This window comes from Plantactinospora mayteni, from assembly GCF_016862935.1.
In the GTDB taxonomy this organism is placed as follows: domain Bacteria; phylum Actinomycetota; class Actinomycetes; order Mycobacteriales; family Micromonosporaceae; genus Plantactinospora; species Plantactinospora mayteni.
Map to the genome: position 1 here is coordinate 1 of NZ_BONX01000030.1, position 57,671 is coordinate 57,671.

General features: G+C 72.4%; 49 protein-coding genes and 1 pseudogene. 18 read left to right on the top strand and 32 right to left on the bottom strand.

Annotated features, from left to right (window positions below; all coding sequences use genetic code 11):
- Positions 1–87 precede the first annotated feature (87 nt).
- Positions 88–1,512: an adenylosuccinate lyase gene (purB, locus tag Pma05_RS21865; RefSeq protein ID WP_203859322.1), complete on the bottom strand. Its 1,425-nt coding sequence runs from the start codon at positions 1,510–1,512 to the stop codon at positions 88–90.
- Positions 1,513–1,689: 177 nt separating this feature from the next.
- Positions 1,690–2,715, bottom strand: coding sequence for a hypothetical protein (locus Pma05_RS21870; RefSeq protein WP_203859323.1), 1,026 nt, complete (start codon positions 2,713–2,715; stop codon positions 1,690–1,692).
- A gap of 346 nt (positions 2,716–3,061) precedes the next feature.
- Between Pma05_RS21870 and Pma05_RS42675 the strand changes: the two genes are divergently transcribed.
- Positions 3,062–5,503, top strand: a complete 2,442-nt coding sequence (locus Pma05_RS42675) for a sigma-70 family RNA polymerase sigma factor (protein ID WP_239312831.1) — start codon at positions 3,062–3,064, stop codon at positions 5,501–5,503.
- Positions 5,504–5,601: 98 nt separating this feature from the next.
- Here Pma05_RS42675 and Pma05_RS21880 read toward each other — a convergent pair whose 3' ends face one another.
- The 5 genes from Pma05_RS21880 to Pma05_RS21900 all read right to left on the bottom strand — a co-directional run bounded on the left by Pma05_RS21880 (position 5,602) and on the right by Pma05_RS21900 (position 11,275).
- Complete coding sequence (locus Pma05_RS21880) at positions 5,602–7,593, bottom strand: ABC transporter permease family protein (protein WP_203859324.1); 1,992 nt, start codon at positions 7,591–7,593, stop codon at positions 5,602–5,604.
- Positions 7,594–7,711: 118 nt separating this feature from the next.
- Entirely contained in the window at positions 7,712–9,130 is a 1,419-nt protein-coding gene (locus tag Pma05_RS21885) for an MFS transporter (protein WP_203859325.1), read from the bottom strand.
- Between the two features lie 2 nt (positions 9,131–9,132).
- Positions 9,133–9,711, bottom strand: coding sequence for an ArsR/SmtB family transcription factor (locus Pma05_RS21890; protein ID WP_203859326.1), 579 nt, complete (start codon positions 9,709–9,711; stop codon positions 9,133–9,135).
- A 278-nt stretch (positions 9,712–9,989) separates the two neighbouring features.
- Positions 9,990–10,712 (bottom strand): GntR family transcriptional regulator, encoded by a 723-nt coding sequence (locus tag Pma05_RS21895; RefSeq protein WP_203859327.1) that lies wholly within the window; start codon positions 10,710–10,712, stop codon positions 9,990–9,992.
- Between the two features lie 14 nt (positions 10,713–10,726).
- Positions 10,727–11,275, bottom strand: a complete 549-nt coding sequence (locus tag Pma05_RS21900) for a UTRA domain-containing protein (protein WP_203859328.1) — start codon at positions 11,273–11,275, stop codon at positions 10,727–10,729.
- 638 nt (positions 11,276–11,913) lie between these two features.
- On the opposite strand from Pma05_RS21900, the gene Pma05_RS21910 reads away from it, so the two are divergent.
- Positions 11,914–12,486 (top strand): hypothetical protein, encoded by a 573-nt coding sequence (locus Pma05_RS21910; RefSeq protein ID WP_203859381.1) that lies wholly within the window; start codon positions 11,914–11,916, stop codon positions 12,484–12,486.
- 50 nt (positions 12,487–12,536) lie between these two features.
- A complete protein-coding gene (locus Pma05_RS21915; protein ID WP_203859382.1) occupies positions 12,537–13,247 on the top strand; it encodes a hypothetical protein in 711 nt (236 codons plus the stop codon).
- On the opposite strand, the gene Pma05_RS21920 is transcribed toward Pma05_RS21915, so the two are convergent.
- The 3 genes from Pma05_RS21920 to Pma05_RS21930 form a co-directional block, all read right to left on the bottom strand.
- Entirely contained in the window at positions 13,200–13,871 is a 672-nt protein-coding gene (locus Pma05_RS21920) for a nucleotidyl transferase AbiEii/AbiGii toxin family protein (RefSeq protein WP_203859329.1), read from the bottom strand. The two genes, Pma05_RS21915 and Pma05_RS21920, sit on opposite strands and share 48 nt — an antisense overlap.
- A gap of 3 nt (positions 13,872–13,874) precedes the next feature.
- Complete coding sequence (locus Pma05_RS21925; protein ID WP_203859330.1) at positions 13,875–14,441, bottom strand: hypothetical protein; 567 nt, start codon at positions 14,439–14,441, stop codon at positions 13,875–13,877.
- An 87-nt stretch (positions 14,442–14,528) separates the two neighbouring features.
- A complete protein-coding gene (locus Pma05_RS21930) occupies positions 14,529–15,827 on the bottom strand; it encodes an acetyl-CoA C-acetyltransferase (protein ID WP_203859331.1) in 1,299 nt (432 codons plus the stop codon).
- A 57-nt stretch (positions 15,828–15,884) separates the two neighbouring features.
- Here Pma05_RS21930 and Pma05_RS21935 point away from each other — a divergent pair, with 57 nt between their 5' ends.
- The 3 genes from Pma05_RS21935 (at position 15,885) to Pma05_RS21945 (ending at position 19,542) form a co-directional block, all read left to right on the top strand.
- The gene (locus Pma05_RS21935) at positions 15,885–17,294 is read left to right on the top strand and encodes a 3-oxoacyl-ACP reductase (RefSeq protein ID WP_203859332.1); all 1,410 of its coding nucleotides are present in this window, start codon (positions 15,885–15,887) and stop codon (positions 17,292–17,294) included.
- Positions 17,294–18,238, top strand: coding sequence for a MaoC/PaaZ C-terminal domain-containing protein (locus Pma05_RS21940; RefSeq protein ID WP_203859333.1), 945 nt, complete (start codon positions 17,294–17,296; stop codon positions 18,236–18,238). Before Pma05_RS21935 ends, Pma05_RS21940 begins: the two co-directional genes overlap by 1 nt.
- Before the next feature lie 431 nt (positions 18,239–18,669).
- Entirely contained in the window at positions 18,670–19,542 is an 873-nt protein-coding gene (locus Pma05_RS21945; protein ID WP_203859374.1) for a pectate lyase family protein, read from the top strand.
- A 202-nt stretch (positions 19,543–19,744) separates the two neighbouring features.
- On the opposite strand, the gene Pma05_RS21950 is transcribed toward Pma05_RS21945, so the two are convergent.
- Entirely contained in the window at positions 19,745–20,392 is a 648-nt protein-coding gene (locus Pma05_RS21950; protein WP_203859334.1) for a TetR/AcrR family transcriptional regulator, read from the bottom strand.
- A gap of 96 nt (positions 20,393–20,488) precedes the next feature.
- Between Pma05_RS21950 and Pma05_RS21955 the strand changes: the two genes are divergently transcribed.
- Both Pma05_RS21955 and Pma05_RS21960 read left to right on the top strand, forming a co-directional pair.
- Entirely contained in the window at positions 20,489–20,941 is a 453-nt protein-coding gene (locus Pma05_RS21955) for an SCP2 sterol-binding domain-containing protein (protein ID WP_203859335.1), read from the top strand.
- Positions 20,942–21,034: 93 nt separating this feature from the next.
- Entirely contained in the window at positions 21,035–22,249 is a 1,215-nt protein-coding gene (locus Pma05_RS21960) for an acyl-CoA dehydrogenase family protein (protein ID WP_203859336.1), read from the top strand.
- 112 nt (positions 22,250–22,361) lie between these two features.
- Here Pma05_RS21960 and Pma05_RS21965 read toward each other — a convergent pair whose 3' ends face one another.
- The 3 genes from Pma05_RS21965 to Pma05_RS21975 all read right to left on the bottom strand — a co-directional run bounded on the left by Pma05_RS21965 (position 22,362) and on the right by Pma05_RS21975 (position 25,887).
- The gene (locus Pma05_RS21965) at positions 22,362–22,967 is read right to left on the bottom strand and encodes a hypothetical protein (protein WP_203859337.1); all 606 of its coding nucleotides are present in this window, start codon (positions 22,965–22,967) and stop codon (positions 22,362–22,364) included.
- Positions 22,968–23,162: 195 nt separating this feature from the next.
- Entirely contained in the window at positions 23,163–24,452 is a 1,290-nt protein-coding gene (purD, locus tag Pma05_RS21970; RefSeq protein WP_203859338.1) for a phosphoribosylamine--glycine ligase, read from the bottom strand.
- A 130-nt stretch (positions 24,453–24,582) separates the two neighbouring features.
- Positions 24,583–25,887, bottom strand: a complete 1,305-nt coding sequence (locus Pma05_RS21975) for an adenylosuccinate synthase (protein ID WP_203859339.1) — start codon at positions 25,885–25,887, stop codon at positions 24,583–24,585.
- A gap of 127 nt (positions 25,888–26,014) precedes the next feature.
- Between Pma05_RS21975 and Pma05_RS21980 the strand changes: the two genes are divergently transcribed.
- Together Pma05_RS21980 and Pma05_RS44355 are read left to right on the top strand one after the other, a co-directional pair.
- Complete coding sequence (locus tag Pma05_RS21980; protein WP_203859340.1) at positions 26,015–27,010, top strand: diacylglycerol kinase family protein; 996 nt, start codon at positions 26,015–26,017, stop codon at positions 27,008–27,010.
- 1,170 nt (positions 27,011–28,180) lie between these two features.
- Positions 28,181–29,899 (top strand): MinD/ParA family ATP-binding protein, encoded by a 1,719-nt coding sequence (locus Pma05_RS44355; protein ID WP_425567697.1) that lies wholly within the window; start codon positions 28,181–28,183, stop codon positions 29,897–29,899.
- Positions 29,900–30,128: 229 nt separating this feature from the next.
- Here Pma05_RS44355 and Pma05_RS21990 read toward each other — a convergent pair whose 3' ends face one another.
- From Pma05_RS21990 to Pma05_RS22005, 4 genes are all read right to left on the bottom strand, one after another.
- Positions 30,129–30,407 carry a hypothetical protein gene (locus tag Pma05_RS21990; protein ID WP_203859341.1) on the bottom strand — a complete coding sequence of 93 codons (279 nt, stop codon included), beginning with the start codon at positions 30,405–30,407 and terminating at the stop codon, positions 30,129–30,131.
- 261 nt (positions 30,408–30,668) lie between these two features.
- Positions 30,669–31,592, bottom strand: coding sequence for a PfkB family carbohydrate kinase (locus tag Pma05_RS21995; protein ID WP_203859342.1), 924 nt, complete (start codon positions 31,590–31,592; stop codon positions 30,669–30,671).
- Entirely contained in the window at positions 31,589–33,043 is a 1,455-nt protein-coding gene (locus Pma05_RS22000; RefSeq protein WP_203859343.1) for a helix-turn-helix domain-containing protein, read from the bottom strand. The genes Pma05_RS21995 and Pma05_RS22000 overlap by 4 nt, the downstream gene beginning before the upstream one ends.
- Positions 33,044–33,216: 173 nt before the next feature.
- Positions 33,217–33,645 carry a DUF3151 domain-containing protein gene (locus Pma05_RS22005; RefSeq protein WP_203859344.1) on the bottom strand — a complete coding sequence of 143 codons (429 nt, stop codon included), beginning with the start codon at positions 33,643–33,645 and terminating at the stop codon, positions 33,217–33,219.
- Between the two features lie 285 nt (positions 33,646–33,930).
- On the opposite strand from Pma05_RS22005, the gene Pma05_RS22010 reads away from it, so the two are divergent.
- Positions 33,931–35,193, top strand: a complete 1,263-nt coding sequence (locus Pma05_RS22010) for an LOG family protein (RefSeq protein WP_203859345.1) — start codon at positions 33,931–33,933, stop codon at positions 35,191–35,193.
- A gap of 68 nt (positions 35,194–35,261) precedes the next feature.
- Here Pma05_RS22010 and fbaA read toward each other — a convergent pair whose 3' ends face one another.
- Together fbaA and Pma05_RS22020 are read right to left on the bottom strand one after the other, a co-directional pair.
- Entirely contained in the window at positions 35,262–36,290 is a 1,029-nt protein-coding gene (gene fbaA, locus Pma05_RS22015; RefSeq protein WP_203859346.1) for a class II fructose-bisphosphate aldolase, read from the bottom strand.
- A gap of 223 nt (positions 36,291–36,513) precedes the next feature.
- Positions 36,514–36,894, bottom strand: a complete 381-nt coding sequence (locus Pma05_RS22020; protein WP_203859347.1) for a phage holin family protein — start codon at positions 36,892–36,894, stop codon at positions 36,514–36,516.
- A gap of 136 nt (positions 36,895–37,030) precedes the next feature.
- On the opposite strand from Pma05_RS22020, the gene Pma05_RS22025 reads away from it, so the two are divergent.
- Positions 37,031–37,246 (top strand): hypothetical protein, encoded by a 216-nt coding sequence (locus tag Pma05_RS22025; protein ID WP_203859348.1) that lies wholly within the window; start codon positions 37,031–37,033, stop codon positions 37,244–37,246.
- On the opposite strand, the gene Pma05_RS22030 is transcribed toward Pma05_RS22025, so the two are convergent.
- The 3 genes from Pma05_RS22030 to Pma05_RS22040 form a co-directional block, all read right to left on the bottom strand.
- Positions 37,237–38,811: a glycosyltransferase family 4 protein gene (locus tag Pma05_RS22030; RefSeq protein WP_203859375.1), complete on the bottom strand. Its 1,575-nt coding sequence runs from the start codon at positions 38,809–38,811 to the stop codon at positions 37,237–37,239. The genes Pma05_RS22025 and Pma05_RS22030 overlap by 10 nt on opposite strands.
- A gap of 199 nt (positions 38,812–39,010) precedes the next feature.
- On the bottom strand, positions 39,011–40,159 hold the full coding sequence (locus tag Pma05_RS22035; protein ID WP_239312837.1) for an LCP family protein: 1,149 nt from the start codon (positions 40,157–40,159) through the stop codon (positions 39,011–39,013).
- Between the two features lies 1 nt (position 40,160).
- Complete coding sequence (locus tag Pma05_RS22040) at positions 40,161–40,640, bottom strand: SigE family RNA polymerase sigma factor (RefSeq protein WP_203859377.1); 480 nt, start codon at positions 40,638–40,640, stop codon at positions 40,161–40,163.
- 194 nt (positions 40,641–40,834) lie between these two features.
- Between Pma05_RS22040 and Pma05_RS22045 the strand changes: the two genes are divergently transcribed.
- The 3 genes from Pma05_RS22045 (at position 40,835) to Pma05_RS22055 (ending at position 45,844) form a co-directional block, all read left to right on the top strand.
- Positions 40,835–42,340 carry a 3' terminal RNA ribose 2'-O-methyltransferase Hen1 gene (locus Pma05_RS22045; RefSeq protein WP_203859349.1) on the top strand — a complete coding sequence of 502 codons (1,506 nt, stop codon included), beginning with the start codon at positions 40,835–40,837 and terminating at the stop codon, positions 42,338–42,340.
- Entirely contained in the window at positions 42,337–44,922 is a 2,586-nt protein-coding gene (locus Pma05_RS22050; protein WP_203859350.1) for a polynucleotide kinase-phosphatase, read from the top strand. Before Pma05_RS22045 ends, Pma05_RS22050 begins: the two co-directional genes overlap by 4 nt.
- A 208-nt stretch (positions 44,923–45,130) precedes the next feature.
- Positions 45,131–45,844 (top strand): DedA family protein, encoded by a 714-nt coding sequence (locus Pma05_RS22055; RefSeq protein WP_203859351.1) that lies wholly within the window; start codon positions 45,131–45,133, stop codon positions 45,842–45,844.
- Positions 45,845–46,112: 268 nt separating this feature from the next.
- Here Pma05_RS22055 and Pma05_RS22060 read toward each other — a convergent pair whose 3' ends face one another.
- From Pma05_RS22060 to clpB, 7 genes and pseudogenes are all read right to left on the bottom strand, one after another.
- On the bottom strand, positions 46,113–46,634 hold the full coding sequence (locus Pma05_RS22060; protein ID WP_239312843.1) for a class II aldolase/adducin family protein: 522 nt from the start codon (positions 46,632–46,634) through the stop codon (positions 46,113–46,115).
- Positions 46,635–46,868: 234 nt separating this feature from the next.
- Positions 46,869–47,066, bottom strand: a pseudogene (locus Pma05_RS43530) (class II aldolase/adducin family protein); the annotation flags it as partial.
- Positions 47,067–47,160: 94 nt separating this feature from the next.
- Entirely contained in the window at positions 47,161–47,538 is a 378-nt protein-coding gene (locus Pma05_RS22070; protein WP_007073957.1) for an ArsR/SmtB family transcription factor, read from the bottom strand.
- A gap of 57 nt (positions 47,539–47,595) precedes the next feature.
- A complete protein-coding gene (pyrE, locus tag Pma05_RS22075) occupies positions 47,596–48,135 on the bottom strand; it encodes an orotate phosphoribosyltransferase (RefSeq protein ID WP_203859352.1) in 540 nt (179 codons plus the stop codon).
- Between the two features lie 183 nt (positions 48,136–48,318).
- Positions 48,319–49,095: an SDR family NAD(P)-dependent oxidoreductase gene (locus tag Pma05_RS22080; protein ID WP_239312846.1), complete on the bottom strand. Its 777-nt coding sequence runs from the start codon at positions 49,093–49,095 to the stop codon at positions 48,319–48,321.
- 373 nt (positions 49,096–49,468) lie between these two features.
- A complete protein-coding gene (locus Pma05_RS22085) occupies positions 49,469–50,206 on the bottom strand; it encodes a hypothetical protein (RefSeq protein ID WP_203859354.1) in 738 nt (245 codons plus the stop codon).
- A gap of 284 nt (positions 50,207–50,490) precedes the next feature.
- Entirely contained in the window at positions 50,491–53,082 is a 2,592-nt protein-coding gene (gene clpB / locus Pma05_RS22090) for an ATP-dependent chaperone ClpB (RefSeq protein WP_203859355.1), read from the bottom strand.
- Positions 53,083–53,343: 261 nt separating this feature from the next.
- On the opposite strand from clpB, the gene Pma05_RS22095 reads away from it, so the two are divergent.
- The 3 genes from Pma05_RS22095 to Pma05_RS22105 all read left to right on the top strand — a co-directional run bounded on the left by Pma05_RS22095 (position 53,344) and on the right by Pma05_RS22105 (position 55,684).
- Positions 53,344–53,844 (top strand): cation:proton antiporter regulatory subunit, encoded by a 501-nt coding sequence (locus Pma05_RS22095; RefSeq protein WP_203859356.1) that lies wholly within the window; start codon positions 53,344–53,346, stop codon positions 53,842–53,844.
- Positions 53,845–53,850: 6 nt separating this feature from the next.
- Positions 53,851–55,053: a cation:proton antiporter gene (locus Pma05_RS22100; RefSeq protein WP_203859357.1), complete on the top strand. Its 1,203-nt coding sequence runs from the start codon at positions 53,851–53,853 to the stop codon at positions 55,051–55,053.
- A gap of 199 nt (positions 55,054–55,252) precedes the next feature.
- Positions 55,253–55,684 (top strand): hypothetical protein, encoded by a 432-nt coding sequence (locus tag Pma05_RS22105; RefSeq protein WP_203859358.1) that lies wholly within the window; start codon positions 55,253–55,255, stop codon positions 55,682–55,684.
- 289 nt (positions 55,685–55,973) lie between these two features.
- Here Pma05_RS22105 and Pma05_RS22110 read toward each other — a convergent pair whose 3' ends face one another.
- Positions 55,974–56,366 carry a heat shock protein transcriptional repressor HspR gene (locus tag Pma05_RS22110; RefSeq protein WP_203859379.1) on the bottom strand — a complete coding sequence of 131 codons (393 nt, stop codon included), beginning with the start codon at positions 56,364–56,366 and terminating at the stop codon, positions 55,974–55,976.
- An 85-nt stretch (positions 56,367–56,451) separates the two neighbouring features.
- Complete coding sequence (gene dnaJ / locus Pma05_RS22115) at positions 56,452–57,639, bottom strand: molecular chaperone DnaJ (RefSeq protein WP_203859359.1); 1,188 nt, start codon at positions 57,637–57,639, stop codon at positions 56,452–56,454.
- Between the last annotated feature and the right edge of the window lie 32 nt (positions 57,640–57,671).

Consider the following 57,671-nt stretch of genomic DNA (forward strand, 5'->3'; position numbering starts at 1 on the left):
CGCCGGCTCAGAGGACAGGCGGCTCAGAGGACAGGCGGCTCAGAGGACAGGCGGCTCAGAGGACAGGCGGCTCAGAGGACAGGCGGCTCAGAGGATCGGTGCCGGGTCGTACGCGGCGGCTTCGGGGTGCGCCGCGACCACTGCGGCGATCCGGTCGGCCACGGCCCGGACCTGCGCGGACGCCGCCCCGGTGAAGCCGGCACGCTCGGCGACCAACTCGTCGATCTCGGGCCGGGTGAGCCCGAGCCGGCCGTCGGCGGCGAGCCGGTCGAAGAGGTCGTTCTCGGCGGCGCCCTTCTCCCGCATCGCCAGCGCCACCGCGACCGCGTGCTCCTTGATCACCTCGTGCGCGGTCTCCCGGCCAACCCCGCGCCGCACCGCCGCGACCAGGATCTTCGTGGTGGCCAGGAACGGCAGGTAGCGGTCGAGTTCCCGGGCGATCACCGCCGGGTACGCGCCGAACTCGTCCAGCACGGTCAGGAAGGTCTGGAACAGCCCGTCGGCGGCGAAGAAGGCGTCCGGCAGCGCGACCCGGCGCACCACCGAGCAGGAGACGTCGCCCTCGTTCCACTGGTCGCCGGCCAGCTCGCCGACCATCGACAGGTAGCCTCGGATGATCACCGCGAAGCCGTTCACCCGCTCGCTGGACCGGGTGTTCATCTTGTGCGGCATCGCGCTGGAGCCGACCTGGCCGGGACGGAAGCCCTCGGTGGCCAGCTCCTGCCCGACCATCAGCCGGATGGTGGTGGCCAGGCTGCTCGGCGCGGCGGCGGTCTGGGCCAGCGCGGAGAGCACGTCGAAGTCGAGCGAGCGTGGATAGACCTGGCCGACGCTGTCCAGTACGCGGCGGAAGCCGAGGTGCTCGGCGACCCGGCGCTCCAACTCGGCCACCTTCGCCGCGTCCCCGTCGAAGAGGTCGAGCTGGTCGGCGGCGGTACCGACCGGCCCCTTGACGCCGCGCAGCGGATAGCGCTCGACGAGGTCGGTCAGCCGCTCGTACCCGATCAGCAGCTCCTCGGCCGCGCTGGCGAACCGCTTGCCCAGCGTGGTCGCCTGGGCGGCGACGTTGTGCGAGCGGCCGGTCAGCACCAGGTCGGCGTGCTCGACGGCGAGCCGGGCCAGCCGGGCCAGGGTGGCGACCACCCGGTCCCGGACCAGCTCCAGCGAGGCGCGGATCTGGAGCTGCTCGACGTTCTCGGTCAGGTCCCGGGAGGTCATCCCCTTGTGCACCTGCTCGTACCCGGCCAGCGCGCTGAACTCCTCGATCCGCGCCTTCACGTCGTGCCGGGTCACCCGCTCCCGGGCCGCGATCGAGGCCAGGTCGACCTGGTCCAACACCCGCTCGTACGCCTCGACCACCCCGTCCGGCACCGGCACGCCGAGATCGCGCTGCGCCCGGAGTACGGCCAGCCAGAGCCGGCGCTCCATCCGGATCTTCTCCTCCGGGGACCAGAGGGCGGCCAGCTCGGCCGAGGCGTAACGGTTGGCGAGAACATTGGGAATGCTGGTCACCCCGCCATTCTCGACCATCCCGCGACCGGTCGACCTACCGGCCACCGGAAGCTGCCTCGTGCCGCCGGGAGCTGTGCCGTGCCATGTTGCGCTGTCTCGTGCCACCGGGAGCTGCCTCGTGCCACGGGGAGCTGACCCGTCTCGGCCGAGCGGAGCTGTCCCGCCCTGCCGGGTGTCTCAGCCCTCCGCGAGGTGCCGGAACAGCGACTCGGTGGCGGGAATGTCGTCGGGGAGGTCCTGGCACCACAGCCGCGCGGTGCCGACCCCGATCCGGGCCAGCCCGCGAGAGAGCACCACCGTACGGTGCGCCAGCTCGGCCGAGGCGCTGGTCGGCACGACGTAGCCGCCAGGCCAGAGCCGGATGATCGGCTCGCCGTCGGGAAAGGTGGCCCGGAACCGGGTGGCCACCCGGGCCCGGAGTACGGACTCCGCCGTGATCGCCAGCTCGTCCCCGCACTCCGTGGCCGGCGGAGCCGGATCGGCCGCCGGAGGCTCGTCGGCACTGTCCGGTGGAGGCGTGGCCGCACCGGCCAGCGGCGGCATCGCAGCACCGCCCCGCGGAGGCTCGACGGCACCAGCCGGCGGAGGCATGGCCGCACCGTCCGGCGGAGAGTCTGCGGCATCGGGCAGCGGCGGCATGGCGGCGCCGGCCGACGGAGGCTCGGCCGCACCGGTTGGTGGGGACTCGGCGGCGAGGTCGGCGACGAGCAGCACGTGTCGGTTGCCGAGCGGGATGCCGGCTCGGCAGGCGCGCCGGGCGATCTCCTTCAGTACCGCCCGGAGCTGGCCGACACTGCCCAGCCGGGGCAGCGTGCCGACACAGGCCGCCGCGTGGTCCGGGACGAGGGTCACCGCGGTCCACGAGTCGCACAGTGTGCGTACCAGGTGGGCGGAGGGTTCGCCGGCCGGGAGTTGGCGGTACAGCGCGGTGAGGTCGGCGAGGGTGTCGTCGACGCCCATCCCGGCGGCGGCCCTGGCCCGGCCCAGTCGGGCGCAGGCCGGCCGTGGATCGCGCGTCTCCGCGATGGCCCTGGTCAGGCTGTCGACCGCAGGCGTCCACCACGTGCCGGTCCGCTCCGGAGAGCGGCGCAGCGCCGCCGCCCGCCACGCCTCGCGCAGGACGACCGCCTCGGTGCGGAAGCGGTGGATGGCCCGGGCACGGCGGTGCGCCGCCGTCGGGGTCAGTCGGCGTTCGTCATCCATCCGGGTTCAGTTCTCCATCCGTCGCGGCAGTTCCTCTCGTCTAGACGGAGATTGCCGAGCACCGTGACGACGGCCGGAACAAAGGCGGCAAAACGGGTGGTCCGCTCGGAAAGATCGGAAACAATCCTTCACCTTCTGCCCTTGGCCACTTGCTGTTGGTAGTTTGGTCCCGCCGACGAGACCGCGGAACCAGCAGCGGACCAGCCCGGAGTACGGAGCAGCCGGGAGCACGGTCGCGCCAGGATCGCGCCTGAGTCCAGGATCGCGGCTGAGCCAGGAGCACGACCGAGCCCCCGCGCCCGCACTGCCCACGATGGACCGACCACACCTCAGGACTTGGCAGGACATGGCGGATGACCACGACAGCGCTGCCGCCGACGCGCGGAGCGACCTTCAACTGATCCGGGCCGTCCGGGCCGGCGACACCGACGCCTACGCCACCCTCTACAGCCGACACGAGGGGGCGGCCCGCCGGCTGGCCCGTACGCTGGATTCCCGTCCCTCCGAAGTGGATGAACTGGTGGCGGAGTCATTCACCCGGGTCCTCGCCGTACTGCGTGGTGGGCTCGGGCCCAGGGCCGCCTTCCGCACCTACCTGCTCACCACCGTGCGCAACGTCTTCTACGACGAGACCCGCCGCACCCGCCGGATCGAACTCGTCGACGACCTGGCCGGCCACGATCCCGGCGAACCGTTCACCGACCCCGCCGTGCGCGACCTGGAACAGGCGATGGTCGCCCGGGCCTTCGCCGCGCTGCCCGAACGGTGGCGCCTGGTGCTCTGGCACACCGAGGTGGAGGGCGATCCCCCGGCGACGGTCGCGCGCCTGCTCGGGGTACGCCCCAACACGGTTTCCGCGCTCGCCTACCGAGCCCGGGAACGGCTGCGCCAGAACTATCTGCGCGAGCACGCCGCCGCGCGTACCGACGACACCTGTCGCTGGGTCGCCGACCGGCTCGGCGCGTACGTCCGAAGTGGGTTGTCCCGGCGCGAGAAGGGCGACGTCGAGAGCCACCTCTCCGGGTGCCGGGCCTGTCACCTGCTCTTCGTCGAACTCGGCGACGTCAACGCGGGCCTCGGCGCCGTCCTGGCGCCCGCCGTGGTCGGCACCAGCGCGGCCGGCGGCTACCTCAGCACCGGTACCGGCGCTCCGGCCGCGCTGTGGAACCGCGTCCGGCGGATGGCCCGTCGCCGGGTCAGCCAACTCGTCGCGGCCGGCCTGGTACTCGTCGCCCTGGCGGCGGTCGCGCTGGCCCTCACCGGCAGCCCGGGGCCGGTCGCCGGGCCGGAACAGCCGGCCCCGGTACCCCCGGTCGGGCCGCAGGATCCGGGGCAGACCACCGGGCCCACCCCCGGTCCGTCGGACCCCACCCCGACCGCCCCCGGCACCGTCCCCGGTCAGCCACCGGACGGGTCAGACGGGCCGGATGGGCCGGGCGCGGCGGGCGGGACCTCGCCCGGCGCCGCCGGCCCGGGCCGGCCCGGCGCGGTGGCCGTCGCGCTGGCGCCGGTCGGCACGCTGGTCCGGGGCCGGTCCGCGATGCTGTCCATGACGGTCACCCACCGGGGCGCGCCGGGTGGCGGCGGCGGACGGCTACCCGGGACGTTCCGGGCCGGACTCGTCGGCCCGACGGGTCCGCTCAGCACCCGGGTCACGCTGCCGAGCGGGATCCGGCTGCGCGCCGGGGCCGCCGGGGACGGCTGGACCTGCACCGCCGGCACATCCGGCACCTGCCGGCGCGGACCGCTGAGCCCGGCGTCGTCGAGCACGGCGTACCTGCCGGTGACGGTCGCGGGCACCGCCCAGGGCGGTACCGTGCGGATCACCCTCGACACGCCCGGCCTGCCGACCCAGACCGGCTCGGCGCAACTCGCCGTGGCCGACACCGGCCTCTCGGCGGTCTTCGCCGGTACGGTGCCGGCCCGGCTCGTCGCCGCCGGCAACTCGCTGCTCTCCTGCCCCGACCTCGACCCCACCTGCCGGGCGGCCCGGGCCGGTCGCCCCGCCCTCGGCCGGGTCGACAACGGCCACTACCTGATGACCCGGTACGCCGCGCCGGGTGCACCGACCGGTGCACCGGACGGCGGAATGGCCAGCGGCGCCACCGTGAGACCGACCGGCCGGGTCGTCTGGGCCGGCCTCTACTGGGCCGGTACGGGCCGCCCGCCGGCCAGCCCGACGGCATACGTACGGACGCCGGGCGGCAGCCGTTACCGCCCCGTCCGGGCTTCCCGGGTCGACACCTTCCCGACCAGCCTGGCGGGGCGGCGCGGCTACCAGGCGTTCGCCGACGTGACCCGGATCGCCCGTACCGCCGACTCCGGCACCTGGTGGGTCGGGCTCGACCGTGGCGCCTTCGTCGGCGGGATCGGCGCGTTCGGCGGCTGGAGCCTGGTGGCCGTCGTCGCCGACGGGGGCCCGCCCCGGACCGTCGCGGTACTCGACGGCGCGGTCATGCTCCGCCCCGGCGGCTCGGCGTCCGTTCCGTTGCCCGGTACGCCGGGGGCCGACGCCCAGATCGGGTTCGTCGGTTGGGAGACCGACCGGGCGATCGTCGGCGACCGGCTCGACATCAACGCCGGCCCGGCCGACCAGGCGAACCCCGACAACACCGCCGCCAGCCGCGCCGACGGGACGGCCGCCGGCTGGAACACCTTCGGTACGGACGCGCGGGTGCTCCGGACCCGCCTGCCCAGCGACCGCCCCGCCGTCGTCACCGCACGAACCGACCGGGACGCCTGGCTGCTCGGCACGATCGCGATCAGCGCCAAGGTGCCGGCAGGGTAGCCACCGCCGCCGCCATCGCCGGACGACCGTCACCTGTACGCCAGATGCGTTACCGGGGACCGGTAGCGCCCTCCACGTCCAGGTCACCGATCTGGGCGCTACTCCGCCTTCCCTCCGACCGCCGGCGGCTCAGGCTGCGCCGACCGGGGCGGCTCGGCCGGCGACGACTGGGCCGGCTCGGCCGGCGGCCCGTACGGGCCGGGCTGGGCCGGCGGTGGTGCGTACGGCGACGATGGCGCTCCGTACGGCTCGGCCGGCGGCCCGTACGGCTCGGCCGGCGGGTATGGCTGGGCCGGCGGGCCGTACGGCTGCGCGGGTACCGGCTGGGCGGGTACCGGCTGGGCGGGTACCGGCTGGGCGGGTACCGGCTGGGCGGGTACCGGCTGGTCGCCGAAACCGACGTGCGGCGACGGAGCGGACTGTGGCACGTCGGGTCCGGCGGATGACCGGCCCACCCGGATCGCCAGCCGGTCCAGGTAACCGAGTTGGAGCCCGGCGAACGCCAGCAGGAACACCACGAGCAGCGGCAGCGGCAGGATCAGGCTCAGGGGGCCGGATTCCGTGTTGCCCTGCAGGCCCACCAGCATCTCGGCGAGCAACGGGGCGGACGCGTTCTCCGGCCCGGGCGTGACCAGACGGGCCCACAGCGGCTGCTGGGCGCTGAACAGCCAGGTCACCAGCAACGCGGCGGCCAGCATCGGCAGCGCCGGCAGCAGCAGGGTACGGGCGACGTCTCCGCCGGCCCGCCACTTCGGCTGCTGCCCCCGGAACAGCAGGGTGAAGACGAACAGCGCCGGTACGCTGAGCCAGACCGGCGGGATCAGCCCGAGGAACGTGTTGACCTGGTCGTTTTCGACGACCCGCTTCAAACCGGCGACGGCCAGTGGACCGAGGCCGACGAAGAGCCACGGCGCGAACGGCAGCAGGAGCAGTTCACTCCACCGGCCGAGCGGGCGCAGCGCCCCGATGCCGAAGCCGGCCACCGCCGCCAGCCCGACCGACACCAGCGCCGAGACGAACGGCGGCAGCCAGGTGTTGACGAGTACCTCCGCCGTGCTGAGGTCGCCGGGCAGGTCGGCCCCGGTGAAGGCGTGTCGCAGCCAGGGCGCGGAGGCCCAGCCGAAGACGCCGAGCAGGACGACCAACGCCGCGATGACGACTCCGAGAGGGAGAGCGGAGGTGCCGCGCGCGGGAGCCGCCGGCCCGGCGGGGCTGTCCCGCCAACCGTCGAACTCGATCCGGGTACGGCTGGCCAGCAGCAACCCGGTCGCCGCGAGCCCGAGCCCGCCGAGTACGAGCAGCAGCAGCGTGGAGCTGGCCGCGCCCAGTCCCAGCCGGAAGGTGGTGAGGCTGGTCTGCATCGCCCCGAACACCGGTGTCACGGTCGACCCGGCCGGTCCACCACCGGTGAGCAGCGCCGGCGCGGTGAAGATCTGGAGGGACAGGGCGAGCACGGCCAGGCCGACCAACCCACCGACGGTGAGCAGGGCCGGAGTCGGCCAGCGGCCCGGTTCCCGCTGCCGCAGCGCGCTCAGGTACGCCGTCGCGGCGACCGCCACCACCAGTCCGAACGAGGTCGCCGCGACCATCCAGGTCAGCCCGAACCGCCTGGAGTCCCCGAACGAATCCGACTCGATCAGCGACAGCCGCCAGCCGAGGAACACCGCGACCGGGGCGTACCCGGCGATCGGCACGGCCAGCACGGCCCGGGTGAGCAGCCGGGCGAGCCGGCCGGCGCGGGATGCGACCATCGCCAGCAACGGCGCGACCAGCAACGCGAAGGCGAGCGGCAGCAGACCGAGCAGCAGCGCGAACCCCAACTGGCCGAGGAACCCCTCCTCGAAGACCGTCTGATAGTTCTCCACCCCGGCCGACCGGGACTCCCGGATCAGGTCCTCGTGCCGGAAGCTGGTCACTGCGGTGGAGACGGTCGGTACGACGTACGACCAGATCAGCGCGACCAGCGCCGGCACCAACAGCGCCAGGCCGAGCAACGTCCGCCCCGGCGAGCCGGATCCGGCCTGCCGGACCGGATACTGCCCCGCGAGCGGAACCTGCCCCGTCCCGGGCGATTGCCCTGGATAGCCCATCGCACACGCCCCCCGCCGCTCGACTTTCCGGCCACCGCGACCGTACCGGCCGTCGGCGACAAATGCGAAGAACCGCCGCACCTTCTGCCCAGGAGTCGCCGATTCCGGCAATCCCGGGTCAGTCGGCCAGCCCGCCCGCGCGGCCGGCACCCACCGGCCCACCGTCCAGTTCGGAGGCGGCCGGTGGCCCGACAACCGGAGCCGCACCGGTGGCGGACACCGGGCTGCCAGCGGGACCGGAAGCGGAGGCGGGTACCGGAGCGGAAGCCGAAGCGGGAACCGAAGCCGCTCCGGTAGCCGAAGCCGTTCTCGCAGCCGGAAGCTCGGCGGAGAGCCGGCGTACGCCGGGATCGGCCAGCATGCCGAGTACCGCGACGAGCACGATGCCGGCGGCAACCAGCAGTGTGGACTCGGTGCCGATGTGCTCCGCCACCGGACCGATCGCCATCTGGCCGAGCGGGATCGCCAGGAACGAGCCGAGCGCGTCGTGCGAGTAGACCCGGGCGAGCTTGTCGGCGGGGATGTTCTGCTGCATCGAGGTCTCCCAGGCGACCGAGAACTGCTCGACGGCCAACCCGGCGACGAAGGCGGCGACAACCAGCACGGCGACGGACGGTGCCCAGGCGAGCCCGAGCAGCAGCAGTACGTCGGCGAACATGCAGACCACACCGAGCAGCAGCAGCCGGCGTACCCGGATCCGGAGCGCGACCAGCGCCCCGGCCACCATCCCGGCGGTCTGGGCGGCGAGCACCACGCCCCAGGCGGGTCGGCCGATCGTGTCGTCCGCCACGTCGGGGCCGAGGACGTTGACCGAGCTGGCGTAGGCAAAGTTGATCAACAGGAAGCCGAGTACCACCACCCAGACCCAGGAGCGGGCGACGAACTCGGTCCAGCCCTCGCGCAGTTCGCGGAGTGGGTTGACCCGCTCGGCGCGAGGGTCGGCGACGGCGTGCACGCGTACCCGGGCGAATGCCAGCCCGGCCAGCGCGAAGGTGGTGGCGTCCACCAGCAGGCCCCAGCCCGGTCCGACGCCGGCCACCAGCACACCGCCGAGCGAGGCGCCGCCGATCATCGCGGCGTTGATGCCGAGCCGGTTGAGCGCGTTGGCCGACTGGAGCAGCTCGGCCGGTACGGTCTGCGGCACCAGCGCGGCGGCGGCCGGCCAGGCGAAGGCGGCCACCACGCCGTTCAGGGCGGCGAGCGCGACCAGCGCCGGGATCGTCGCGGTACCGGTCAGCACCAGCGCCGCGACCGCTCCCTGGGTGAGCGCGGCGAGCGTGCAGGAGACCACCATCACCGCCTGCCGGGGCAGCCGGTCGGCCAACACGCCGCCGAAGAGCAGGAACACCACGTGGGTCAGCGACCGCGCGCCGACCACCAGGCCGAGGTCGCGCACGCTGTCGGTGAGATCGAGTACGGCGAACGCCAGCGCGATCGGTGCGACCGCGTTGCCGAGCATGGTGGCGGCCCGACCGATCGCCAGATAACGGAAGGGCCGGTGCCGCAGCGGCGCCAGGGCGCTGTCCCAGGTACCCACGATCAGTCCTCCATCCGGAACAGGGCGACGGTGGTGCTCACCCGGTGGGTGCCCGGGGTGTGTGCCGGCCGGGCGGCGTGGTGCAGCCGGGCCGACGCCTCGGCGATCGTGTTCCGGATCTCGTCCCAGGTCTCGGGGTCGACCCAGAACTCGGCGTCGGTGAGGAAGTTGCCCGGACCGCGCCGCAGGTAATGGGCTCGGCGGCGCAGCTCGGCGGCGAGCGCGTCGTAGAGCAGCCGGTGCTCGGGGGTGGCCGGGCCGGCGGCCAGCGCCGACGGGGGCCGGTCGGGCTGGCTCGCCGGGTCGTAGCGGTAGCGCTTGGCGGCGCCGCCCCGGATGCGCTCCTCGCCGGCCACCACGATCAGGCCGGCAGCCAGCAGGTGCCGCAGGTGGTAGCTGGCGTTCGCGTGGGTGAGGTCCAGCTCGCGGGCGGTCTCGGCGGCCGTCAACGCCGACGCGGTGAGCAGGGAAAGGATCCGCATCCGTACCGGATGAGCCAGCGCCCGAAGCCGGACGGTCGGATCCGGCACCTCCTCGACGCCGTCCGGTTCGTGCTCTGGCTCGCCAACTCCCAAAGACATGTTTGGGAGTGTAAAAGACACCACCCCAACTATCAAACACTTGTTTGGGAGTGGTGCCCGGCGAGCACTGGACGCGTGATGCGCGTCGGCGCAATCCGGGTTGGCCGTGCCCGCCACGGAGACTGTCGAGCTGCCCCGCTCGGGCTCCCGCCGCATCCGCAGCGGCATCCGCATCCGCTGACGCCGCCACCTGGCCATGCCGACGACCACGACCTGGACACCAGACGCGGTACGCCGCACGGTTAGCGCATCTGGTGTCCAGGTCACCGATCCCGGCGTCAGCTCTCCGGCGGGATGTCCTGGCGGTGCTGGAGCTCGTGCAGGTGGCTGCCCTTGATCAGGATCGACACCTCGACCGGGCGGCCGGACTCGTCGCGGATCACGCGAAACTGACGGATGACCGGCACGTACGGCGGCAGCGCCAACGCCTCGACCTCTTCGGTGGTGGGCATCCTCGCCGAGATTCGATCGTGCAGATCCCGCTGCCGGTGACCGTTGTCCGCCAGCACCCGAGCGGCACCACCAGCGATCTTCCGGCGCCTGGCCAGCTCCGTGCCCCTGGCGATGGTGGCCGGATAGTACGACCAGGAAAGCTCCACCGGCTCGTTACCTCGGAGCAGCAGCCGATGCCGCATGACGGCCAAGTCTTCGCCGGAGTCGAGTGCCTGCGCGACCTCGCCGGGTGGCACAACCTCGGCAACGTCGATCAGGCGGTACTCGTAGCCACCCTGGGTAGGCGTGATGTAGGCGGCAGCCTCCACCACGAGCGGCTGCCGATCCCGCACGTACACGCCCCGGCCGGTTTCGCTGTAGACGGAGCCCTCTGCCTTCAACGCGCCGAGAGCGCGCTGAACGGTCGCGGTCGCTGCCTGATATCTCGCCACCAGCGTTGGGATCGACGGCAACTGCGTGCCGGGCGGGAACTCACCCGCCATGATCTGGGCACGGATGTCGGCCGCTATCTGCTCGTGACGAGGCCGTCCGTCACCCGCGCTGGCCACGATGGCCCCTCCGTTCATCGTCGGTCGATCGACAACTCATAACGTAGCCGGCGGCCCCAGGGAACCATCGTCATCACACTTGCTTCGACCGGCCGCCCATCAGCCGTCTTCGACACCCGGCTCAGTCCGAGTACCCACTCATGATCGTCCAACCCGAGCGTCGCCCGTTCCGACTCGCTCGGCTGCCGGGTGTACACGTCCTCCCGCACCTGCACGGGAAGGTAGCCCAGTTGGCCGAGGAGCGTGATCGCGCCACCCTTGATCTTGCGAGGCTCGGCAAGCGCGGTTCCCTGCGCGATCGACAACGGATAGTAGGAGTCCGTCAGTTCGACCGGCTGGTCATCGAACAACACCAAACGACGACGCACGACAGCCCGAGATCCAAGATCGATTTCCAGGGCCTCCGCGACCTCTGGCCCTGGCACGATCTCGCTCACTCCCAGCAGGCGCTGACTGCCGACACCGCCCTTTGCTGCGGCCTCCGCGCTCCAGGCGTCCGAATCCCCGCTCGACCGCGGCGTCAGGTACGGGGTCGAGATGCTGACCCACTCCGAGCTCTCCATGACCGACTCCTGTGGTTCCGCCACGGCCGACACGCAGCCCGAACACCCGTCACAGACTAGGCCCAACCCCCACCCTTCCGGATCGTTCAGCAAGAGTGATCCTTGCTACCCTATTCGAAAGGCAGTAAGGCTTGAGGTAGGGCGACCGGTGACTGACCCGACAGCCATACCGGCCCGCTTGGTGGGCGTACGGCGCCCCGAACGGTGAGCTGACGCCACCCGGGCCGTACGGCAATACGGCTCTCCGCGCCACGATCTGGTCCGGCTCGCCGGGGTCGCCGTACGTCCACGTCGAGGTGACGAGAGGCGAGCCGATGACCGTCTACCTGTCCAGCAGCCTTGCCGAGCGGGACGCGGCCGATGCGCTGGCCGCGTACGACATGCTCGCGCGCACGTACTCGACCAGGAGACCGGGCTCTGCCCGGTCTGCCTGACGCCCGGACCCTGCCGACCGGCCAACGCCGCAGCGAAGCGCCTCGTGGAGTTGGGGCGGCAGGTCCTCACCGAACCCGCGAAGCACCGATCGGGCGGCTGGCAGGGCTGGCTCAGCACCATCCGCCGATCCCTGCCGCGCGCCGCGCCACTGCTGACCGCCGCCTGGCGACGGCGCCTCGGCGCGACGGCCACCGCCGCGAAGAGTGAGTACCCGGCTGCCCGACATCCGGGTCGGCGACATCCTGGAGGTCGCCGAAGGCTACTACTGCTTCGGCCTCGGCAGACTGATCCTGGAGGTCATCGAGTTGGGCCGCCGGGAACGACACACCGACGGCCTCTGGCTCCACCTGCGCGGGGTCGAACTACAACACCCCGACGGGGTACGACTGCGCCAGCGACGCGTCATCGTCCGGCTCGACGCCGTGACGGTCCGACCGGGTCCACTGTCACGCCGAGCCGCACACCCAGCCGGACGACGAGCCGACCAGCAACAACCGGCCGATCGGCGACAACCAGCACCCTTCGACGGCACGACCAGCCCTCGGCGGGCACACCTCCCGAGGCGCCCGGACTGGACCTGCGCCGGCTGCGGCGAGGAGTGGCCATGTCCCGCCCAGCAGGCACGATTCCTGAGCCGGTACCAGCACAATCGGCTGGCGCTGCTCAGCCACCTCGGCCGGTACGCGGCACTCGCGGCCGCAGACCTGCCCGACCTGTCGCCCGAGGAGCTGCGTACCCGCTTTCTGGACTGGCCTGGTGGATCGCCCACCGGGTAGCTGGGCTGGCCGTCGGACGGACAGGATGGCTCACCGCTACCGTCCTCGGCATGCGTCTGGGGTGGGGATGGGTGGGCACGGACCTCGGTGACTACCGGAAGGTCGACGACACCTACGGCTACCAGGAGCTCGGCAGCCTGCCTCCGCTACCGACGCAATGGTTCGACGGCAGCTTCGGCTGGCTGGCCCAAGTGCCGATCATCGATCCGAAGGCCAGTGACATCGGCTGGGGAATCGAGATCGACTATATGAGACCGATCGAGGCCGTCACCGTGCTGCCGGCGCTTGGGCCAAACCTGCCGGCCGCCTTCACCACCTTGATGAGCAGGCCGGAGCTGCTGGCCGCGGTACCGTCCTGCACCGCCTGCTGGTGGGGCCTGTCGAAGACAGCGGTGCCGTGCTCGCTCGACGAGGGCGGCGAGCTGGTGCGGTTCCTCAACGACCAGCAGGGCTGCTGCCACTGGTACCTCCACCTGCTGCCGGACGGCGGGCACCGGGTGCTCTGCGGCGGCCTCCAGTACGACGCCGAACAGGTCGGTGCCGACGAGGCCGCCGCCGATCTGCTGGTGGTCGCCCCGGACTTCGAGTCGTTCGTCTACCGGTTCTGGGTGGAGAACCTCGCCTGGTACGGGGTCGTCGGCGCCGAGCTCGGCTGGACGGAACTCTCCACGCCGGTCCGGGACTACCTCGGCCACTACCGCCAGGGTCAGCGATCAGTCGACGGACCCGTCAGGTCGGGCAGGATCTTTCCCGTCGAGTAGTTCGCGGCGCCATGCGGTGAACCGGCTGCGAAGGTTGTCCAGCCCCTGACCCGTCACGCCGTACTGGGCGAAGTCATCAGGGTCGAGCACATTGACCTGCCCAAGAGCGTCGGCGAAGACATGCCGGTCGAAACCGCGATCGGCGCGTTCGACGAGGTTGAGCACAGCTTCGTGGGTGTATCGGCCGGATTGGAGCGTGGCGTCGATGTCGACGAAGTCACGGGCGAGCGCTCGCCCGTAAAGTGCGCTCATCTTGTTCGCGACCGCATCATCGGGGTGCAGCACCGGTCCAACGGCCATGAGGATGGGTTCGTTGGCACGCCAGTCCACGCCGAGTTCGACCTTGGAAAGACGCAGCCCATCGGTGACCGTCAGCCGGGCGAACGTGTCGTACTGCCGCTCGACTCCGACGGTCAGGCCGTCGGCGCGGTAGGCGCGCAGGATGGCGGTGACCGCGGTGGCGAACTCGTCGCGGCGGTCCCAGGCGGTGAACAGGTCGACATCTTCGCTGGGCCGTTCAAGAAGGCCGGCCGCCTGGACCGCGTATCCGCCGGCAAGGGCGAAGCCGTACTGACGAGAGGCCGCGAGCCCGGTGCGAGCGAGGCGATCGTGGAAGGGGTCCACCCGTTATGCGGCGTTCACGCGGGTCGCTGCGAGTTCGGGGAAGGCTGCCTCCCAGCGCCGTCGCAACTCGGGTGGCAGCCAGAGGGACGGCCAGAGCCGCAGGAGGAGGCTGGCGTCGAGCCAGGTGTTCAGGTCGTCAACATCGCTCGCTTCGGTGAGCACCACCTTGTACATGCTGGCCAGGCGTGCGGGCCTGCTCAGGTCGTACTCGGCGTGACCGGACCAGTCGAGATGATGCGGAAGCACGACCATGCCTTCGGTTGGGCCGTTCAGCGCGGCCAGGGTTTCGGCCACGACGTAGGGTTTCCGGTCACCGTAGGGACGGTAGTCCGCCGGCGGCTGGGCTGCCGTCTTACGCCGACTGATGTTGGTCGCCCGTCGGATCTCCGGCCGTAGTGCCTGGCGGATCGTCTCCCGGCTGTACCCAGTGACCCGTTGCAGGTCCACCGGCCGCCAGCCGGCCGCGTGGAACGCCCGCAGTTGCTCATCCCGCTCGGTCAACGCGGCGGTCCTGGTCGCCACGTACCTGTCGACGACCGCGCGCAGATCATCCTCGGAAAACCGTCCCACGTCCGCCAGCCTACCAAGCTAGGCCAAGCATGCTAGCCTTTCGCGGCTTCAAGAGTCGGGTTTTGTTGTAATGGGCGGCGGCTAAACTCAGCGTTCCAGGATCGCTACCACGCCCTGGCCGCCGGCGGCGCAGATCGAGATCAGTCCACGCCCCGAGCCGCGCTCGGCGAGCAGCTTGGCCAGGGTCGCCACGATCCGGCCGCCGGTCGCGGCGAACGGATGCCCGGCGGCCAGCGACGACCCGTTGACGTTCAACTTCGCCCGGTCGATCGAGCCGAACGGGGCGTCCAGGCCCAGCCTCTCCTTGCAGAACTCCGGCGACTCCCAGGCGGCCAGGGTGGCCAGCACCTGCGAGGCGAACGCCTCGTGGATCTCGAAGTAGTCGAAGTCGGCCAGGGACAGCCCGGACCGGGCGAGCAGCCGGGGCACGGCGTACGCCGGGGCCATCAGCAGCCCCTCGTCGCCGTGTACGAAGTCGACGGCGGCGGTCGCCGACGGGCCGAACCAGGCCAGTACCGGCAGGTTGTGCGCCTTGGCCCACTCCTCCGAGGCGAGCAGCACCGTCGACGCCCCGTCGGTCAACGGCGAGGAGTTGCCGGCGGTCATCGTCGCCCGCTCGGCCTCCGGCCCCCGGGTGCCGAAGACCGGCTTCAGCCCGCCGAGCTTCTCCACACTCGTGTCGGGGCGGAGGTTCTGGTCCCGGGTCAGCCCGAGGTACGGCGTGACCAGGTCGTCGAAGAACCCCCGGTCGTACGCGGCGGCGAGCCGCTGGTGCGACCGGACCGCCAGCTCGTCCTGGGCCTGCCGCTCGATGTTCCACCGCCGGGCGGTGATCGCCGCGTGCTCCCCCATCGACAGCCCGGTACGCGGCTCCGCGTTGCGCGGGATCTCCGGCCGGAACGGCTGGCCCGGACGCAGCCGGGCGGCGGCCTTCAGTCGACCGCCGAGGCTACGAGCGGCGTTGATCTCCAGCAGGGTGCGCCGCAGGTCCTCGTTGACCGCCAGCGGCGCGTCCGAGGTGGTGTCCACGCCACCGGCGACGCCGACCTCGATCTGGCCCAGCGCGATCTTGTTGGCGACCAGGATCGCCGCCTCCAGGCCGGTGCCGCAGGCCTGCTGGAGGTCGTACGCCGGGGTGTGCGGGTCGAGCCGGGAGCCGAGTACCACCTCACGGGTGAGGTTGAAGTCCTTCGAGTGCTTCAGCACCGCACCGGCGGCCACCTCGCCGAGCCGCTCGCCGGCCAGGCCGAACCGGGCGATCAACCCGTCCAGGGCGGCGGTCAGCATGTCCTGGTTGGATGCCTTGGCGTACCGCCCGTTGGAGCGGGCGAACGGGATCCGGTTGCCTCCGAGGACCGCGACGCGACGTACGGCTACGGCTTCCATGGTGACGCCTCCAGAACGCAGGGTTGTTCCTACCCTACCCGCCGGTAGGCTACGGGCATGAGTGACAGGTACGCGAGCTTCGCCCACACCGGTCCCGGCCGGGCGCTGGTCAAGCGCCTCGGCCTGCCCGACCCGCCCAAGCTGCGCCGCCACCGCCCCGGCGACCCGCTGACCACCGCCCCGGTACGCCTCGACGCCGCCTCCGGCGGCCGGCTGGTCGAACCGCTGGCCAAGCTGCTCACCTCGGCCGGCGTCGAGATCTCCCACTCATCCACCGCCACAACCGACCCGGCCACCACCACAACCGACCCGGCCACCGCCGCGACCGGGCCGGCCGAGGGTGCGGGCCGAGGAGTGCCGCCGCAGGCCGCGCTGCTCTACGACGCCACCGGCATCACCGACTCGTCCGGGCTGCGCGCGCTCTTCGACTTCTTCCACCCGCTGGCCCGGGCGCTGCATCCGTCCGGCCGGGTGATCGTCTTCGGCACACCGCCGGAGTCCTGCGGCACGCCCCGGGAGGCGACCGCACAGCGCGCCCTCGAAGGACTGACCCGCAGCATCGGCAAGGAGTTCGGCCGGGGTACGACCGCGCAGCTCGTCTACGTCGCGCCGGGTGCCGAGCGGGCCGTCGAGTCGACCCTGCGCTTCCTGCTCTCCGGCCGCTCCGCGTACGTCTCCGGGCAGGTGGTCCGGATCGGCCCGGCCGAGGTGCCGGAGGTCGACTGGGCCCGCCCGCTCGACGGCCGGATCGCCCTGGTCACCGGGGCCGCCCGGGGAATCGGGGCGAAGGTCGCCGAGGTACTGGCGGCCGACGGTGCCCGGGTGGTGGCGCTGGACGTACCGGCGGCCGGGGACGCGCTCGCCGAGGTCGCCAACGCCGTCGGCGGTACGGCGGTGCAGCTCGACCTGACCGCGCCGGACGCGCCACTGCGGCTCGCCGACCACCTGGCCGACCGGTACGGCCGGGTGGACGTGCTGGTGCACAACGCCGGGATCACCCGGGACAAGACGCTCGGCCGGATGACCCCGGACTGGTGGGACTCGGTGCTGGAGGTCAACCTGACCAGCCAGGAGCGGATCAACGACGTACTCCTGGACCGCGAGCTGATCCCGCGCGGCGGCCGACTCATCTCGGTCTCCTCGATCGCCGGGATCGCCGGCAACCGGGGCCAGACCAACTACGCCACCTCGAAGGCCGGGGTGATCGGCCTGGTGCAGTCGATGGCCCCGATGCTCGCCGAGCGCGGCATCACCGTCAACGCGGTCGCGCCGGGCTTCATCGAGACCCGGTTGACCGCCCGGATCCCGCTGGCACTCCGCGAGGCCGGCCGGCGGATGAACAGCATGGCGCAGGGCGGCCTGCCGGTCGACGTCGCGCAGACGATCGCCTGGTTCGCCTCGCCCGGCTCGGCCGGCGTCACCGGCAACGTGGTCCGGGTCTGCGGCCAGAGCCTGCTGGGGGCCTGATGACCGACCAGCCGAACACCACCGAGGGATTGCCGGACGCCACCGAGGGCTCGCCGGACGGCCCCGGGAGCGCGCCGGAGACGGCCGGAGTCGAGTTGGCGGCGCTGCCGGCGGCCGGGCCGCTCTACCGGCGGGCGGCGATCGGGCTGGCCCCACGGTTCGGGCCGGCCCGGCGGGCCGACCGGCTCCCCGAGACGGAACTGCTGGTCCGGGCGGTCGCGGTCGACCGGGACCACCTGGCGGCGTACGACCGGGTGTGCGGGTTCCGGCTCGCGGACGCGCTGCCGCCGACCTATCCGCACGTACTCGCCTTTCCGTTGGCGCTGCGCCTGATGAGCGCGCCGGAGTTCCCGCTGCCCCTGGTCGGCCTGGTGCACGTGGCGAACCGGATCAGCACGTACCGCCGAATGGACGCGGTGGAGCCGCTGGACCTGGCGGTACGCGCCGTCGACCTGCGCCCGCACGACCGGGGCCGGCAGTTCGACGTGGTCTGCACCGCCTCGGTCGACGGGGAGGTGGTGTGGCGCGGCGTGTCGACGTACCTGCGGCGGGAGCGTACGCCAACGGAGGGCGAGCGGCGCGACTCCACGGACCGACCGGCCGCGCCGGCCCCGACCGGGTTGTGGCGGGTGGATTCCCGGGTGGGCCGGGACTACGCCCGGGTCTCTGGCGACCACAACCCGATCCACACCTCACGGATCGCCGCCCGGCTCTTCGGCTTCCCCCGGCCGATCGCGCACGGCATGTGGAGCAAGGCGCGCTGCCTGGCGGCGCTGGAGGGGCGGCTGCCCGACGCGTACACCGTGGATGTGGGGTTCAAGCTGCCCGTGCCGCTACCCGGCACCGTGGCCTTCTCCGCCACCCCGGACTGGAGCTTCGGGCTGCACGACCCGTCGCGCGGTCGGCCCTACCTGCTCGGTGAGGTCACGGCACCCCAGCTCTGACCCGGGCGACCGCCCTCAGCTCTGATCGGGGCGCACCGCGCCCCAGCTCTGATCCGGGTGATGGCGCCCCAGGCTCTGACCAGGGTGATCCGGACTGATCACGCTCTCGGGCCAAGCCCGACAGGGCGGAACAAACATCGAGGTTTGTCGTTGACACGACGGATGGCCATCGATAGTCTTCGCTTGATGCTGGAAAGCGCTTTCCAGCACCCGTCCCGGTAGCGGTCCGGACCCGCCGGCCGCACCGTCCACCCACCGCTGGCGGCGTCCGCGTCCCACCCGCGACTCGGCTGCCGGGGTGGACCACTTCCGCTCGGAGGTTCCCTGTGTCCAGCACCGAAACCACCACCCGCCGTACCCGGTGGCTCAGCCGGGTCCCGCTGCTCGCCGCGGCCACCGCCGCCACGCTCGCGGCCACCTCCCTGGTCGCCATGCCCAGCGCGTCGGCCGCCTCGTTCAACCTGGAGGGTTGGGGCACCCAGTGCGGTGGCACCACCGGCGGCGGCAGCGCCTCGGCGGTGACCGTCACCGACTCCGCCGGCCTGATCAGCAACATGCAGGCCAGCGGTGCCCGGGTCATCCGCGTCAACGCCAGCATCTCGATCAGCGGCATGCAGAAGGTCGCCGCCAACAAGACCATCATCGGTGTGGGCAGCGGCGCGGCCATCACCGGCGGCGGGCTCAACGTCGCCAGCGTCAGCAACGTCATCATCCGGAACATCAACTTCCGGAACTGGAGCGACGACGCGATCAACGTGCAGTACTCGACCCGGGTCTGGATCGACCACAACAACTTCAGCAACGGCAGCGACGGCGCGGTCGACATCAAGCGAAGCTCGGACTGCGCCACCGTCTCCTGGAACCGGGTCTTCAGCCACGACAAGTCGTTCCTGCTCGGCCACTCCGACAGCAACTCGGGCGAGGACGTCGGGCGGCTGCGGGTGTCGTACCACCACAACTGGTTCGACGGCTCCAACCAGCGGCACCCCCGGGTCCGGTTCGGCAACCCGGTGCACGTCTACAACAACTTCTACCGGGGCAACGGCGGCTACGGCGTCGCCTCCACCTGCAACGCGGGCGTCCTCGTCGAGGGCAACTACTTCGAGAACGTCAGCGACCCGTACCACCGTGGTGAGGGCAGCTCGCCGGTCGGCGGCCTGGTCGCCCGGAACAACCACTTCGTCAACTCCGGCTCCGGCCAGACCGGCGGCAGCGTCAACGGCATCCCGTACGGGTACAGCCTCGACCCGGCCGCCAACGTGAAGTCCATCGTCACCGGCGGCGCCGGCACCGGCAAGATCTGACCGTCGGCACGGCGTCGGCCGATCCGACCCGCGCCACCGGCGACGTGGACGGGTGCTCCGGTCCCACCGGACCGGAGCACCCGCACGGCATACGCGGGGTGATCGGGGCACCGTCCCCGTCGCCCCCGGGCGCGGATCTGACACCCCCCACTCAGATGAGACCGACACCCTGTGCGGCAGGAGTTGGAGGAGGGCGTGAGCGTCAGTCCGGTGGGGTGGACGGGGGTCGCCAGGGGCGGCCGGCGAGCAGGTTGCCGGCGCCGGTCCAGGCGAAGTCCATCATCCGGCCGGCCATCGCGTCCGGATCGGCGTCGGGGTGGTCGGCCAGCCAGTCGGCAACCGACTCCGAGGCGCCGACCAGGGCGTACGCCATGACTTCCAACTCGGGCGCGCGGACCTCGCGGCCGTCGGCGGCCAGGCCCCGGCCGAGCATCCCGGCGACCACCTCGATCATCCGGCTCCGCATCGCGGCCAGCTCGCGGGCGAACGGCCGCTCGCCCCGGGCCTGCCGGTAGAGCACGGCCCAGCCGTCCCGGTGCGCCCCGACGAACCGGAAGAACGCCCGCAGCCCGCGCCAGAGCCCCTCCTCGAACGGCACACCCGGTACGACCGCGTCGACGATCGCCTCCACCAGCCGGGTCCCCTCCCGGTGCAGGCAGGCGATGAAAAGCTCCTCCTTGGACCCGAGATAGGCGTAGACCATGGGTTTGGAGATGCCCGCCCCGTCTGCGATCTCGTCCATGCTCGCCCCGTGGAAGCCACGTCGGGAGAAGACCTTGACCGCGGCGTCGAGCATCTGCTGCTCGCGTACGGCCCGGGGCAGTCGTCGGAAGGCGGGCGGAGTCGACACCCTTGCGAGCTTACCTACTCGTGCGTAAGGTTACGCATGAGTAACCAATAGCGTCGACCGAACAGCGCCAGTCACCAGCAGCCCGGAGGGCCCCGCATGACCGACTTCGACCCGGCGAACCTCGCCTCGCTCGAACCCAAGGAGTTCGCCCAGATCGTCAAGTCCACCCCGGACGACAAGCTGGCCGAGGTGATGAGCGGCGACCTGCGCGGCACGGTTCTCGGCACGGTGTTCGGCCGGATGCCGACGCTGTTCCGGGCCGACCGGGCCGGCAACACCGACACGGTCATCCACTGGACCATCACCGGCCGGGCCGACGGCGGCTCCGACACCTACGAGATCGTCATCGAGAACGCGACCTGCCAGGTCTCGGATACCCCGCAGCGGGACCCGAAGCTCACCCTCACGATGGGCCCGGTCGAGTTCCTCAAGATCGTCTCTGGTGGAGCCAACCCGGTGATGATGTTCATGACCGGCAAGCTGAAGGCAAAGGGCGACCTCGGACTGGCGGCCAACATCGCCAACCTGTTCGACATCCCGAAGTCCTGACCCCGGCACCGGGGCGCCGGCCGAGCCGGCGCCCCGGACCGATCCGACGAACTGCGACGAGACCGACCCGACGAGCTGCGACGAGGGGACGGCGTGACCGAGTTCTCGCTCGACCTGAACGAAGAGCAACGAGACCTGCGCGACTGGGTGCACGGCTTCGCCGCCGAGATCGTGCGCCCGGCCGCCGCCGAGTGGGACGCCCGCGAGGAGACCCCCTGGCCGGTGATCCAGGAGGCGGCGAAGATCGGGCTGTACGGCTTCGAGTTCATCGCGAACTGCTGGGCCGACCCGACCGGCCTCTCCCTGCCACTCGCCAACGAGGAACTCTTCTGGGGCGACGCCGGGATCGGCCTGGCCCTCTTCGGCACCACCCTGGCAGTGGCCGCGATCTACGGCTCCGGCACCCCCGAACAACTGGTCGAATGGGTGCCGCAGTGCTATGGCGACCCCGACCGGCCGGCGGTGGCGGCGTTCTGCACCACCGAGCCGGAGGCCGGGTCCGACGTCTCCGCCATGCGTACCCGGGCCCGCTACGACGAGGCCACCGACGAGTGGGTGCTGACTGGGCAGAAGGCATACGCGACCAATGGCGGGATCGCTGCCGTGCACGTGGTGACCGCCTCGGTGGAGCCCGAACTCGGCTCGCGGGGCCAGGCCGCGTTCGTGGTACCGCCCGGCACCGAGGGGCTGACCGCGACGAAGAAGCTCAAGAAGCTCGGCCTGCGCGCCTCGCACACCGCCGACGTCTTCCTCGACGAGGTACGGGTGCCTGGCCGCTGCCTGCTCGGCGGGCGCGAGGCACTGCGCGAACGGCTCGACCGGGCCCGCTCCGGCCAGCGCGGCAACAGCCAGGCGGCGATGCGTACCTTCGAACTCTCCCGGCCCACGGTCGGGGCGCAGGCGATCGGGGTGGCCCGGGCGGCGTACGAGTACGCCCTGGCGTACGCCCAGCAGCGGGTGCAGTTCGGCCGGCCGATCGTCGAGAACCAGGCGATCGCGTTTTCGCTCGCCGACATGCGGATGGAGATCGACGCCGCCCGGCTGCTGGTCTGGCGGGCCGCCTGGATGGGGCGGAACAACCGCCCGTTCAGCGCGGGCGAGGGCTCGATGTCCAAGCTCAAGGCCGGCGAGGTGGCGGTCTCGGTGACCGAGAAGGCGGTGCAGATCCTCGGCGGCGCCGGCTTCCTCCGCGAGCACCCGGTCGAGCGCTGGTACCGGGACGCCAAGATCTACACCATCTTCGAGGGGACCTCGGAGATCCAGCGGCTGGTCATCTCCCGGGCCATCTCGGGACGGCAGATCCGCTGACCGGGCCGGCCCTTTCCGGGCTCGGAGACGCAGGGCCGGGCGACCCGGACGCGGTACGCGCGACTACCTCCGCCGCTACCGTCGCCCGGGTCAGCACCTGCGGGACACCGCACTAGACCATCGGGATCTCGTGGACCAGTGCCGAGGCGGTCAGCGTCTTGGACCGCACCTCGCCGCCACCGACGGTACGGAGCTGGTAGGTGTGCTTGACGTACTCGCCCGGGATGCCGGCGCACGGGAAGTCGATGGTGGCGGTGCCGACCGCCGGGTAGGTGTTGTAGATCCCGGGTCCGTCGACGGAGAGGGTGATCTTGTCGGTGCCGGTCACCTTCCACTCCAGGATCACCGGGATCCCGGGGATGCGGTTCACGTTCGTACCCTGGTCGCACTGCGGCTTCTGCTTGATCCGGTAGTAGACGATCGTCGGGCCGGTCGGCTTTTTCTCGGTCGTACCGCTGTTGTTGTTGCCGCCGGTGTTGTTGCCGCCGGTGTTGCCGCCGCCGCCGGGCTGGCCGCCCTGGCCCGCCGGGCTGCCGGTCGGTGCCGGCGCTCCGGTCGTCTCGTCCGACGGGGCGCTGCCCAGGCCGGCGTCCCCGGTGGCCGGCGCGGAGCTGGCCGGGGCGGACCCACGGGTCTCGATCGTCACGCAACCGGTCGCCGCGACCGCGATCGCGCCGCCGAGGGCGACCAGGGCCGCCCGAGTCAGGTACCTGTGCATGCTCGCTCCTCCGCCACGGGGATCCCCCGAGACCGACGGCCGGGGGTGATCTCACGGTAGGAAACCCGGTGCGATCGGCAAATCACGGTTTCGTGCCAGCCGACCCAGGACGATCGTCGGCCCGGTCCCGCAGTTCGGGCACGCGCGGATGGGTGGGTGGCAGGCGCGGGCGGAGGCCGGAGGGGCTCGGCCGGCTCAGCCGGCCGACGGCTCGACGCGGTCAGGTGCGGCGAGCCGGCCCGCGGCGGCGAGCGCCGCGATGTCGGTCCGGTGGTGCGCCCCCGGCAGATCGATCCCGGCGACCAGCGCGTAGGCGGCCACCCGGGCCGCGTCGAGGTCTGTGCCGAGGCCGGTACCGGAGAGGACCCGGCCTCCGGCGGAGACCAGCGCGCCGTCCGAGGCGCGGCGCGCGGTGCCGGCGTGCGCGACCCCGGCCCGTTCGGCGCCGGTGATCACGTCACCGGTCCGGGGGGTGCCCGGATAGCCCGCCGAGGCGAGCACGACGGTGACCGCCGCACCGGACCGCCAGCGCAGCGGCGGATGCCCGGCCAGCGTACCGGTGGCCGCCGCGTGCAGCAGGCCGGCGAGCGGCGTCTCCAGCAGCGCGAGTACGGCCTGCGTCTCCGGATCGCCGAACCGCGCGTTGAACTCGATCACCCGTGGCCCGTGCCGGGTGATGGCCAGCCCGACATAGAGCAGCCCGCCGAACGGGGTACCCCGGCGACGCATCTCGGCCAGGGTCGGGCCGACCACGGTGGCCAGTACCTCGTCGACGGTCCCGGGGGGCAGCCACGGCAGCGGCGCGTACGCCCCCATGCCGCCGGTGTTCGGGCCGGTGTCGTCGTCGCCGACCCGCTTGAAGTCCTGGGCCGGCAACAGTGGCAGCGCGGTCTCGCCGTCGGTGACCACGAAGAGCGACACCTCGGGTCCGGCCAGGTATTCCTCGACGACCACCCGGCCACAGCCGGCGGCGTGGTCGAGTGCCGCCGACCGGTCCTCGGTGACCACCACGCCCTTGCCGGCGGCGAGCCCGTCGTCCTTGACCACGTACGGCGGGCCGAACTCGTCCAGCGCCTGCGCCACCAGCGCGGACCCGACGCCCGTACCCGGGGTGTCGACCGTCCGGGCCCGGCCCGTCGGTACGCCGGCCGCCGCCATCACGTCCTTGGCGAACGCCTTGGAGCCCTCGATCCTGGCCGCCGCGCCGGACGGGCCGAAGCAGGCGATGCCCTTGGCGCGTACCGCGTCGGCGACCCCGGCGACCAACGGCGCCTCCGGCCCGACCACGACCAGGTCGGCCTGGACCTCGACGGCGAGCGCGGCGACCGACGCCGGATCGGTCGCCTGCACCGGGCGCAGCTCCGCGACCTCGGCGATGCCCGGGTTGCCCGGTGCGGCGATCAACTGGTCGACGGTCGGGTCGACGGCCAGGCCGAGCGCCAGAGCATGCTCCCGCCCGCCGCCACCGATGAGTAGTACGCGCACGGCCACCGATCCTACGGGTCCGGCCCGGAGCCGCTGACGTCCGGCCGGAGTCGACTCGCGATGCTCAGCTCGCCGTCCCCGCCCCGGATCAGGTCGCGGTCCTCCCCGAGGCTCGCCGTCCTCCGCAGGGTCAGCTCGCGGTCCGTGCCGGGATCAGTTCGTGGCGGACGATGTTCTCCTCGCGGCCGGGGCCGACGCCGACCACGCTGACCCGGGTACGGCACAGTTCCTCGATCCGGGCCAGGTAGCGGCGGGCGTTCTCCGGCAACTCCGCCTCGGACCGCGCCTTGGAGATGTCCTCCCACCAGCCGTCCAGCTCCTCGTAGATCGGCTTGGCGTGGTGGATCGCGGTCTGCGTCATCGGCATGTCGTCGTACCGCTTGCCGTCGATCTCGTAGCCGACGCAGATCGGCACCTTCTCCAGCCCGGAGAGGACGTCGAGCTTGGTGACGACCAGGTCGGTGATGCCGTTGAGGCGTACGGCGTACCGGGCGATCACCGCGTCGAACCAGCCGCACCGGCGCTCCCGGCCGGTGGTGGTGCCGTACTCGGCGCCGACCTTGCGCAGGTGCGCCCCGTTGTCGTCGAACAACTCGGTCGGGAACGGCCCCGACCCGACCCGGGTGGTGTACGCCTTCGTCACCCCGATCACCTGGTTGATCGCGGTCGGCGGGATGCCGGACCCGACACAGGCACCGCCGACCGTCGGGTTGGACGAGGTGACGAAGGGGTAGGTGCCGTGGTCCATGTCGAGCATGGTGGCCTGGGCACCCTCCAGCAGTACCGTCTCGCCCCGGTCCAGCGCGTCCCAGAGCACCACCCGGGTTTCCGCGATGTACGGCCGCAGCCGCTCCGCGTAGCCGAGGTATTCCTCGGTCACCGCGTCGACGTCCAGCGCCTTGCGGTTGTAGACCTTGAACAGGATCTGGTTCTTCTCCCGCAGCGCGAGTTCCAGCTTCTTGCGCAGGATGCCCGGGTCGAGCAGGTCCTGTACCCGGATGCCCATCCGGGCCACCTTGTCGCCGTACGCCGGGCCGATGCCCCGGCCGGTGGTGCCGATCCGGGACGAGCCGAGGTAGCGCTCGACCACCCGGTCCAGCGCCCGGTGGTGCGGCATGATCAGGTGCGCGTCGCCGGAGATCCGCAGCCGGGAGACGTCCACGCCCCGCTCGGCCAGCCCGTCGATCTCCGAGATCAGCACCTTCGGGTCGACCACGACACCGTTACCGATCACGATCATCGCGCTCGGCGAGAGCGCGCCGGACGGCATCAGGTGCAGCGCGTACTTCTGGCCGTCCGGGGTGACCACCGTGTGCCCGGCGTTGTTGCCGCCCGAGTAACGGACGACGTAGTCGACCCGGTCACCCAGCAGGTCGGTAACCTTGCCCTTGCCCTCGTCGCCCCACTGCGCCCCGATGAGCACGATCGCCGGCATCTCTAAACCCGCCTTCAGGGGGCTCGGGTGCCAGGTGGCGACCGCGTGGCGAGCCCGAGGTGTCAGGCTAACAAAAAGTGACGACCCGGCCGGCAGAGGCCGGGCTGGCGGCAGGAGGCGACTCCCGGTGTACGACGTGGTACTGCTCACCCTCGCCCCGGGTGAGGACGACCCGGCGGGCTGTGGCGCGGGCGGCGACTGCTGCTCGTCCGGTGCGGCGCCCGGCCGGGCGGACTGCGCGGACACCCCACGGGTACCGGTGCTGGCCTGCGCGGACGCGCTCACCGAGCGCGGCGCCCGGGTGGAGACGGTGACCGCGCGATCGGATCGGGAGATCGACGCGGTGCTTGCCCGGCTGGACGGTCCGCCCCGAGCGGACGGGCTCGACTGGCCCGATCCGGACGGCAAGACCCGGCTCGTCGTCGCTACGGCGAGTGACGCACAGTTACGCGCCGTCATGCGCCGGCTGGTCCGCCGGTACGCCCCGCCGCCCCGCCGCCGTCCGGCCGACCTCGCCGACAACCGCACCGTGCCCGACCTGCCGGCGATCGGCGTACTGCCGCTGGATCCGAGCCGGTCGGCGGTGTCCGAACCGCCCCGGGACCTCGCCGGTCAGCTCGGGCTGCCCCGCGAACCGGCGGCGGTCGCCGCGGCCGTACTCGACGGGCGGGTGCGCCGGCTCGACCTGCTCCGCAACGACGGCGGCTCGGTCACCCTGGACGGCGCGCTGCTCGGTGCCGCCAACGACGCCGGTACCCCGTTGGCCTGGCGGGGCCGGGTGGAGGTGGACGACACCGTGCTGTCGGCCGGCGACGATCCGCTGTTCGCCTGCGCGATCGGCAACGCGGGCGGCTACGCCGAACTGGGCGGGGTACGCCTGCTGTCCACGGCGGACGCGGCCGACGGCGCGGTCGAGGTCGCGGTGGCCGTACCGGTGACCGACCGGTCCCGCTGGGGCCGCCGGACAGTACGCCTCGAAGTGCGCCGGGCCCGGGGCCGTGCCGTCGCGGTCACGCCCCGGGATCGGGAGGTTCCGTTCCTGGACGACGGGGTGACGGGAACGCTGAACCGCAAACGATCGTGGTGGATCGAGCCGGGGGCATGGGCGGTGTACGACCACTGATCGCTTGTGGAAGGCTGTAGGTGGGGACCTCCGTGCCCGGCCCGAGGCCGATCGGCGGGCATATCCTCGGATGTGTGGGAGGGAGGTAGGTAGGTCGTGGTGAACAATCATGGAGACCGGGTGTACGTGCCCGGCCAGGTGCCGGCGGCGCCGCAGGAGGCCGAGCCGCTGTGGCCACCGGACGAGATCGTCGCCGAGCCGCGCGACGAGTCCAATCCCATCAGCTGGGCACCGACGCCACCACCGCCTCCGGACGCGACCCCGCCAGGCCCGATGGGCGGCGTTCCGCAGCCCGTCGCGCACCAGCCCTACCAGAGCACTCCGCCGCCTGCGGTCCCCGCTCCGCCACCCGCGTTCCCGGTACCGCCGGTCCCGTCCGTGCCGCCGGTCGCGTCGGTGCCGCCCGCGTTCGGTCCCGGGCCGGCTGTTCCGCCGGCCCCACCCGTTCCGCCGCCGCCGGTCCCGCCGGTGACCGCCATACCAGTACACCCGCCGACGCCGCCGGTGACCGCCGTACCGGTGCACCCGCCGACACCGCCCGTGCCGGCGCCGCCCGGTCCGGCCCCGAACAGCGGCGCGGTGGAGAGCCCGGTGCACTCGCCGACCCGGGTCTGGCCCACGGTCGCCCCGAGCAACCAGGGCCGGGCCTCGGTGGGTACCGGTGACGTCCGCCGCCCCGACACCACCGGCCGGCCGGAGAACACCGGTGGCCCGGACGCGGCCGGCCGGGCCCGGCCGGATTCCCCGGACCGGCCGGCGAACGGCGAGGAGCGCACCGGCGGCACCGGTACGGCCGAGCCCCGGCCCGCCGGCAAGGCGAGCGTCAGCCCGACCGCCGGCAAGGCGACGGTCAGCCCGGTGAGCCCGGCCGCCGGCAAGGCGTCCGTCGCTCCGGCCGCTGGCAAGGCGACGGTGAGCCCGACGGCGGGCAAGGCGACGGTCGGCCCGGCGACCGGGGCGACCCCGGCCGCCCCGACCAGCGGCGCCGCCCCGACCGGCGGTGCCCACCCGAGCAGTGGGGCGCAGCCGAACGGCGGGACGAATCCGAACCGCGACGCGGCTCCGACGAACGGGTCCGCCTCGACCAGCGGTGCGACCCCGACCGGCGGGGTGGCCGCCTCGACCGGTGGAGCGAGCCCGGTCAGCGGAGCGAGCCCAGTCAGCGGGGCGGTGGCCGGAGGCGCCGGGGCGGGCGAGTCGTCGTCCGGTGCGGAGGAGAGCAGGCCGGCTACCGCCCAGGGCAGCGCGGACGGGGCGGCCGAGGCCGGTATGGCGAAGCCGGAGGCCGAGCCGGCCAAGCAGCGGGAATCCGCCCGCGCCGCCGAGCCCGCCCGTGGTCGGGCGACGCTGCCCGCCACCAGCCGGGCCCAGCCGGACGGCGGCCCGGCCGGGCGGCCCGCGGAGTCACCGTGGGCCCAGCCGCCGCAGCGACCGGTCGGCCCACCTCACGGCGTCGCGGCACCGATCGCGGCACAGCCGATCCCGCCACCGCCGGTGACCGCGCAGCCGGTACCGCCGCAGCCCGTCTCCGGGCCCGGTCCCGATCCGGCGGCCGGATCGGCCCCGCCGGTCGGCCCGTACCCGCCGACGATCACCCCGGGCCCGTACTCGGCGGCAGCGCGTCCGGTGTCGGCCTATCCACCGGCGCCGTCGCCCCAACCGCCGGGCCCGCCCCAGCCGCCGGTCACGGCATACCCGGCGTACCCGCCACAGCCGCCGGACCAGCCCGGTCCGCCGGGTTATCCGAGCCAGCCCGGCTATCCGAGCTACCCGCCGCCGCCCCCGCCGATTTCTGGCCCGCAGTCCGGCTGGGCACCACCGCCGCCCCCGCCGGTCCCGCCGCACCCCGGGGTCACCGAGGTGCCGCAGCAGCCGTACGCCGAGTCGGCCGGGGTGCAGCGGGTGCCGCCACAACCGGCGAACGCCTACCCGGACCCGCTCTGGACACCGGACTCCGGCACTCCCACCGCCGAGGACTTCGCCCGGCGCCGGGCGGTACGCCCCGCCGACCCCGTCGCGCAGATGGGGGTACGCGCCGCCGTCAACAAGACCACCCTGGGGCTGGTGAAGCTCTCTCCGGGGCGGCACGAGCAGGAGATCAAGCACGACATCGAGATGATCCGCCGGAACTTCGGCGGGCTCCGGCAGGTGACCGTCGTCAATCCCAAGGGCGGTGCCGGCAAGACGGTGGCGATCCTGCTGCTGGCGATGACCTTCGGGCAGAAGCGCGGCGGGTACGTGCTGGCCTGGGACAACAACGAGACCCAGGGCACCCTGGGAATGCGGGCCCAGCAGGACTTCCACTCCCGCACGGTGCGGGACATGCTGCGCGACCTCTACCAGTTCCGGGGCGCGCAGGGCCGGGTCGGCGACCTGTCGCAGTACGTACGCTCGCAGAGCGAGGGGATGTTCGACGTCCTCGCCTCCGACGAGTCGGCGACCGGTGGCGAGATGCTCACCGCCGCCGCCTTCGCGGAGATTCGCGAGGTGGTCAGCCGGTTCTACAAGTTGATCTTCGTGGACACCGGTAACAATGTCCGGGCCCAGAACTGGCAGGCGGCGATCGACGCCACCGACCAGCTCGTGGTGACCATGTCGGCCAGGAACGACTCCGCCGAGACGGCCGCCCGGATGCTCGACCACCTGGAGCAGAGCGGCCGGCAGCGACTCGTCCGGCAGGCGGTGACGGTGGTCTCCATGCCGCCGTCCCGCAAGGAGATCGACCTGCCGGCGATCGAGCGGCACTTCGCCGCCCGGACCAGGGTGGTGCTGTTGGCCCCGTACGAGCGTTTGATCGACACCGGCGAGCCGATCCGGTACGCCCAGCTCTCGTCCGCGACCCGGGACGCCTGGCTCAAGATCGCCGCATCGGTGGCCGAAGGGCTCTGACCAGCCTGGACGCCAACGGATCAACGAATACGAAGCCGTACTGGCCGGCCGTCCGACCCGAGCACCACCAGCGTGCCGTCAGCGGTGCCGTACCCGTCGACCAGCGCGGCGACCCGCAAGGCCCGGTTCACCACGTCAGTAGAGTTCCGCCCCGGCAGCCGGTCCAACGCCGATGCACCGGCAGGCGTCAGGTTGACGGTGACCCGACGTACCCAGCGGGGCGAACCCGTCACCGGCCGGGCCGTGAACAGCGGCGCCGCTCGTCCCCGAACACGGGCCAGCCGCCGAACCGGGTCGGCAGGTTCCAGGCCACCCGGTTCACCCGATCCGGTTGCCCCACCGGAGCCGGACCGGATGCCTCGACCCGAGTCGCGTTGGCGGTTTCGGCCGGAGCCGCGCCGGGGGCGTACCCACCCCGCTGGTTCGGGTACGACGTCGCCGGTCCGACCACGTCGACCACCCGTACGTCGCGGCCGTCCCGCCAGCGCCGCCACCATCCTCTGGACACGTCGTGCTCCCGTCCTGGGCACGGGACGCGGCGGCCGGGTCTGTCCGGCACCGGCCGCCGCATCCGGACCGAGGGTCGGGACCGGCGCCTCGGAGGGCGCGGGCACCGATCCCGACCAGCAGTTCGCCGCCCGATTTGCCGATCGGAGGGCTTACCGGCAGTCAACCCGGACTGAGGTGTTGTCGGGAACTGGTGACCACGTCAGCCGACAATCTGGCGACCGAGGGCCGCGAATCGCGTCGAAGAGACGGGCGTACGGGGTTATCCGGCGTCATCGCTCGGATCGGCGGCGGGCCGCAGGTCCGGCCCGTCGACCTGCACCGCCATCGCTCCGGCGGTCACCGCGTCGGCCACCGCCACCGGCAGCGGAAGCCCTTCCGCGAGCCGCACCGCCAGGGCGCCCAGGAACGCGTCCCCGGCACCGGTGGTGTCGACCACGGACACCCGTCGGGCGTCGATCAACCCCGTGCCGTCGGCGGACGCGTAGGCGGCGCCGCGCGCCCCGGCGGTCACCACCGACGAACGGGGGCCGAGGGCGCGTAGCTCGCGCGCGAGTACGACCGGATCGTCGTCGCGCCGACCGAGAATCGCCGCAGCCTCGTGCTCGTTGGCGACGAAGACGTCGAGCCCGGCGAAGACCGCCGGCCCGATGTCGGGGTGCGGTACGAGATTGCCGATGAGCAGTCGGGCGCGCTGCTCCCGCAGAACCGCGTCGACGGCCTCCGGGCGCAGGTCGAGTTGCGTCACCACGGCGAACGGACGCACCCGGCGGAATCCGGTCCGCACGTGCTGTCCGGTCAGTTCGGTCTCCGGAGACAGGGCCAGCACCACGTAGCTCTCCCCGTCGGGCGTGACCTCGACGATCGCCACGCCGGTCCGGGCGGCCGGCAGGAGTTGGAAGCAGGGCAGCTCGACAGCGGCTTGCCGGAGCGTCCTGACCAGGAGACGGCCCCAGTCGTCCGCGCCCGCGTTCGCGAGCAGGGCGACCCGGGCGCCCGCGCGAGCGGCAGCGACGGCCTGGTTGAGGCTCTTGCCGCCGGCCGTGGTCAGCGCCGGCGAGCCGAACGCGGTACGACCCGGCGTCGGGCGGTGCGGTATTCGTACCGTGAGGTCCACGTTGGCACGCCCCACGACGAGCACGTCCACAGCCGTCGACAGCGAGTCGACGGGCCTGCGACCGGTCACGGCCGGACGGCCAACTGGTCGAGCAGGTCCTTGACCGCCGGCCGTGCGCTGAACGCTGCCAGGTGGCTCCCCAGTGCGGAGATCTCCTGGCGGATCCGGGCCGATCCGGTCGTGTCGGCCAGCGCCAGGGCAGCAGCCCCCACCGTGGCAGCCTGGTCGGGCTCCGCAGCCGCCAGGTAGGCGTGCGCCGTCCGGGCCAGGTAGCGGCCACGCTCCCGCTGGTAGCCGGTGGGCCACTCGCTGATCGCCGCCGTGAGGCTGGCGATGGCGCGGCACGGCTCGTTCAACCGCAACCAGCCTTCGCCCGCGTTGGCCGAAAGGTACGCGGGGGTGCAGAAGGAGCCGAGCGCGTCGCCGTCGGCGCTGCCCTGCTCGGCAAGGCAACGGGCCTGGTGGAGAGCGGCCTGGAAGCCATGGCGGTCACCGTCGATGGCGCTGCCCCGGGCGGACAGCACAGCGGCGAACGCCCGCACCGGCGCCGGGGCGCCAGCGGTACGGGCCGCAGCCCGACCCAGCCCGACCACCCGATCCTCGTCGTCGGTGCCGATCGCGCGTTGCGCCTTCCGGGCCAGCACGTACGCACAGAGTTCCCGGTCGTCAGCCTCCTGCGCCATGCTCACCGCACGATCCAGCAGGCGGCTTCCCGCCTCCCGGTTCCCGAGGTCGTCGCTGAGCCAGCCACCGAACTCGGACCAGCTCGCCTCCGTACTCAGCAGTTGATCCCGGAGTTCTCCCCGGGCTTGCCTGCGCAGCTCGGCGATGACCGCGATCTGTTGATGCACCGTCGGCAGGACACTCAGTCCACCGAGTCGGTTGTCGGCCCGTACGAGAAGTGCGCGCAGTGCCGCGAAGTGGCCGACGACGGCCGGGTCGACCGTTCGGGGCACGGCGACGCCGAGGGCGACCGACGCCGAGGTCGTGACGGCACCGGCCGTGAGTTCCAACAGGGCACGACGGCTGACCCTGAACGCCCGGGCAGGTCCGTCCGACACGACGGTCAGAATAACGGTCTCGCCGTCGACCACGTCTGGCCCGGACGGCTCGCAGGCGAACACGTCGGGCATCGGTCGCGGCGTCCATCCCGATGCCGACGCCGGGATGCTCGGCGCGTTGTTTTGCTGCTCGTCGGGCGGCGGCAGCAAATCCGTTGCCCTGGCCGCGCGTTGCCGTTCGCGGGCCCGGGCAAGACGGGTCTTGTACCGCCGCTCCAACTCCGCCACCTGCTGGTAGCCGGCCAGCAGCGCTCCGCCGGTCGACAGACACCGATCGGCAGCCTCCCAGAAGCTCCGTGGCGCCTGTTCCCGACCCGTCTCTATGTTCGCGACGGCGCTCCGCGAGTAGCCGATTCGCGGGCCGAAGCCGGCCTGGGTCAGCCCGGCAGCCCTGCGCCAGGCGGCGAGTTGCCGGCCGAGGTCCCGCCGTGCCTCGGCCACCTGTTCCGGCGTGGTCATCGGTGACACCGCCAATCCGAATCGTGATCGGCACGTCACTGGATTTTCGCAGACCCCGCAAGTGTGCGGGCTTCCGCAGCGCCGCCCGTCAAGTCGCGTGCGCAGCCAGCACAGCATCCGACCCGGCGAGTCGGTCGGGCCGGGTCCGCACGCCTACCGGAGAGAGGTCGGGGTCAGGTGCCGGAGAGGGCGTCGCCGGCCGCCGGGTCGCAGTCGCGGAGGAACTGCGCGCAGCGGGCCGCCTCGTCGGACTCGCCGATCTCGCCGGCCGCCCGGGACAGCACGTGCAGGCAGCGCAGGAAGCCCTGGTTCGGCACGTGGCTCCACGGCACCGGACCGTGCCCCTTCCAGCCGTTGCGGCGGAGCTGGTCCAGGCCCCGGTGGTAGCCGGTGCGCGCGTACGCGTAGGCGGCGACGACCTGGCCGGAGTCGAACGCCCGCGCACCCAGGGCCGCCCAGGCGGCGCTGAACGTCGGATGCTGCGCGGCGACCGAGGCGTACGCCTCGTCGGTGTCCGCCGCCCGCGCGGCGGCGAGTACCGCCTCGGCCTCGTCGTCTCCGGGCAGGAGGGTGGCCGGCGGTTCGGGCAAGAGGTTCTGCATCGGACCATTCAACCCGGCCGCCACCAGCGCCGGCGAGCGGGGTGTGTCACGTGGGATGACTGAACGGCTGAGGGATCCGTCCCGCGTGCGGCCGGTGCGGTTCGGGCCGGACTGGACTAGAAATAGAGATCCGGAGCCTCCCCAGGACCCGGTAAACAGAGAGCCCGGCGACCCGGTGTCGCCGGGCTCTCGCCGGCTTCCCCCCGTCCCGTACCCGGTGTGCCGTTCCAGCCCGTTGCGGGTCCGGCGCGCGGGCCGGTTGCCCGGCCGGGGCAAGATGGCAGGGTGCCCACCCCACCCCCCGCCGACGTACTCGAACCGCACGACGACACCGTCGACGAGATCGAGTCACGCGCGGAACTCGATCTTCATCTCCGGACCGGCAGCCTCGCCGGGCTGGCCGTGCAGGGGCTCCGGCTGGATCTCGATCCGGTGCCCGACCTGACCACGGTCGACCTCACCGACACCCTCTTCGCGGGGTGCCGGTTCGTCTCCCGGGAGGTGGAGGCGGAGCTGGTCCGGCGCGGCGCGACCGTGGTACCCGACTTCGCGGCGCTCCCGTACCCGACGCACCCGTCCCGGCTCTACACCGCCGGCGAGCTGGCCGCCGGGTTCGACATCGGCGGCTTCGCCGGGATGTACGACACCGTGGTCTACGAGCACTTCCGCAGTCATGGCGGTGCGCTGCCGGAGTTGCGGGAGGCGCTGACCCAGCGGCTGCACGACCACGCCGTCGACAACGCGCTGGCCGACGCCACCCGGTCCTGGCTGGCCCGGCACGGCCCGGGTTCGGTGGTCGGGGTGATGGGCGGGCACGCGGTGCCGCGTGGCACCTCGGCGTACCGGCTGGCCGCGACGCTGGGCTGGGAACTGGCCCGGGCCGGCCGACTGGTGGTGACCGGCGGCGGGCCGGGGGTGATGGAGGCGGCGAACCTCGGCGCCTACCTCTCCGAGCGGTCGGCGGCCGACCTCAGCTCGGCGATCGACCTGCTGGCCACCGCGCCGGACTTCACCGACCACGACCCCTACACGGCGGCGGCGCTCCGGGTGCGGGCCCGGTTCGAGCCGGCGGTACCGGCGCAGGCCCGCAACGGCAGCGCGAACGGCAATGGCAGCGACGGCAACGGCAGCGGTCACCGGGAGGCCGACCCGCACGGCTGGGCCCGGCGCGGCGGGCTGGCCATCCCCACCTGGCTGTACGGGCACGAGCCGGCGAACCTCTTCGCCGGCCGGATCGCCAAGTATTTCTCCAACGCGATCCGCGAGGACACCATCCTCCGGCTGGCCCGGGGCGGGATCGTCTTCGCCGCCGGGCGGGCCGGCACCGTGCAGGAGGTGTTCCAGGCGGCCACCAAGACGTTCTACGGCACCGACGGCGAGAGCGGGCCGTACGTCTTCCTGGACAGCGCGTTCTGGACCCAGACCCTGCCGATCGAGGCGCTGCTGCGCCCGCTGCTGGCCCTCGCGCCCGCCGGTGACCTGGCCCGCTCGGTGCACGTCACCGACGACGTACACGAGGCTGTCCGGCTGCTCACCACCACCCCGTAGCCGGCACGGGTGGGCCGGGTCCGGGTTCGGGACCGTGGCCCACCCGCCACCGGGTGGAGTGCCGGAAACTACTTGGCCAGCGTCGTACCGGTCGAGCGGAGGTGCTCGCACGCCTCGGCGACCCGCTGCGCCATGCCCGTCTCGGCCGCCTTGCCCCAGACCCGGGGGTCGTACATCTTCTTGTTGCCGACCTCGCCGTCGACCTTCAGCACCCCGTCGTAGTTGCGGAGCATGTGGTCCGCCACCGGCCGGGTGAAGGTGTACTGCGTGTCGGTGTCGATGTTCATCTTCACCACGCCGTAGTCGAGCGCCTCGCGGATCTCCTCCAGCAACGAGCCCGAGCCGCCGTGGAAGACCAGGCTGAGCGGCTTGTCGCCCTTGTTGTACTTGGCGCCGACCGCCTGCTGGATCTCGTTGAGGATCTCCGGGCGGAGCTTGACGTTGCCGGGCTTGTAGACGCCGTGCACGTTGCCGAAGGTCAGCGCCGCCATGTAGCGGCCCTTCTCACCGAGGCCGAGCGCGTCGACCATGGCGATGCCGTCCTCGACGGTGGTGTAGAGCTTCTCGTTGATCGCGTTCTCGACGCCGTCCTCCTCGCCGCCGACCACACCGACCTCGATCTCCAGCACGATGTGCCCGGCCGCCGCCTCGTCGAGCAACTGCGCCGCGATCTCCAGGTTCTCCCCGACCGGTACGGCGGAGCCGTCCCACATGTGCGACTGGAAGAGCGGCTCCTCGCCCCGGGCCACCCGCTCCTTGGAGATCGCCATCAGCGGCCGGACGAACTTGTCGAGCTTGTCCTTGGGGCAGTGGTCGGTGTGCAGCGCGACGTTGACCGGATAGTTCCTGGCCACCTCGCGGGCGTACGCGGCAAAGGCCGACGCGCCGGTCACCATGTCCTTGACGGTCGGGCCGGAGAGGTATTCCGCGCCGCCGGTGGAGACCTGGATGATGCCGTCGCTCTCCGCGTCGGCGAAGCCGCGCAGCGCCGCGTTCAGGGTTTGCGAGGACGTCACGTTGATCGCCGGGTACGCATAGCGGCCCGCCTTGGCCCGGTCCAGCATCTCGGCGTAGACCTCAGGGGAAGCGATGGGCATGTGAAACGCTCCTTACTAACCGCTCTCGGCCTGCTCGGCCGCTGTCTGGATGACCTCTTCCCACCTCCCCTCGCGGGCCCCTGGTCCGCCGGTGAGGGTCGATGCGCGGGCGCCGCGCGGCTCAGGTGGGAAAAGACTCGATGAATGCGCCCGGACCGCGCTGTCCTCCGCCCAGAAGTATCCCGTAGTCCGCTCGCACCAATTCAACCCACCCGGCCCCGGTTCAGCGTTCGGACCGGCCCGGCCATACGACACCGAGCAACCAGCTCACCACGGCCATCACGATCGCGCCGTAGAAGGCCGGCCAGAAGCCGTCGATGGAGAACGGTAGGTCGAACACGTGCGCGATCCAGTCCGTGAGCAGGAATAGCAGGGCGTTCACGACCAGCGCGAAGAGCCCCAGGGTCAGCACGTAGAAGACGCAGCCGACGACGTGGATGATCGGCTTGAGTACCGCGTTGACCACCCCGAAGATGAACGCCACGACGAGTACGGTCAGCGCGTTGTCCAGGGTCGACCGGCCGGTCAGCTCGATTCCGGGCACCACCAGAGTGGTGATCCACAGCGCCAACGCACCGATCACCAGCCTGATCAGGAAGCCCACCGCCTCATCGTGGCACGCGACCCGGAGCCGGACGGGCGGTTTAGCCCGCTCCGCGACCGGGCACGGTGCTCCGGGTACGGGCCATCCGATCAACCCGTACGGTGGAAGCAGCGGCACCGACCGGCAGGAGTAGGACATGGGCCAGCCCGACGAGGACTTCGCTCCCGGTGACCACCTCAGTCCGGACGAGCGCGACCCGGAGGCGCCGGCCGAGGACGCCGTGGAGCAGGCGACCGTCGCGGACCCGAACACCGAGGACCAGCCGGCCGTCCAGCGCGGGCTGGAGGTCGACGAGTGGGACGCGCTGGAGCAGGCCCGGGTCGTCGGCCCGCAGGACGACGACTACCGCTGAGCCGCCGGCACCGGTAACTCCGCCGGACTCCCCGGGACCGTCGACGCTCCGCCGGAGATCTCCGTCCCCTCGCCCGCCCCGGCGAGCAGCCGGCGGTAGACCCCGGTCAGGATCTCCGCCTGGGCCGCCCAGGTCCAGCCCTCCAGCAGCCCCGGCCGGTCGTACGCGGCCCGGTAGCGCTCCCGGTCCGCCAGTACCGCCCGGACCGCGCGGACGTAGTCGGCGACGTCCTTGGCCCGGAACACCTCGCCCTGGCCGGTCGACCGGACCGTCTCCGCCATCGTCTTCACATCGCTGACCACCAGCGGCAGCCGGGCGTGCGCGTACTCGAAGAACTTGGTGATCAGCGCGATCTCGTGGTTGGGCCAGTGGTGGATCGGGATCGCCCCGACGTCCGCGCCGGAGAGGAACGGCACCACCTGCCAGTGCGCGACGTACGGCAGCACGTGCAGCCGGTCGGCGACACCGATCCGCTGTGCGTGCGCGACGATCTTGCGCACGTACGGGAGGTCGGGGTTCACCACCAGCGCGGTGTGCACCCCCGGCAACTCGGGCAGCGCGTCGACCATGGTCCGCAGGCCACGCGGCTCGGCGGCGCTGCCGCTGTAGACCACCAGCGGCACGTCGAGCCCGATCCCGCAGCGCTGCCGAAGGTCCGGTACGGACCCGTCCGCCCCGCTCGGGGCGTGTTCGGCGGCGGGGGCGTTCAGCACCACGGCCGGCTGCTCGGTGAGCTGGTGCTCGGCGCGGAGCAGGTCGCCGAGCGCGTCGGAGACGGTGACCACGGCGTCGGCGTGCGGAGCGTACTCGCGCTCGTGTGCCCGCATCGCGGGCAGCCAGCGGATGTTCGGCTGCCACGGCCGGATGCCCGGCAGGAACTCGTGGGCGTCCCAGACGAGGGTGACGGGTCGACCGGCCGCCTGTGCCCGGATCTTGGCTCGGGCGCCCACCCCGAGCATCCGGAAGTCGTTGGCGTGGATCAGGTCCGGCGCCAGCTCGTCGACCACCGGCCCGTACGCCAGTTCGTAGTCCCAGAGCCCCGGTTCGAGCCGACGCCAGGCCCCGTCGCCCAAGGTCAACTGCCAGAACAGCGTGTACGCCCGGTCCCACGGGTTGCGGTAGCGGCGGGCGTAGAGGCCCCGGTTGTGCATCTTCGTCCGGACCCAGACCCAGCGGTCGGCCAGGTCGGCCAGGACCAGCCGGGCCCGGTGCCAGAGTTCCGCCGTGCGGTCGCGCCGGCCGGCCCGGGCGGCGAGTGCGAGTTGGGCGCCCCGGAACCGCAGGTCCGCCCGCCAGGCGGCGACCTGCTGGGCCCGGTACTCGGCGATCCCGTTCGGCGGATAGCCGAGCGGCCAGCGCAGCCAGGCACGCCGGTACTGGTGACGCTTGCGGAACAGCGGCTCGGGCATCGGCAGCAGCCGGACCTGCGCCCCGCCGAGCTGCCAGCTCTGCGAGGCCGTGCTCGGCGAGCGGCCGAGCAGGACCACCTCCCAGCCGGCGTCCGCCGCCGAGCGGGCCTGCTTCTGCACCCGGGAGTCCCCGTTCACGCCGTTGTCGACCAGCATGACGATCCGGCCCGGCCTGTGGCGGCCTGCCCCGGCATCGTCAGGCGCCATCGTTCGTCTCCGTCCCCACGCACCGCCCCACGGACCCGGCGAGTGTACGGGCCAACCTCGGCGAACAGCGCGGGAACGACGTGACGCGGAGGTGAACAGCACACTACGGGAACCGGTCGACGGCGCCGAACGGTTCAGGTCGAAAGGTTCAGCGGGTGACCCGGTCCGGGTGCTTGTCGACCCATTCGGCCAGGGTGTCCCGCTGGAGCGCGTCGAACAGGCTGCGGCTCTGGGCCGGGTCCAGGCTCTCGACCTGGCCGACCGGCCCACGGTCCGGGTGGTACGTCCAGCCGATCCCCACCGCGTCCGCCGCGGCCACCGTGCGCAGCGTGCCGAACAGCTCCGGCGGGGTCATCCCGTCGAGGTCGAGGGTCAGGTTCCGGCCGAGCACCCGGACGATCTCCGCGACCCGGACCGGGTTCAGCCCGTTGGCCGGGTCGGTGACCTCGTGCAGCAGCGCCTCGGCGAACCGCTGCCCGTTGCGGTCCCGGTCGTGCGCCCCCTGGTCCAGCCGGTACCGCTGCCGGAGCAGGTCCTGCGCGGCGGCGCCGTCGAGTTGCTGGCAGCCGGCCGGGAAGACCCGGGCGGTGTGGTAGGACCGGACCTGCTGCGGCAGGCACACCCGGACCCCGCCGACCGCGTCGGTCAGTTGGCGCAGCCCGGCGTAGGTCAGCGTCGCGGTCGCGTCGAACCGGATCCCGGTCAGCGCCGTGACGGTCCGTTCGGTCAACGCGGCACCGGCCGCCAGGTCGGGCCGGCTCCCGGGCCGGTGACTGCCGAGGTAGAACGCGGCGCTGAGTTTCCCGAAGCCGTGCTCGGGCACCTCGACGCCGAGGTCCCGGGGGATCGACACGAGATAGAGCCGGCTCCGGTCCGCCGGCACGTGCACCATCAGCACGGTGTCCGCGCGGTGGCCGTTGCTCCGGCCGTCCCCGCCGTCGAGGCCGAGGACGAGGAAGTTCAAGGGCTCGGCCGGACCGGTCGGCCGGGTCGCGAGCGGCGGTGCGGGGACCTCCGACACCGGCGACATCCCCACGGTACGGCCGAGCGTCGGCAGCGCGAGCACGCCGAGCATGGCGAGGGCGGCCCCGGCGACCTGGGCGACACGGCGCCGGCGACGTCGACCCACCGCCCGGCGGTCGATCGCCGCGCGCAGCGGTCCGGCCTCCGGGGCCAGCGACTCGTGCCGGGCGAACGCCGCCCGCAACTCGTCCTCGACCGTTCGTGGGTCCGGGCCACCGGCCGACCCGTCCGGCCCCGGCGAGCCGTCGAACACCCGGATGTCGTCGTCGCTCACTTCAGACCTCCACGAATTCGGCACGTAGGGTGGCGAGGGCGCGCGAGATGGCCGACCGGACGGTTCCGACCGCGCAGCCGAGCACCTCGGCGATCTCGGCGTCCGGCAGGTCCTCGTAGTAGCGGAGCACCAGCGCGGCCCGCTGCCGGCGCGGCAGCCGGGACAGCCAGCTCCACACCTGGTCCCGGTCCGCGGTGGCCTCGGCGTGGTCGACGCGTACCGCCAGGGCCTCGTCGGGCTCCGCGCGCAGCAGCACCCGCCGTACCCAGGAGCCGCGCTGCCAGTCGAGGTACTGGTTGGTCAGCATCCGACGCACGTACCGTTCGGGCGCGTCGGCCCGGTCGACCCGTCGCCAGTTGAGCTGGACCCGCACCATCGTCTCCTGCACGAGATCCTGGGCGAGATGGGGATCGCCGGTCAGCATCACCGCGTAGCGCAGCAGCGCGGTGAGTCTGGAGTCGGCGAACTCCTCGTACGTCACGGGCACCTCCGGGCCTCTCCTCCCTTATAGACGGAAGGGCGGGACAGGAAGATTGCCTGACGCGGAACGGGTCCGACGACGGGGCCAAGTTGCTGGTGAAGTTGCTGGTGAAGTTGCTGGTGAACGCGGCCGAGGACGCCCGCCGACGGTAATCGGCGCGACGGGGCGGTCGGAAAGCTGTCAGCATTGTCGACGTGTTGATCACCGTGACCACGACCCACCAGCCGGCCACCGACCTGGGCTACCTGCTCGTGAAGCATCCCGACCGGGTGCACACCTTCGGGATGCCCACCGGTACGGCGTACGTGGTGTATCCGGAGGCCGACACCGAGCGCTGTACCGCCGCCCTGCTGCTCGACATCGACCCGCTGGCGCTCTCCGGGGCCCGAACCCGGCGGGGCGGATCCGGGCGGGGCGGCAACCCGACGCCGGACGGCTTCACCCTCGGCCAGTACGTCAACGACCGGTCGTACGCCGCCTCCAGCCTGCTCTCCTCGGCACTCTCCACCGTGTTCCGCTCGGCGCTGCGCGGGAACTCGAAGGACCGGCCGGAGCTGGCCGCCACCGCGATCCCGCTGGAGCTGCGGGTGCCCGCGCTGCGCTGCCGGGGCGGAGCCGAGCTGACCGAGAAGCTCTTCGCCCCGCTGGGCTGGACGGTGACCGCCGTCCCGATCCCGCTCGACCCCAGCCGCCCGGACTGGGGCGACAGCCGGTACGTCGATCTCACCCTGACCGGTACGCTCCGGCTCGCCGACGCGCTCAACCACCTCTACGTGCTGCTGCCGGTGCTGGACGACGCCAAGCACTACTGGGTCGCGCCGGACGAGATCGACAAGCTGCTCCGGGCCGGCGCCGGCTGGCTGGCCGAACACCCGGAACGCGGGCTGATCACCCGCCGCTACCTGGCCCACCGGCGGGCGCTGGCCGGTGCCGCACTGGCCCGCCTGGCCGAGCAGCGGCTGGCCGACGAGCCGGCCGACCCGGACTCCATCGTGGAGGCTCCGGACTGCGGGGCGGACGAGGAGGCCGGCCTGCCTGCCACGGTCGACCGGCAGCCGCTCGCGGCACTGCGCCGGGCCGCCGTACTCGCCGCGCTGGACTCCTCCGGCGCCACCCGGGTACTCGACCTCGGCTGCGGCGGCGGCGCGCTGCTGACCGATCTGGTGAAGAACCGCCGCTACACCGAGATCGTCGGCACGGACGTCTCGTCCCGGAGCCTGACCGTGGCGGAACGCCGGCTCCGGCTGGACCGGCTGCCGCCCCGGCAGCGCGAGCGGATCAAACTGTGGCAGTCCGCGCTGACCTACCAGGACGACCGGCTGCGCGGGTACGACGCCGCCGTGCTGATGGAGGTGGTCGAGCACCTCGACCCGCCCCGCCTGCCGGCGCTGGAGGCGGCCGTCTTCGGGCACGCCCGGCCGGAGACGGTGGTCGTGACGACCCCGAACGTCGAGTACAACGTGCGGTACCCGGGGCTGGCCGCCGGTGCTTTCCGGCACACCGACCACCGGTTCGAGTGGACTCGGGCCGAGTTCGCGGACTGGACCGGCGCGGTCGGCGCCCACTACGGCTACGCAGTCACGATCAGTGGCGTCGGCGCCGACGACCCCGAGGTCGGCAGCCCCACCCAGCTCGCGGTCTTCACCCGCACCGCCCCCAACCCGACACCGCAGCCGACCGACCTGGGAGACGCCCGATGAGCACGCTGGACATTCCGGAGCTGGCCCTGGTGGCGCTGGTCGGCGTCTCCGGCTCGGGCAAGTCGACCTTCGCCCGCCGGCACTTCGCGCCGTCCCAGGTGCTCTCCTCGGACACCTTCCGGGCGATGGTGGCCGACGACGAGAACGACCAGTCCGCCTCCGGCGACGCCTTCGACGTCCTGCACTACGTCGCCGGGAAGCGGCTGCGCGCCGGCCGGCTCACCGTGGTGGACGCCACCAACCTCCAGCAGCACGCCCGGGCCGGGCTGGTCACGGTCGCCCGGGAGCACGACGTACTGCCGGTGGCGATCGTGCTGGACGTCCCCGAGCCGCTCTGCTGGGAGCGTACGCAGGCCCGGCCGGACCGGACGTTCGCCCGGCAGGTACTCGGGCGGATGCAGCGGGACCTGCGGCGCAGTGTCGGTCGGCTGGAGCGGGAGGGCTTCCGCAAGGTGCACGTACTGCGCGGCGTCGAGGAGATCGAGGCCGCCGAGATCGGCTACGAGAAGCTCTTCAACGACCGCAAGGAGCTGACCGGACCGTTCGACATCGTCGGCGACGTGCACGGCTGCCGGGCCGAGTTGGAGGCGCTGCTGCTCCGGCTCGGCTGGACGCTGCACCGCGACGAGGACGGGCGGCCGGTGAACGCGACGCATCCGGAGGGGCGTACCGCGATCTTCGTGGGTGACCTCGTCGACCGCGGGCCGGACTCGCCCGGCGTACTCCGGCTGGTGATGGGGATGGTCGGGGCCGGCACCGCGCTCTGCGTGCCCGGCAACCACGAGCAGAAGCTGCTGCGCAAGCTGCGTGGCCGCAACGTCACGGTGTCGCACGGCCTGGCCGAGACGCTGGCCCAGCTCGACGGCGAGGAACCCGGCTTCGTCGCCGAGATCTCCGCGTTCGTCGACGGCCTGGTCAGCCACTACGTGCTGGACGGCGGCCGGCTGGTGGTCGCGCACGCCGGGCTCAAGGCCGAATACCAGGGTCGGGCGTCCGGCCGGGTCCGGGCGTTCGCGCTCTTCGGCGAGACCACCGGCGAGACCGACGAGTACGGCCTGCCGGTGCGCTACCCGTGGGCCCGGGACTACCGGGGCTCGGCCACGGTCGTCTACGGCCACACCCCCACCCCGGCTCCCGAGTGGGTCAACAACACGATCTGCATCGACACCGGCTGCGTCTTCGGCGGCACGTTGACCGCGCTGCGCTACCCGAGCCGGGAACTCGTCTCGGTACCGGCCGCGAAGGAGTACTACCCGCCGGCCCGGCCGCTGGCCGCGACGCCGGGCGGGCCAGCGTCCGCCGCTCCGGACGGGGCCGCCGGCACCCGGGACGACCTCGGGCTGGACCTGCGGGACGTCACCGGGCGTCGGCACCTCGACTACGGCTACGGCACGGTGACCGTACCGGCCGAGAACGCCGCCGCCGCGCTGGAGGTGATGAGCCGGTTCGCCGTCGACCCGCGCTGGCTGCCCTGGCTGCCGCCGACCATGGCGCCCTGCTCCACCTCGACCGTCGACGGCTTCCTGGAGCACCCCGCGCAGGCGCTCGAGGACTACCGGCGGGCCGGGGTCGACCGGGTGGTCTGCGAGGAGAAGCACATGGGCTCCCGGGCGGTGGTACTCGTCCGCCGGGACGAGGTCGACCCGGCGGCACCGGCCGCCGCCGGCCGGTTCGGGCCGGGGGACGGGGTGGTCTACACCCGGACCGGCCGGCCGTTCTTCGGCGGCGCGCTGGACCGGGCGCTGCTGGCCCGGGTACGCGCCGCGATCGGCAGCGCCGGGCTGTGGGCCGAACTCGACACCGACTGGCTGCTGCTCGACTGCGAACTGCTGCCCTGGTCGGCCAAGGCCGGCGCGCTGATCCGGGAGCAGTACGCCCCGGTCGGCGCGGCGGGCCGGGCCGCGCTGCCGGCCGTACTCGACGTGCTGGCCGGGGCGGCCGGGCGGGACCTGCCGGTCGCCGACCTGCGGGCCCGGATGGCCCGCCGGGCGACCGACCTCGACCGCTACACCGAGGCGTACCGCAGCTACGTGCGGCCGACCGACGGCCTCGCCGGGGTGACCCTGGCGCCGTTCGCCGTGCTCGCCAGCGAGGGCGCCTCGCACGCCGGCCGGGACCACGGCTGGCACCTGGCCCTGGCCGACCGGCTGCACGCCGCCGATCCGGAGCTGTTCACCCCGACCCGACGCCGGGTCGTCGACCTCGCCGACGAGGCGGCGGTCGCGGCGGCCACCGACTGGTGGCTGGAGCTGACCGGCTCCGGCGGCGAGGGGATGGTGGTGAAGCCGTACGCCGGGCTCGGTGCCCGGGACGCCGAGGGTCGGCTGCTCCAGCCGGGCGTGAAGTGTCGCGGCCGGGAGTACCTGCGGATCATCTACGGCCCGGAGTACGCCGAACCGGACCAGTTGGCCGCCCTCCGGCACCGGTCGCTGGGGCGCAAGCGCGGGCTGGCCCTGCGCGAGCACGGGCTCGGTCTGGCCGCGCTCGACCGGCTGGCCGAGGGCGCCCCGCTGTGGCGGCGGCACGAGCTGGTCTTCGCGATCCTCGCCTGCGAGTCGGAACCGGTCGATCCCCGACTCTAGGAGCACCCCTGCCCTGGTCGGCGGCTGGTCGATTCCGCCGCCGACCGGGGTGCCCGTCCGGAATGCGCCGGCCGGTCCGGTCCGGGTACCCCCGGCGGTGGCATCGCGCGGCGGCTGTCGGGAACGTCCGCCTAGACTGCTGTGGTACCCGCCACCATGCTGGTGGACCCTTCACCCGCGCCATGCCGAGTGTTCCGGAGGTCTCCTCGTGCCGACGCCCACCACCACGCTGGCCCTGGGTCCGGATTGGCTGGATCCGGAGTGGTTGATCTCGACCTTCGGGCTGCTCGGCATCCTGGCCATCGTCTTCGCCGAGTCCGGGCTGCTGATCGGCTTCTTCCTGCCCGGCGACTCGCTGCTGTTCACGGCCGGCCTGCTGACCGCCGACGGTCAATACATCACCTACCCGTTGTGGCTGGTCTGCCTGCTGATCACGATCGCGGCGATCGCCGGCGACCAGGTCGGGTACGCGTTCGGCAAGAAGGTCGGTCCCGCGCTGTTCCGCCGCCCCAACTCGCGGCTGTTCAAGCAGGAGAACGTGGTCAAGGCGCACGAGTTCTTCGAGAAGTACGGCGCCCGATCGGTAGTACTGGCCCGGTTCGTGCCGATCGTCCGTACCTTCACCCCGATCGTCGCCGGGGTCAGCGGGATGCGCTACCGCACCTTCGTGCTCTACAACGTGATCGGCGGCATCCTCTGGGGTACCGGGGTCACCGTGCTCGGCTTCTTCCTCGGCCAGATCCCGTTCGTCAAGACGAACATCGAGCTGATCCTGATCGCCATCGTCGTCATCTCGGTGATCCCGATCGTCATCGAGCTGCTCCGGGCCCGGATGGCCGCCCGGCGCGGCACCACCCCTGCCGAGCGGGACGAACTGGAGCACGCGGCCCAGGAGACCCAGCAGCACCGCCGCGGCTACTAGGTCCAGCGGGATTCGGCGGGTAGGTCAGCGGGATCGTCGGGGCCGGCGACAGCCTCCCCCGACGGCTACCCACAGCGGCGCGGCCGGCAACTCGCTGGTCGCGCCGCACTCGACCCGAGCCGGCACCCCCAACTCAGACGCTCGTTCCGCCGCCGTCGAGCCGGGCCAGCACCTCAGCTCAGGCCCTGGTCACGCCGCCCACGACCCGGGCCCGGCGGCTCAGCTCAGACGCGGATCTCGCCGGCGTCGCCCGGCCCGGCACCTCAGCTCAGACGCTTGTCGCGCCGGCGTCGAGCCGGGCCAGGAACTCGGCGGGCAGCTCCGGCAAGTCGGCCAGCCGCCCGGCGGCGAGCGCCCGGTACGTCAGCCGGGCCGCCTCCTCCAGGTTGGCGGCCCGCTTGTGCGCCAGTTCCACACTGTCGGCCAGCACCGAGCAGCCGTGCCGGCTCAACACCAGACAGTTGGTGCCGTCCCGGGTCGCGTCGGCGGCCAACTCGGCCAGTTCGCTGGTGCCGGGCAGCCGGAACGGCACCCGGGCGATCCGGCGCAGGTAGAAGCCGTGGTCGGTGGTGACCAGCCGGATCTGTTCGCCGAGCGCGTCGAGCAGCAGCACGGTCTGCGGGTGCAGGTGGACGATCGCGTTCACGTCCGGCCGGGCCCGATAGGTGGCGAGGTGCAGGGCGACCTCGCTGGTCGGCAGGGTCGCCGACGCCGACGGGCCGGCTGCGGTCTCCACGCTCGACGGGCCAGCCTCGCCCTGGACGTGCGGGGGCACGGAACGCCGCGTCACGGCCACACGGGCGGCGGCGGGCACACCGACGGAAGCGGAGGCACCACCGGCGACCGAGGGTACGGCGCTCGGTGCCCGTTGTGCGGGCAGCGTCGTACCGTCCGGGAGGGCAGCACCGTCCTGGCGGGTCTGTCCGGCTGTCCGGCTCGGCCGTGCCGGGCCGGCGTCGAGGGCCGGACCTCCAGAGCGGAGTGGATCGTCCGAGTAGGTCGGCGGTTCCGTACGGACGGAACCATCCGATATCCGCACTCGGACGAAGGACGGACGGTCAAGCCGGTCCAGCCAGGTGCCGCCAGCGGTCACCCAGCAGGAATCGCCGTCGGGCAACCGGGCGGACAGGTTGCCGCCGGAACCGATCACCAGACCGGTCCGGACGACGTCCTGCCCGACGTACGCGAGCTGATCCCGCAGGTCTCCCCGGAGATAGTTCACGCCGGAAGCCCACCCCGCCCCACCGCGTCAGCAGCGGTTGGACCGTCTGGCGCCGTCCTGCACAGGGCGGACACCAGACGGTCCGGACGCTGATTCAGCGGGCCTTCTTGGTGGCCCGCTTACGCGGCGGGGTCAGCAGATCGGCGATCGTGGCGATCGCCGTCGGCACCAGTCGGTAGTAAGCCCACACGCCCCGCTTCTCCCGCTCCAGCAAGCCGGCTTCGGTGAGGATACGGAGGTGGTGGCTGACCGTCGGCTGGGAGAGACCAAGCGGCGCGGTGAGGTCACACACGCACGCTTCGCCCTCCGGTGCCGACTGGATCAGGCTGAGCAGCCGAAGCCGAGCGGGGTCGGCAAGGGCCTTGAGGACCCCCGCCAGCCGCTCAGCGTCGGCGCGCTCGATCGGCTCGCCGGCAAGCGGCGAGATCTGAGGCATAGTCATTTCGGCCAACGCAGTTCCCACGTATTCCATCCTTCCACCAGCAGCATCGACCCGCCTGCATATCAGCAGATCCGAATCGGCAAACTTTTAGGCCACTAGGCCGAGGTCAGCCAACGTATAGGCTGCCCGGTATGGCAATCCGGCGGCTCGTACGGCGTCGCCCGCACCACGATCAACGATAACCGCCACGCCCACGACCTCGGCTCCGGCCTCTCGCAACGCCTCCACCGCGGTCAGCACACTGCTTCCCGTGGTAGAGGTGTCCTCCACCGCCAACACCCGGCGGCCACTCACCTCCGGACCCTCGACCCGGCGCTGCAACCCGTGCGCCTTGCCGGCCTTGCGCACCACGAAAGCGTCGAGTCGACGCGGCGTCGCCGAGGAGGCGTGCAGCATCGAGACGGCGATCGGGTCCGCACCCAACGTCAGGCCGCCAACCGCGTCGTAGTCCCAGTCGGCCGTGAGGTCGAGCATGATCCGGCCGACCAACGGTGCCGCCGCGTGATGCAGGGTCACGCGCCGCAGATCGACGTACCAGTCCGCCTCACGACCCGAGGACAGCACCACCCGACCGTGCACGACGGCAAGGTCAGTGATGAATTTACGCAGGTCGTCGTGGTCCCCCATGGCCGGTAAGGGTACTGCGCCAAGGTGAGAGCCGAATGGCCGACCCGGCGGGAGGGCCGTTCGCATCAGTCTGACGGTGGCCGATGGGTCGAAAAATCGGCTACTCTCCGCACTGAATCTTGCCCGCGGCCGGCCGCCGTCAGGGCAGCGGTGGAAGGGCCGGATCCGGGCAGTACGACCGGATCACAACTCTCCGCGACCGGTCCGTCCCCGGGCGTCCCTGGCCACCGCCCGCCAGATCCGGCCCGGCGCGTGCCGCAGGCCGAAGACCGCCACCTTGTATCTCCAGTCCGGAACACTGACCATGCGATCCCGATCCAGGTCACGAAGGGCGTCCCGCACCACGTTGTCGGCGCGCAGCCACATCCAGTCCGGGGTCTTCGACATGTTGATGCCGGCCCGGTCGTGGAACTCCGTACGCGTGTAGCCGGGGCAGAGCGCCATCACCCGTACGCCCATGGGCCGGACCGACTGGGCCACCGACTCGCTGAAGTTGGTCACCCACGCCTTGCTGGCCGGGTACGTCGACCCGGGCATGACCGGCCCGAAGCCCGCGACGGAAGAGACATTTATCACTGCCCCGTGGCGCCGCTCGGTCATCCCGGGTAGGGCGGCGAGGGTCAGCCGGAGTACGGCGTGCACGTTCAGCCGGAGCAGCCGGGACTCGTCGGAGACGGTCGAGTGCAGGAAGGACCGGTTGAGGCTGATCCCCGCGCTGTTGACCAGCAGGTCGACCGGCGTCGACGCGTCGGCGAGCCGCTCCTCGACCGAGCCGCACCCCTGGTCGCTGGCCAGGTCGGCCGGGAGGACCTCGACCCGGTTGCCGTGTCGGCCGGTCAACTCGGCGGCGGACTCCGCGAGCCGCTCTCCGTCCCGGGCCACCAGCAGCAGGTCGTAGCCGTCGGCGGCGAGCCGTCGGGCGAATGCCGCGCCGATCCCGGCCGTGGCGCCGGTGACCAGGGCGCGGCGGGTTCCGCTCCGGCCCGCCCCGGGGTGCTGATCGGTTTCGGCTCCGGTGCCCGACGGGGGAACGGCTGCTGCCACTGACTTCCTCACCTCGACGCTTCGGCGGCGTACGGCAGGATCCGGCACCGGCCGAGGCGGACCGCGACGCGAGGCTCCACCGGGCGGCGTACCGGATCAGGGGGTACCGCTCCCACAACGTAGCGGAGCGCCTGGAATCGGAAAAGACCGTCACCAGGCGAGGAGAGGCGCCAGCGGCACGCTGACGCCGACCGCCGCACCCGCCGCCACTCGGGTCGACCGTCGACCGCCCGGACGCGCCGGATCCCCTGGCCACCAATGCTGACCAGGGGATCCGTGCCGCGGTATTTCAGCTCGCCGGCGGGTTGGGTGGCGGGTTCGTCGGCGGATTGCCGGGCGGATTCGACGGCGGCCCGGCCGGCGGATATTGCGGGTACCCGGGGTCGGTGCCGGCGGTCGGCCCCTGGCCCGGGTACGGCGGCTGGCCCGGGTACGCCGCACCCGGCACCGGCGGCTCCCAGCCGACCGGCTGCTTCCGGAAGAACTCGTTCGACGCGGGGAGCGCGAGCAGGACGATCGCGGCGATCAGGGCCAGCAGCGCGATGATCGAGAAGGCCAGCGTGACCGGACCGCTCCAGGAGGGCAGCTCCGCCTCGAGCCGGCGCTGGACCACGGCCGGGTCCGGGACGTCCCCTGTGGTACCGCCGGCGCCCATCCCGGAGAACGCCGAGCCGCCGACGCTGAGCCCGGCGCAGCAGACCCCGAGCCCGGCCACCACCCAGGTGGCGATCCGCGCGCCGTTGCGGCCCTGGCTGGTCAGCAGGCCCAGCACCACCAGGCCGAGGGCGATCAGCAGTTGCACGACCGAACCGAACGCGCTGGCACCGACGGCGAATCCCTCGGCGCCCTCGGCGGAGGTGCCGGCGTATTCCTCCCGGAAGACCGTCGAGATGGTGCCGAGCGTGGCGAAGCCGATCGCCGCGACGACGGCGAAGAGGGCGGCCGTCAGATAGAGCAGGTAGGTCGCGATGGTGACAGTGCCCGGGCGCGGCCTCGCGGTCGGCGCGGGATTGACTGGTTCCGACACGGCTCTCCTTTCCTGGCTCGGGTCCCCCGGCTCGGGGCCCCGGGATCGGTTTGTGCGGGTCGAGCGTTCCCGGATCGAGATTCCCAGATTCCGGACCACCGTATCGGTATCGGTCCCGTCGACCCGGGGTGAACCGCAAGGGGAGGTTGGAAAAGGTTCAATGGTCACCCGGCCCGGGCCGGAGCGCTCGCCGGCAGGGTGTCGGGCCGCCCGGGACTCCCGGACAGCCGAAGGGCCGGCCCGATCCGCGATGGGATCGAGCCGGCCCCGGAGAAGGTCTCTCCTCAGACTCGGACGACGCTCAGCGACTCCTTGCTGTCCGCCAGGTCGACCCGGACGGTGTCGCCGTCCCGGACCTCGCCGGCCAGCAACGCCTTCGCCAGCCGGTCGCCGATGGCCGACTGCACCAGCCGGCGCAGCGGCCGGGCACCGTAGATCGGGTCGTACCCGTGCTCGGCCAGCCAGGTCCGGGCCGCGTCGGTGACGTCGAGGCCGAGCCGCCGGTCGGCGAGCCGCCGCCGCAGCCGGTCGAGCTGGATGTCCACGATCCCGCGCAGTTCCTGACCGGCCAGCGCGGCGAAGACCACGATGTCGTCGAGCCGGTTGAGGAACTCCGGCTTGAAGTGCGAGCGGACCACCGCCAGTACCGCCTCCCGGCGCTCCTCCTCGCCGAGGGTCAGGTCGGAGACGACCGCCGAGCCGAGGTTGGCGGTGAGAATCAGGATCGCGTTGCGGAAGTCGACGGTACGCCCCTGGCCGTCGGTGAGCCGGCCGTCGTCGAGCACCTGGAGCAGTACGTCGAAGACGTCCGGATGCGCCTTCTCCACCTCGTCCAGCAGGATCACCGAGTACGGCCGGCGCCGCACCGCCTCGGTGAGCTGCCCGCCCTCCTCGTACCCGACGTAGCCGGGTGGGGCGCCGACGAGCCGGGCCACCGAGTGCTTCTCGGCGTACTCGCTCATGTCGATCCGGACCATGGCCCGCTCGTCGTCGAAGAGGAACTCGGCGAGCGCCTTGCCCAGTTCGGTCTTGCCGACCCCGGTGGGGCCGAGGAAGAGGAAGCTGCCGGTGGGGCGGTCCGGGTCGGCGACACCGGCCCGCGCCCGGCGTACCGCGTCGGAGACCGCGGCGACCGCCTCGGCCTGGCCGACCACGCGGGCGCCGAGCGACGACTCCATCCGGAGCAGTTTGGCGGTCTCGCCCTCCATCAGCCGCCCGGCCGGGATGCCGGTCCAGGAGGCGACCACCGCGGCGATGTCGTCGGCGCCGACCTCCTCCTTGAGCATCGCCCCGTCGGCCTGGAGCCCGGCGAGTTCGCCCTCGGCCCGGGTCAGCGCGGCCTTCAGCTCGGGGATCCGGCCGTAGCGCAGCTCGGCGGCGCGTTCCAGCTCGCCGTCCCGCTCGGCCCGCTCGGCCTCGCCGCCGAGCCGTTCCAGTTCCTCCTTGGCGGTGGAGATCCGGGTGATGTGCTCCTTCTCCAGCCGCCACCGTTCGCTGAGCGCGGTGAGCTGCTCGCGCTTGTCGGCCAACTCCTTGCGGAGCCGTTCGAGCCGCTCGGCCGAGGCCGGGTCGGGCTCCTTGGCCAGGGCCATCTCCTCGATCTCCAGCCGGCGTACCGCCCGTTCGATCTCGTCGACCTCGGTGGGCCGGGAGTCGATCTCCATCCGGAGCCGGGAGGCGGACTCGTCGACCAGGTCGATCGCCTTGTCCGGCAGGAACCGGTCGGTGATGTACCGGTCGGAGAGGCTGGCGGCGGCGACCAGCGCGGCGTCGGTGATGCGTACCCCGTGGTGCACCTCGTAGCGTTCCTTGAGCCCGCGCAGGATCCCGATGGTGTCCTCGATGGTCGGCTCGCCGACCAGCACCGGCTGGAAGCGCCGCTCCAGCGCCGGGTCCTTCTCGATGTGCTCGCGGTATTCGTCGAGGGTGGTGGCGCCGACCATCCGCAACTCGCCCCGGGCCAGCATCGGCTTGAGCATGTTGCCGGCGTCCATCGAGCCCTCGCCCTTGCCGGCGCCGACCACGGTGTGCAACTCGTCGAGGAAGGTGATGACCTGGCCGGCGGAGTTCTTGATCTCCTCCAGCACCGACTTCAGCCGCTCCTCGAACTGCCCCCGGTACTGCGCACCGGCGACCATCGCGCCGAGGTCGAGCGAGACCAGCTTCTTGTCCCGGAGCGACTCGGGGACGTCACCGGCGACGATCCGCTGCGCCAGCCCCTCGACGATCGCGGTCTTGCCGACGCCGGGCTCGCCGATCAGCACCGGGTTGTTCTTGGTACGCCGGGAGAGCACCTGGACCACCCGGCGGATCTCGGCGTCCCGGCCGATCACCGGGTCGATCTTGCCGTCCCGGGCGCTGGCGGTCAGGTCTACGCCGTACTTCTCCAGCGCCTGGTAGGTCTGCTCCGGGTCGGCGGTGGTGACCCGGCGGTCGCCGCCGCGTACCGCCGGGAAGGCGGCGACCAGGTTCTCCTCGGTGGCGCCGGCCTGCTTGAGGGTGCCGGCGACCGCGCCGCCGACCCGGGCCAGCCCGGCCAGCAGGTGCTCGGTCGAGGTGTACTCGTCGCCGAGCGGCCGGGCGATCTGCTCGGCCGCGCCGATCGCGTTGACGAACTCGCGGGCCAGGCTCGGCTCGGCGACACTGGATCCTCGGGCGGCCGGCTGCTTCTCCACGGCGCGGGCAGCGGCCCGCCGGATGTCGGCCGGGTTCGCCCCGACCGCCCGCAGCAGCCCGGCCGCGGTGGACCCGCCGGTGTCCAGCAGGGACAGCAGCAGATGCCACGGTTCGACGGTGGCGTGGCCGCGCTGGTTCGCCGTGGCGACGGCGCCGGTGATGACTTCGCGGCTCTTCGTGGTGAGACGTTCGGCGTTCACGGGGCTCCCAATTTCGGTCCGCCGGCCGTGGGCACGGGCCGGCATCGGCAGCGTGGCGGGCGGTGACGCCGCCACCCGGCGACACCACCTCCAGTACGAACGACACAACCAGAGTTGAGTCTATTCCACTCAACTCTCCGGCCGTGACGTCGGTCACATTCGCCGCGAACGGAACCCGCCGACCGACGGTACGGTTCCGCCCGCCCTGGTCACCCGACGCCGGTACCAGACCTCGATCCACAAACGGGTACGGTTGGTTACGTGCGAGTACGTGTGGAGCAGACGGCGTTGCCCGGGATCGGCGTACGCCACGACGTGGTGACCGCCTCCGGGCGTCGGCTCGGTGTGGTAACCCACCGCAACGGCCGACGGGATCTGGTGCTGTACGACCCGGACGACCCGGATTCCTGCACCGCCGACATCCCGCTCACCGACGACGAGGCGGAGGCGCTGGCGGACATCCTCGGCGCCTCGCTGATGCTGGGCCAGCTCTCCGGGCTGCGCCAGCAGGCCGCCGGACTGCTCACCGAGCAGATCTCCATCCCGGCCGGCTCGCGATACGTCGGCCGCCCGCTGGGCGACACGCAGACCCGCACCCGTACCGGCGCATCCATCGTCGCGGTCCTCCGGGAGCGCGAGGTGATCGCCTCACCCGATCCGACCTTCCGGTTCGAGGCCGGCGATGTCGTGGTCGTGGTCGGCACCCGCCAGGGACTCGACGGTGTCACCGCGATCCTCGCCGAGACCGACCCGGACGGCTGACGGGCGATGCATCACACCACTGTCCTGCTCATCGAGGTCGGTGCGCTGCTGTTCGTCCTCGGACTGCTCAGCCGGCTCAGCCGTCGGATCGGGCTATCGCCGATCACCCTCTATCTGCTCGCCGGGCTCGCCTTCGGGCACGGTGGGCTGGTGCCGCTCTCGGCCAGCGAGGAGTTCTTCCAGGTCGGCGCCGAGATCGGCGTGATCCTGCTGCTGGTCATGCTCGGCCTGGAATACTCGGCCGGCGAACTGGTCGGCAACCTGCGCGCGGCAGCGCCAGCCGGGCTGATCGACGGCCTGCTCAACGCGCTGCCGGGGGCCGCCTTCGGCCTGCTGCTCGGCTGGGGCTGGGTCGGCGCGATCGTACTGGCCGGGGTCACCTGGGTCTCCTCGTCCGGCGTCATCGCCAAGGTACTGGCCGATCTCGGCCGACTCGGTAACCGGGAGACCCCGGTGATCCTGTCGGTACTGGTGATCGAGGACCTCGCGATGGCGCTCTACCTGCCGCTGGTCACCGCGATCCTCAGCGGTCAGACCCTGCTCGGCGGCGGTATCGCGCTGGCCATCGCGGTCTTCACCGTGGTCCTGGTCCTGGTGGTGGCGATCCGGTACGGCAACTTCATCTCCCGGATGCTCTCCGCCCGGGACCCGGAGGCGCTGCTGCTCGGCGTATTCGGGCTCACCCTGCTGGTCGCCGGTGTGGCCGCCGGCCTACAGGTGTCGGCGGCGGTCGGCGCGTTCCTGGTCGGCATCGCCCTCTCGGGTCCGGTGGCACACAACGCCACGGAGTTGCTCTCGCCGCTGCGTGACCTCTTCGCCGCGGTCTTCTTCGTCTTCTTCGGCCTGAACACCGATCCCCGGGCCATCCCGCCGGTGCTGCTGCCAGCGCTCGCCCTGGCCGTGGTCACCATGGCCACGAAGGTGCTGACCGGTTACATGGCGGCGAAACGGGTCGGTATCGGGCGGCCTGGTCGCTGGCGGGCCGGACTCGCGCTGTCGCCACGCGGCGAGTTCTCCATCGTCATCGCCGGGCTGGCCGTCACCACCAGCGTGGTGAACCCGGAACTCGGTCCGCTGGCCACCGCGTACGTGTTGATCACGGTGATCACCGGCCCGATGTTGGCCCGGCTGCCGGACTTCGGGTGGTTCAAGCGGTGGCTCCGCCGGTCCGCCACGGGTGGGCCGACACCGGCCGCCGCGACGGAGTGAGCTGGGGCGCGACACCCGTCGCGCCCCACATTTCGGGATCACCGTTCGGCCAGTTCCACAGACGCGTAACGGGTTGATGAAATAGCACGTGGCGGCCCTTTCGCAGGCTGGCAACAGCGCGTTACCGTGTCGCCGCAACAGCCAAAGGTCTTGCGGGGGCCGGGGTGCCCGGCAGCCGCGCGAGCGGAAAGGCGGCCCGTTGAGCGTGCAGGACTCCGCGTTCCGGGGCTTTGCCAACCCGGTGGACCCCTCTCCCGCCGAGCTTCGGGCCTGGGCCTACGAACCGGACTCGGTGCCGCTGCACACGATGCCGAAGGACTGGGACCTGCTGGTCTCCGGCGACCGGTTGATCGGCACGCTCTTCGAGCTGGCGATGGACCAGTCGTGTCCGGCCCGCCGGTTCGCGCTGCACTGCCTCTACATCTACGCCGCCGACGGCATCCGGACCAAGTTCCAGGCCCACCCGAAGCGGCGGTTGCGGAAGCTGGTCGAGCAGGCCGAGCGGCTCGGCGACGAGCCGATGGTCATCTGGGCGCACAACGCCCGGATGCTCCAGGCGAGGCCGGAGTTGTTCGACTACCGCGACTGGTGTGAGGGCGGACTGGTCCGGCAGTCCCGCCGGCTCGGATGACCGGGCCGGGCGAACGGTGGGCCGGGACCCCCCGTGGACCCCGGACCACCCAGCACCGCTGGTGACGGCGCGGAGCACGGGACCTGACCTGCGTACCGGAGGGCCGCGACCTGCGGAACTTCGCACCACCAGCCAGGTTACTGAGCGCACCGGTACCGCGCGGCGGAACCGTGCAGCGGCCGGGCGCCCCTACCGGGGTCGCTGTGCGGAGGTCGGGCGGGAAGAGCTGGCGCTCGAAGTACCTCTCGACGAGCGCCAGCGGAGTTCTTCACTTGAACCGTCGCCCGGATCAGGCCGACGGGTCGGTGGTGCGGCGCGGGCGCCAGACGACCAGCGCGGTCGAGGGCCGGTTGGTCGGCACCAGGTCCCGGCGGGGCAGCCCGCCGAGCGCCTCCAACTCGGCCACCCGGCGGTAGGCGGCCTCCAACTCGGCCTGTAGGCCGGCGACCCGCTGCTGGAGTTCGTCGACCATCTGCTCCAGCACGATGATCCGCTTGATGCCGGCCAGGTTGACACCGTCGTCCTGGCTGAGCCGCTGCACCTCGCGGAGCAGCGCGACGTCGCGGGCGCTGTACCGGCGCCCGCCGCCCGGGGCGCGACCGGGCTGCACCAGCCCCATCCGGTCGTACTGCCGCAGGGTCTGCGGGTGCATGCCGGCCATCCGGGCCGCGACCGAGATCATCAAAACCTTGGCGTCGGACACCTGCTCGATCGAGACGACGACGTACTCCTCGGTCACCTTGATCACCTCCGCGTTGCCAACAGGGTCAGTTGAAACGACGCACCCGGACGTCGAGATGTTCCCGTGCCGCCGCCGGAGTCTGCGCGGCGAACTCCTCCAGCGCCTTCCTGGCCTCCGGGGAGAGCTGCTCGGGGACCACGATCTCCACGGTCACCAGCAGGTCACCGGCCTGGCCGTCCCGCCGGACCACACCCCGGCCGCGGGCCCGCAGCGTACGGCCGCTCGGGGTGCCCGGTGGCACCCGCAGGGTCACCGCCGAGTCCAGTGTGGGCACCCGCAGGTCCGTACCGAGCACCGCCTCCGCGATGGTGATCGGCACGGTCAGGGTCAGGTCGTCGCCGCTGCGCCCGAAGAGGTCGTCCTCGCGGACCTTGACCAGGACGTACAGGTCGCCGGGCGGGCCGCCCCGGTCACCGGGCTCACCCCGGCCGGCGAGCCGGATCCGCTGGCCGTCCGAGACCCCGGCCGGAAACCGGACGTTGAGCGTGCGGGACTTGGTCACCCCGCCGGTACCCCGGCACTCCGGGCACTTCTCGTCCACGATCGTGCCCACGCCCTGGCACTCCCGGCACGGCTCGGAGAAGCTGAACGAGCCCTGGTTGCGGGTGACGACCCCGGCGCCCCGGCACTCCGAGCAGGTCCGGGGCAGTGTCCCCGGCTTGGCGCCGTCACCGTCGCAGGTGTCGCAGACGCCGGGAGCGCGCAGCGTCAACGGCACCGTCACCCCGCGTACGGCATCACCGAAGTCGAGCATGACCTCGGCCTCCACGTCCCGACCACGGGCCGGGCCACGGGTCCGGGTCGGACCGCCGCCGGAGAAGATCGAACTGAACAGGTCGGAGAAGCCCGCCCCGCCGAACCGGCGGTCACCACCGGCCGCGCCACCCGGCTGGCCGACCCCGCCGAAGAGGTCGGAGACGTCGAACGGGTAGCCGCCGGGCCCGCCCGACCGGGCGTTGCGGCGGAACGCGCCCGATCCGAAGAGCGAGCGCATCTCGTCGTACTCCTTGCGCTTGCGCGGGTCGGTGAGCACGTCGTACGCCTCGGAGACGGCCTTGAACCGCTCCTCGGCCTCGGCGTCACCCGGGTTGTGATCCGGGTGCGACTCCCGGGCCAGCTTGCGGTACGCCTTCTTGATCTCCTCAGGAGAGGCGGACTTGGCCACCCCCAGTACGGCGTAGAAGTCCTTCTCCAGCCAGTCCTTGGAACTCATCGGTCGTCCACCCCCTTCCCCTGTGGCGCGGT

Bases quoted from the DNA above. Each gene is read 5' to 3' on its own strand.
- Pma05_RS21870 (WP_203859323.1), bottom strand. From the start codon at position 2,715: ATGGATGACGAACGCCGACTGACCCCGACGGCGGCGCACCGCCGTGCC.
- Pma05_RS42675 (WP_239312831.1), top strand. From the start codon at position 3,062: ATGGCGGATGACCACGACAGCGCTGCCGCCGACGCGCGGAGCGACCTT.
- Pma05_RS21880 (WP_203859324.1), bottom strand. From the start codon at position 7,593: ATGGGCTATCCAGGGCAATCGCCCGGGACGGGGCAGGTTCCGCTCGCG.
- Pma05_RS21890 (WP_203859326.1), bottom strand. From the start codon at position 9,711: ATGTCTTTGGGAGTTGGCGAGCCAGAGCACGAACCGGACGGCGTCGAG.
- Pma05_RS21900 (WP_203859328.1), bottom strand. From the start codon at position 11,275: ATGGAGAGCTCGGAGTGGGTCAGCATCTCGACCCCGTACCTGACGCCG.
- Pma05_RS21915 (WP_203859382.1), top strand. From the start codon at position 12,537: ATGCGTCTGGGGTGGGGATGGGTGGGCACGGACCTCGGTGACTACCGG.
- Pma05_RS21930 (WP_203859331.1), bottom strand. From the start codon at position 15,827: ATGGAAGCCGTAGCCGTACGTCGCGTCGCGGTCCTCGGAGGCAACCGG.
- Pma05_RS21935 (WP_203859332.1), top strand. From the start codon at position 15,885: ATGAGTGACAGGTACGCGAGCTTCGCCCACACCGGTCCCGGCCGGGCG.
- Pma05_RS21940 (WP_203859333.1), top strand. From the start codon at position 17,294: ATGACCGACCAGCCGAACACCACCGAGGGATTGCCGGACGCCACCGAG.
- Pma05_RS21945 (WP_203859374.1), top strand. From the start codon at position 18,670: ATGCCCAGCGCGTCGGCCGCCTCGTTCAACCTGGAGGGTTGGGGCACC.
- Pma05_RS21955 (WP_203859335.1), top strand. From the start codon at position 20,489: ATGACCGACTTCGACCCGGCGAACCTCGCCTCGCTCGAACCCAAGGAG.
- Pma05_RS21965 (WP_203859337.1), bottom strand. From the start codon at position 22,967: ATGCACAGGTACCTGACTCGGGCGGCCCTGGTCGCCCTCGGCGGCGCG.
- Pma05_RS21975 (WP_203859339.1), bottom strand. From the start codon at position 25,887: ATGCCGGCGATCGTGCTCATCGGGGCGCAGTGGGGCGACGAGGGCAAG.
- Pma05_RS22000 (WP_203859343.1), bottom strand. From the start codon at position 33,043: ATGACCACGCCGGAACAGGTGGCCGAGGCACGGCGGGACCTCGGCCGG.
- Pma05_RS22005 (WP_203859344.1), bottom strand. From the start codon at position 33,645: ATGCAGAACCTCTTGCCCGAACCGCCGGCCACCCTCCTGCCCGGAGAC.
- fbaA (WP_203859346.1), bottom strand. From the start codon at position 36,290: ATGCCCATCGCTTCCCCTGAGGTCTACGCCGAGATGCTGGACCGGGCC.
- Pma05_RS22025 (WP_203859348.1), top strand. From the start codon at position 37,031: ATGGGCCAGCCCGACGAGGACTTCGCTCCCGGTGACCACCTCAGTCCG.
- Pma05_RS22030 (WP_203859375.1), bottom strand. From the start codon at position 38,811: ATGCTGGTCGACAACGGCGTGAACGGGGACTCCCGGGTGCAGAAGCAG.
- Pma05_RS22050 (WP_203859350.1), top strand. From the start codon at position 42,337: ATGAGCACGCTGGACATTCCGGAGCTGGCCCTGGTGGCGCTGGTCGGC.
- Pma05_RS22070 (WP_007073957.1), bottom strand. From the start codon at position 47,538: ATGGAATACGTGGGAACTGCGTTGGCCGAAATGACTATGCCTCAGATC.
- pyrE (WP_203859352.1), bottom strand. From the start codon at position 48,135: ATGGGGGACCACGACGACCTGCGTAAATTCATCACTGACCTTGCCGTC.
- Pma05_RS22100 (WP_203859357.1), top strand. From the start codon at position 53,851: ATGCATCACACCACTGTCCTGCTCATCGAGGTCGGTGCGCTGCTGTTC.
- Pma05_RS22110 (WP_203859379.1), bottom strand. From the start codon at position 56,366: ATGATCTCGGTCGCGGCCCGGATGGCCGGCATGCACCCGCAGACCCTG.
- dnaJ (WP_203859359.1), bottom strand. From the start codon at position 57,639: ATGAGTTCCAAGGACTGGCTGGAGAAGGACTTCTACGCCGTACTGGGG.